We start from the raw sequence: 55,222 nt of genomic DNA, 5'->3' as shown, positions 1-55,222 counted from the left end.
ACCCGGTGCAGAGCCTGATGTCGGTGCTGGTGCCGCTGCTGGGCATCCTGCTGGTCCGGGACCTGCGTGGTGCGCCGGGCGAGGCACGGCTCGCGCCGACGCTTTCGGCAGCGGTACTGGTGGCCGCCGCCTTCGGCGCCTTCGGCGCTGCCGCCTGTGCCGTCGCGCTCGCGGTCGCCCCGGCGGACGCGGCGCAGGACCCGTGGGCGCACGCGGGCGTCGTCGCGGTGGGTGGCGTGCTGGTGCAGGTGGTCGCCCAGCTGATCGGCACCGGCCTGGGGCTGCTGCTGCGATCGGCGCCGGTGGCGTTCCTGGCCACCTTCCTGCCGTTGGCGCTGTGGCTCGGACTGGGCGCCGTCGACGCGCTGCGGCCCGCCCAGGACTGGCTGACCCCGTACGAGGCGGCCCGGCACCTGCTGTCGGGCGTGATGGGCACCGTGGCGTGGCTGCAGTGGCTCACCGTCGTGCTGATCTGGGTCGTGGGGCTCAACGCCGCCGGCGCCGCCCGCACGCGCCGGTGACGTGGTCGTCGGCGAGCCACCGCAGCAGCTCGACTTTTCCGCGCGGACCTGTCGATCGGGGTCGGCTCCGTTCGACCTGTGCATGAGACCGGCACCGCGCCGGTCACCTGCCGACCGGAGGTCACCATGTCCGCAACCGCCACCACCGCCGCCCCCAGCCGCACCGCCTCGCTCGTCGGCACCGGCCTGGTTGCCGCCGCACTGGCCAGCGGCGCCACGGCGGCCGTCGCCGCCGCCGGAAGCGCGGCAGGGATCAGCCTCGACGTCGACGGCGCGCCGATCCCGGTCCCCGGCTTCGCGATGCTGACCGCCGTCTTCTCCGTCATCGGTCTGGCGCTTGCGGTCGTCATGTCCTTCAAGGCCCGCCGCCCGCGCCGTACCTTCGTCCGCACCACCGTGGCGCTCACCGTGCTGTCCCTGGTGCCGGACCTCATCGCGGACGCGGCCTCCGCCACGAAGGCGCTGCTGATGCTGACGCACCTCGTCGCCGCCGCGATCGTGATCCCGGCGGTCGCCCGCCGCCTGGCCCGCTGACCGGACTCCTCGGGGCCTTCTCTGGCTCAGGCGGGCGGCTCCGGGTCGGCCGCCAGGCAGAACGGGTGACCGGCCGGGTCCAGCAGCACAACCCAGCGGCCCGCACCCGGCTGGTGCCGCGCGCGAGTGGCGCCCAGCTCGATCATGCGCGCCTCCGCGGCCGCCGGGTCGGCGGCGTAGAGGTCCAGGTGGAACTGCTGCGGCGCGGCCGGATCGGGCCAGCGCGGTGGCCGGTAGTCGGCGACGCGCTGGAAGCAGAGGTTGATGCCGCCGGCGTGCACCGGGGCCAGCGCGACGGCATCGTCGGAGGCGTACTCCAGGCCGGCGCCGGTCACTGCCTGGTAGAAGCTGGCCAAGGCGCGTGGGTCGGTGCAGTCGAGGGTGACCGAGCCGACGCGTGCGACAACCGTCATGGCGACGACCGTAGCCGCCGTTGCGCAGCGGGTCGGGATCAGCCCGGGGCGAGGAGACAGAACTCGTTGCCTTCCGGGTCGGCGAGGACCGTCCACGGGATGTCGCTGCGGCCCAGGTCGACGGCGGCGGCACCGAGCGCCCGCAGCCTGGCCGCCTCGGCCGCCGGGTCGTCACCCGGATACGGGCGGACGTCGAGATGGACGCGGTTCCACACCGTCTTCACGTCGGGGGTACGGCAGAACCGCAGATATGGGCCGATGCTCTTGGCGGAGCGCAGCACCGCGTCGTGGTCGGTCACGTCGTGCACGGTCCAGTCCATGGCCTCGCCCCAGAACCTGGCCATGGCCCGCGGATCCGCGCAGTCGACCACGACCGCGGCGATCGGTCCGGTGTCGCGGAGCAGCGGCCGGGGGTCCAGCACGCAGAACTCGTTGCCCTCCGGGTCGGCCAGGACCGTCCATGGGACGTCGCCCTGGCCGACGTCGGCGGGTGTTGCGCCGAGCTCCTTCAATCGCGCGACCACCTCCGCCTGATGGGCTGCGGAGGTGGTCGCGAGGTCGACGTGCACGCGGTTCTTCACCGTCTTGGGTTCCGGGGAGGCGACGAGGTCGATGCAGACGGCGACCGGGTCGGGGTAGACGAAGCCCTCGGGTTCGAGGTTGGTCACGCCTGGCCCCTCGCTGGAGATTCCCCAGCCGAGCACCGCCGCCCAGAAACCGCCCAGGGCGGCGTCGTCCCGAGCCTTCATGTTGATCTGCACCAGCCGCGTCGCCATGCCGCCGATGCTACGCAGCGCCTTCGCACCCTCCCTTGCCGCCGGGCCGGCGCAGGGTGAAGCTGAAGTCGCTGGACGACTTCCCGGTGAGCCGGTGCTTCGACGAGAGGCTGCCGTCGGCGATGAGCCGGTGCACGGCGGATCGCGACACGTCCAGCCCGACCGACAGCAGTCTCGTCAGCCTGATCGGGATGCGCTGGGCGAAGCGGACCGACGTGTCGATCACGTCGGCCTCCGGGAGGCCGGCCGGCGTCGTTTGGAGCGTCCACGCACCGTCCCAGTCGAGCGTGACACCGTTTCGCCGTAGCAGTCCCGGGTCCTGCAGCAGCGTCGCCGCGAGTGCGACGTCGTTGTCGTGGAACCGGGTCAGGGTCGGCGGGTCGATGGCGCGGACGTGGATTCGTTCCAGGACGGTCAGTTTGACGGTCTCCCCGCACCCGACGCACAGCGCCAGGAGCCAGACGTCGAGGAGCTTGTGGTTCGCGTTGACCCGGAACTTCCCGTGCGCGCGGTACCGCGCCGAGGTACAGCGCAGGCAGCGGCGACGGATCAGCGGCAGGCCCGTCGGGCGCACCAGCCACTGCGTCGCGAGTCGTCGTTCAGTTTCGTGAGAGGTCATCAAGGGGTGCCGATCTGCTGCGACATTTCCGTGCGGAGACGACGCTCCGCGGAGGGAGTCCGCGCATGACGGAGGGGCGAGTGGCGGGCCGTGTGTCACGACGGCACGCCGCACTCACCTGGTCGATGCGGGATGTCAGTGCTCGAACGAGCAGCGCCCTGCGCCGGCCGCACGCCTGCGGACATGCTCCGATGAGGCCACCGGCGGGAGTGGATTCAGCTCCCTGTGCTGGCCCCGGAACTCATGGCGTGACTGCTCGGCGCAGTGGATGTCTCAGCAGCTGTACAACGGCCTGTCCTTGTTCGGCGCCGGCGGCGCGTGCGTCCCGGCCGCGCCGCGCACGCAGCGGATGCGGCGCGGCGGCAGGCCACCCAGCTCCGGCAGATGCCGTCGGGAGCCGGGCAACGTCATCCGGCGACGCTAGCAGCGCGCCGCCGGGCAACTCCACCGGTTATCGACGCCCGGCCGGCGCCCGCACCCGCGTGCACCGGCGTGCTCCGGCACGCGGCTACGGGGTGGTGGCGCGCATCCAGGCGAGGACGGCCAGGACGCGCCGGTTGTCGTCGGCGGCCGGTTCGAGGTGCAGCTTGGCCAGCAGCGTGGCGATGTGGCTCTCGACGGTCTTCTCGGCGAGGTGCAACTGGCGGGCGATGCCGGCGTTGGAGCGACCCTCGGCCATCTGGGCGAGGACGGTGCGCTCGCGGTCGGTGAGCCGGTCGAGCCGGTCGGTGTGGCGGTGGCGGGTCAGCAGCCGGGTCACGATGTCGGGGTCGACCACGGTCTCGCCGCGCACGACGCGTTCCAGGGCGTCACGGACCGCGGCAGCGTCGTCGACACGGTCCTTGAGCAGGTAGCCGACGCCGGCGCCGATCTCCAGCAGGCGCAGCGCGTAGGCGGTCTCGGCGTAGGTCGACAGGACGAGCACGCCGAGATCCGGGTGGGAGCGGCGGAGCGTGGCCGCGGCGGTGAGGCCCTCGTCGGTGAACGTGGGCGGCATGCGGATGTCGACCACGACCGCGTCGGGGACCGCACCGGGCAGCAGCGCCTGCAGCTGCGCGACGTCGGCGGCCTCACCGGCGACGTCGACGCCGACGTCGGTGAGCAGCAGCGCCAGGCCGCGGCGGAACAGGGCGGAGTCGTCGCAGATCAGGACGCGCACGGCAGCTCCACGGTGAGGCGGGTGCCCGCACCGGCGGGACTGTCCACGTGCAGGGTGCCGCCGAGCGCGGCGACCCGGTCGGTGAGGCCGGCGAGCCCGCCGCCCGTGGCCGCGGACGCGCCGCCGGTGCCGTCGTCGGCGACGGTGAGCCGCACGGTGCCGTCGCGACGCTGGACGGTGACGTCGGCGCGGGTCGCGGCGGCGTGCTTGACGACGTTGGTGAGGGCTTCGCAGATGACGAAGTACGCGGTCGACTCCACCGCTGCGGGCAGCCGGCCGGTGTCGACCGTGACGTTGACGGGCAGCGGCATCGACTCCGCGACCGTCTCGACCGCGGCGCCGAGGCCGACCTGTTCCAGGACCGCGGGGTGGATGCCGCGGGCGAGGTCGCGCAGCTCCTTCAGCGCCTGCCGGAGCTCGCCGCGGGCCTGCTCCATGAGCGCCTGCACCGCCGGGTCCGCCGCCGCGGCGGTGCGGGCCCGGCCGATGGTGGCGGCGAGGGCGAGGAGGCGTTGCTGGGCGCCGTCGTGCAGGTCGCGTTCGACCTGCCGGCGCTGGGCGACGCCGGCCTCGACGATGCGGGTCCGGGACTGCGCGAGCTCCTGCAGCTGGGCGACGAGTTCGGCATGCAGGCGGGCGTTCTCGAGGTTGAGCGCGGCGGCGCGCACGGCGGCGTCGACGAGGTCGGCGCGCCGCTCCAGGGTCGGGTCGAGCAGCACGACGGCGAGCTGACCGCCCCGGGCGTCGGTGACGTCCCGGCGCAGCCGGCCCGCGCCGTCCAGCGTGTCCAGGACGTCGGTGCCGTCGGTGTACGTGGCACGTTCGGCCAGCCAGACGTACACCTCCAGCGACGGGTCGATGAGCACCCTGCGCAGCGCGTCGCGGACGGAGCCGACGGTGGCCGGTTGCGGGATGGCGAGGACCAGGTCGGCGACGGCGGAACGGTCCAGCCGGCGCCGCAGCGCGGTCGCGGCGAACGCGACCGGGATCATCAGCACGACCAGGTTGGAGGCCAGCTCCAGCGGCCAGCCGACGTCCTCGGTGCCGCGCATGAGCTGCAGGACGCCGCGGGCGACGTAGGCCAGGGCGACGGCGACCGCGGCGAGCAGGACCGGGAACAGCTCACGCCGGCCGAGGCCCCGGGTCAGCACGTACCGGCGGCCGACAAGGACCACGACGGCCGCGGCGGCCAGCAGCGCCGTCACGAAGTACGTCTCGATGAACCCGTGGACGACGTCGTTGGCGCTGTACACCGTCGGCCACCAGAACGTGCGGTCCCAGCCGTCCGTGTACGGGTCCCACACCAGCCCGGCGAGGTAGTACGGGGTCAGTACCGCGGCGACGGTGAGCACCACGATCCGCCGGGTGAGGCGGTCGGCGATCCGGTCCGCCGGGTATCGCATGAGGACCACGAGCAGCACCATCTCGTCCAGTGGCGTGACGGCCCAGCCGATCGCGGGCAGCGGACCGGTCACCCGCAAGTTGACCGTGTTGCCGAGCCACAGCAACCCCATCGCGATGAACAGCGTCCCGTTGCGGCGCTGCGCCGGTTCGGGTCGCATGACGAGGCCGGTGACGACGAACGCGACGGCGATGGCGATGTCGAACACGTCGACGAAACCGTCCCCGGGCAGCCACTGCCAGTGCGCCCACAGCCCGACCGCGACGGTGCCGGCGACCAGGCCGACCTGAGCGGTCGTCCTGGCCCAGCCGGGGGAGCGCGCTGCACGCATCCCGCCAGCGTGGGCGACGCGACGGCGATGCGGAAGAGGGTTACCCCCGAACGGGCCTCGGGGCGGACTCCGATGTGTCCGCACCGTCGAGCGCCCATCGTCGACAACGACACCGACGAACACCCGGAGGCCCCCATGTCCACGACTGCACCGGCGCCGACCGGCCGTTCCCTCGCCGCGCGCCGCTCCGGGCGGATCGCCGTCGCCACGCTGTTCGCCCTGATGGCGGTGCTGCTGCTGGCCGCCGCGCTGGTCCCGCTGCTGGCCGGTGCGGGCTCCGGCGGCACGCCACGGCCGGCGCCGGCGCCCGCGGTACACCCGTGACCAGCGACAACCCAGTCAGGAGCGACGCATGAACAGCACCTCGCAGGAACCGGTGAGCCCGTCCGCCCAGGCCGGCCGGCTCGCCCGCGGCATCCTGGCCGCCGCCATGATCGTCGGGCCGCTGGTGCAGGTGGCGTTCCCGCTGCTGCAACCGTGGCCGGCGGACACCGACGACTATGTCGCCGACGTCGGCGCGCACACCGCCGCCTACCGGGCGCTGGCCTGGCTGGGGCTGCTCGGCGCCGTCACCATGGCACCCGCCGTCGCGGGTCTCGCCGCGCTCGCGTGGCGCGGTGCCCCACGTCTCGCCCTCGCCGGCGCGGTCCTCGCCGTGCCGGGCATGCTCAACCCGGATGGCAACCCCGACGACCTCGTCTACGCTGCCGCGCGCGCCGGAGCCGCCGACGACGAGACGCGCGCGATGCTGGACCGGCTCGGCGAGCTGCCACCGTTCACGACCTTCGGCTTCTACGCGTTCGGCGTCGCATTCGCGGTCGGTGGCCTGCTGCTCGGCGCGGCCGTGCTGATCGGCCGGACGGCGCCGCGCTGGGCCGCGGTCGCGCTGCTTGCCGCGTCGTGCGTCGCGCTGCTGGGCTCGTACGTGCCGATCGGCGCCGCTGCCGCAACGGCCGGGTGGGCCGTGGCGAGCGCCGGTTTCATCGGCTGCGCCGTGGCCCTGCTCCGGCAGCGCGACACCCGCACGCCCGCCTCGTGACCGGTCACCTGCGCCGCGGCGGGCGGGGACCCTCAGTCTCGCGTGCCCACTGCCGGCGCGGGCGCGGGGTCGCCGTCCTGGGCGGCGTGGCCGTCGGGGTCATCGTCGCCGTCACCGTCGAGGAGGTCCATCGCGTGGACGCGCAGGCCGCGGGCGGCGACGCCGTCACCGGCCTGCTCCGCGTTCCTGGCCGCCTCGATCAGGTCCCGGGCGGTGGCGCGCCGGTCCGCCTGGGCCATGGCACCGCCGAGCAGCAGCCGCGTGTACAGCCAGCCGGTGACGAACCCGAAGCCGATGGAGAAGACGCCGAGCCCGCCGGTGAAGACGCTCGCGTCGGGGCCGTCGCCGAACGCGGGGGCGACGTTGCCGATGAGCCGGCCGGCACCCGACGCGATCGACCCGAACTGGGTGAGGCCGACCCCGACGAGGATCTTCGTGAGCCAGTCGGAGATCTGCTCGAGGTTGGTGTTGCCCGTGATGGTCGCCTGGCGGCGCGGGGTGCCGGCGCTGTCGGCGGCCAGGACCCGGGGCACCCCGAAGATGAACCCGACGACGCCGCCGGCCAGCATCGTCGCGGCGGTGACGATGAACCCGATCGCCACGGTGCTCCACCGGTCCGGTTGCGGCCCGACGTACAGCAGGACCGCCACGGCGGCGAGGACGATCCCGCCGATCAGCCAGGTGAGAAACGCCGCCCACGTCTTGCCACTCGACGGCATCGTGGCCATCAATCCTCTGGTTCGCACCCGGCCACCGTACGCATCGATCCGGCACCACACACCGGCGGACCCGCCACCGCTGTCAGGTCAGGCACGGCCAGGGTTTCCGCCAGGAACGGGCGGCGTACAGGGCGAGCGCGGCGGCGACGACGTAGCCGCCGAGCCAGCGCAGCGACGGGACGATGTCGTCGGTCCCGTCGTACAGGGCCGCGACGGCGGCACCGGCGAGCAGCGCACACGCCGGGACCACGGCGAGGACGACGCTGAGGCGGTCGAGGACGGACGGGCCGGGGCGGGCCAGGCGGTAGCCGCGCAGCGCGGCGGCGGCGAGCAGCAGGACCGCCGACAGCCGCGGCGCCGACTCCACGTAGGTGCTCGGCGGCCCGAGGACGGCGACGGCGGCGGCGACCAGGACCGTGCGGCGCAGGACCGGCTCGGCCGCGGTCTCGAACTGCCGGCGGGCGGCGGATCATGCGGGTCGCGGCCCGCTGTCGGCCGGGGGCACGATTGACGCGTGGTGAATGCTCCTGCGCCCGGCCAGGCCGAGGGCCGGCCGCGAGACGTCACCGCTGGAGCCTGGCGCGGACGTCGGCGGCGGACGGGTGGTCGAGCTCGCCGAAGATGTCCAGGGACTCCTGCCAGGCGGCCCGCGCGGCGGCGTGGTCGCCGGCCGCGGCGTGGGTGTCACCGATGTAGATGAGCGTGTCGGCCTCGTTGTAGCGGTCGCCGAGGTCGCGGCAGGCGTCCAGCGAGTGCTGGTAGCAGGTGAGGGCCTGCCGGTGGTCGCCGAGCTGGTGGTGGACGTATCCGATGCTGTGCCAGGTCGGGGCGACGCCGTGGAGGTTGCCCATCTTCTGCAGCTCGGTCAGGGCCTGGGAACAGTAGGCCAGGGCCTCGTCGTAGTTGCCGAGCATGGCGTGGCACCAGCCGACGGTGTTGAGGGCCACGGCCTGCCCGGACTCGTTGCCGGCCAGCCGGAACAGGTCCGCGGCGCGCAGCGCGAAGCTGAGCGCCTCCGCCGGTCGCTTGGCCTTCTCCGCCGTCCAGGCGAGGCCGTCGAGGATGCGGGCCTGGCTGGTGTAGTCGCCGAGGTCGCCGAACAGGTCCAGGGCGTGCAGGAAGTGCGGGCGGGCGTCGTCGAAGCGGCCGGCCCGCGCGTAGCCGAGCGCGAGGCCGAGCACGGCATTGGCATGCCCCACCGGGTCGTCGAGCCGGCGCGCGGCGGCCAGGCCGGCCTGCTGCGCCCAGGTGTGCTCGTCCCACAGCCCGCGGCGCAGCAGGTAGGTGGTCAGGGTCCAGGCCAGCTGCCAGCAGCAGGCGTCGAGGCCGGCGTCGGCGGCGAGCCGGACGGCGGCGAGGAGCGTGCCGTGTTCGGTGGTGAACCACGCCAGGGCTTCCTCGGCGGTCGCCGGCGCCGCGACGGTGACACCCGGCCGCGGCGCCGCATCGGTGATCGGCTCGAGTCGCGCGTCCAGCAGCGGCACCGCGGCCTGCCCGGAGTGCAGGTAGTGCTCGATCAGCCGGTGTACGGCGGCGTGCCGGGCGTCGGTGCCGTCGGCGTGGACGCGTTCGGCGGCGTCGGCGCGCAGCAGGTCGTGGAACGTGTACCGGCCGGGCAGGTGCTCGCTGAGCATGTGCGCCCTGGTCAGTTCGCTCAGCAGGCGGCGCGCCTGCGGCAGGGGGACGGCGGCCAGGCTGGCGGTGGCGGCCGGGTCGATGTCGTGCCCGGGGTGCAGGCCGAGCAGCCGGAACAGCCGCGCGGCGGCCGGGCTCAACGTCCGATAGGACCAGGAGAGCACCGCCCGCAGGTCGGTGGCCGAGTCGCCGCCCTGGAAGACGTCCAGGGTGCTGGTGCTGTGCCGCAGCTCGGCAGCGACCGCGGCCAACGGGAAGCCGGGTCTGGTGGCGGCGCGAGCCGCGGCGATCGCGAGGGCCAGCGGTAGCCGTACACAATGCGCGATGATCGCCTCGACGGCGTCGGGTTCGGCGGTGACCCGCTCCACGCCGAGCCGGCGGGCGAGCAACTCGTGGGCCTCCCCGGGGGACAGCCGGTCGAGCGCGACGACGTGCGCGCCCTCGGCGACGATGAGGGCGGTGAGCTGGTCGCGGCTCGTCACGACGGTCAGGCAGCCCGGTTCGCCGGGCAGCAACGGGCGCAGCTGCTCGACGTCGCGGGCGTTGTCGAGCAGCACCAGCATCCGCTTGCCGGCCAGCAGGCTGCGGTACAGGCCGGTGCGCGCCTCCAGGCCGGCCGGCATCCTGTCGGCCGGCACCCCGAGCGCGTCGAGGAACACGCGGATCGCCTCGGCCGGTTCCAGCGACTGGCCGGTGGGGTCGAAGCCGCGCAGGTTGACGTAGAGCTGCCCGTCCGGGAAGCGGTCGGCGACGCCGCGGGCCCAGTGCACCGCGAGGGTGGTCTTGCCGACGCCGCCGGAGCCGCAGATCGCGGAGATGACCGGGGCCCGGCCGCCGGCGCCGGTGCGCAGCCGGGCGTCGAGCTCGTCGAGCTCCCGGCGGCGGGCGGTGAACGCCGGGATGTCCGGCGGCAGCTGCCGGGGCAGCGGGCCCGTCACGTGACCGGCCCGTGGGCCCGGGGTCAGGTCGAGGGACGCGTCGTTGCGCAGGATGGCAAGCTCGAGCCGGACCAGCTCGGCGCCGGGGTCGAGCCCGACGTCCTCGGCGAGCCTGACCCGGGCCCGCTGATACACCGCCAGGGCCTGTTGGGCCTGGCCGCTGCGGTACAGCGCGAGCATCGACTGCCCGAGCAGCCGCTCGCGACCCGGGTGCGCGTGCGTGAGGTCGGCGAGTTCGGCGAGGACGGCGCGGTGCTGCCCGAGCCGCAGCCGCGCGTCGAACCGGTCCTCGATCGCGGTGAGCCGGGCCTCCTCCAGCCGGTAGCACAGCCGCTCACGGGTCGCCGTCAGCGCTGCGCCGGACAGCGCGGGCCCCGACCACAGCGCCAGCGCCTCGTCGAGCGCCACGATCCTGCGCTCGTCGTCGCCGATCGTGCCGGCCCGCTCCAGCAGGTCCAGGAACCGGCTCGCGTCGACCTGGTGCAGGTCGGCCCGCAGCGCGTAACCGTCGCCGCGGGTGTCGATCCCGATGTCGCCGGTGCCGTCGCGGGCGTCGGCCAGCACCGCGCGGAGGCGGGACACGCAGACCTGGACGGCGTGCTGCGCGGTCCGTGGTGCCCCGTCCGGCCAGGCCAGGTCGATCAGCCGGTCGACCGGCACGAGCCGGTTGGCCTCCAGCGCGAGCACCGCCAGGACGAACCGTTGCCGGCGCGGACCGAGGTCGACCCGGTGGCCGTGCGCCCACAACTCCACCGGGCCAAGCACCCGAACATCCAACGCCCGCCCCCGCAGCCACCGTTACCAACGTCGATCGCCCATCGTATGTCGGCAGGTGCGGCGGGTCGGTCGCAATGACGAAGGGGACGGCGATGAGCGGACTGTGACCGGACGGTGAGCGGCACCGAGCACGATCGTGGCCGGTCTGCAGAGAGGACGAGCGATGGGCGGCACCTTCGATCGGCGTGGGATGGTGGCGGTGCGGGCGAGGGCGGTGGGGACCGGCGGCGACCTGCGCATGACGGTCGCCGCCTTCGGGCGGGACGGGTCGTGGGTGCTGCTGGTGCAGGGTGATCACGTGGCGTGCGTCGCCAGGTCACCGGCGCCGACCGGCGGTCCGCCCCCGGTTTCCGAGCCGCTGATTCCCGAGCCGCCGGGGCTGGCCGCGACCTGCGTCCGCGACGGCCTGCAGTGGAGGATCGGGCTGGCCGGCCGCAGCGTGCTGGTCGGGCACTCGGTCGGCATGCTGCACCTGGCGGTGCTGCTGGCCAACCCGGGCACCGAGGTCCCCGCCGTCGACCTCGCCGCCGGGGTGGCCTCCCTCGGCGGCCGTAACGCCCGCGCCGGCGGATCCACCCAGCCCGTCCTGGACCGGGCGGCGGTGCAGGAGTACCGGCGGCGGCTGGATCACCTACGCACGCGGATCGAGGAGCTGGAGGACGTTGACCACGTCGAGCGGGCCGCCGAGCTGCGCTCGGAACGGGACTGGCTCGTGGCGGAACTCGCCGCCGCCGCGGGCCTGGGCGGGCGGACGCGCCAGTTCTCCGACGACAGGGAACGCGCCCGCCTCGCCGTCGGCAGGGCGATCCGGCGGGCCGTCGCCCGCGTCGCGCGCGCCGACCCCGTTGTCGGCGGGCACCTGCAGCGCCGCATCCACACCGGCAACCACTGCCTGTACCGGCCGGGCGGGGTCAGCGCCGTCGGTGTGCCGGTCGCGGCGCCCGGCTGATGTCCTGCGACGTGCGGTGCATGGCGCTTCCTTTCGCTCGAGCACGGCGTCACTGCCTGGGCGTTCCAGACCGTTCCAGGTCGCATCGGGCAGGGGCACGCCGCCCGCGCGGCTGTGCGACGATCGCGCGGTGACCACCGCATCGAGGTACGCCGACTTCGCCGGACGCGAGGCCCGAGGTGTGTCGCCGACCTACGAGCGGCTAGCGGCCGCGATCTCCGCCGACGAGGAGATCCTCGCCCTGCTGGAAACGGTGCCGGCGCCGAAACGGCAGCCCACCCTGCTGCTGGCCGTGGTGCGGCTGCTCGGCGGGCCGGTCGACGAGCCGGCCGCGTTCCACGACTTCACGGTGGCCAACTGGCCCGCCGTGGCGGCCGAACTGCGGACCCGGGCCACACAGACCAACGAGACCGGCCGCTGCGCGCTGCTGCTGCCGGTGCTCGCCACGCTGCCGCAGCCCCTGGCGTTGCTGGAAGTCGGCGCCGCGGCCGGCCTGGGGCTGTACCCCGACCGGTACTCGTATCGCTTCACCCATCGCGACGGCGACGTGGAGCTCGGATCGGGCGGACCCGTGCTCGACTGCGCGCTCACCGGAGCGGCGCCGCCGACCCGCGTGCCGGAGGTGACGTGGCGGGCCGGCCTGGACCTGCGTCCGCTCGACGTGACCGACCCGGCCGACCTGGCCTGGCTGGAGGCGCTGATCTGGCCCGAACACCACCACCGCCGCGACCGCCTGCGCGCCGCGGCCGCCATCGCCACCGCGGACCCGCCGGCGCTGCACCGCGGCGACCTCGTGGACGACCTGCCGAGGCTGGCGGCCCTCGCACCGGCCGGCGCGACGCTGGTCGTGTTCCACACCTCCGTGCTGTACCAGGTGCCGGCCGAGCGCCGGGCGCTGTTCGTCGACCTGGTCCGGCAGCTGCCTGGCCACTGGATCTCTGTCGAGGGGGCGGACGTCGTGCCGCATCAGGGCACGCCGCCGGCACCGGACGGGCCGCTGCACAACGTGCTGGCCCTCGACGGCACGCCGCTGGCCTGGACCCGCGGTCACGGCCAGGCCATGACATGGTTCGCCTGACGCCGCACCGCCGGCCGAGTTCGTCTTACGTCTTGGGTCTTCGTTAAGTGTGGCTTAGATCGAGGCTCGACGGTCTCCCCGGCCGTTACGTTTGGGCTGGCCTGCCGGACGTCGTCACCCCGCCGGGGTGGCCGGGCAGCCACCGCCGAGTCGTCGGTCGCGCGTCCGTGCTGCGGGCGTCGGCAGATGAGCCGGGGAACCACAGGGTTTCCATGGGGTGAATCCGCGCCGCGGCGCGGTAGGGCGCGCCTTCTTCTCGCCCGAATCCGTCAGCTAACCCGGTAGGCGGTCCGGGAAGAAGGACTGTGCCGTGTTCAACGGACGCACGACGTTACGCACCGCGATCGTCGCGCTGGCTGTGGCGGCGATCATCGCCCCGGCCTGCGCCGCGAACGCGGACCCGACGCCGGAAGAGATCCAGGCCCAGATCGACAAGGGCAACAACCAGCTCGAGCTCGTCGTCGAGCAGTACAACAAGGTCAACGGCGATCTGGAGGCCACCCAGGCGGCGATCACCAAGCTGCAGGCCGACCTGGCGCCGCTGCAGGCCACGATGGAGGCCGCCCAGGACACCGCCAGCACGCTCGCGGTCAACGCGTACAAGACCGGCGGCAACCTCGGCACCTGGTCGCTCATGCTCGGTGCGAGCTCGTCCGGCGCCTTCACCGACCGCGTCGGCACCCTCAACCAGATCTCCCACAGCCAGCAGCGCGACCTGGCCGCGTACGGCGCGGCGAAGAACGCCTTCGACACCGAACGGCGGCGGCTGGCCGACACGCAGGCGGCGCAGAGCCAGCAGAAGATCGACCTGGAGACCCGCCGCAAGAAGATCGAGGGCGACATCACCCGCCTCGACGCCCTGCAGGCCAAGGCCGAGGCGGCCGCCGCGGCCGCTGCCGCCGCGGCGAAGGTCAAGCCCAAGACGACCACCACCGCGGCGCCCCCCGGCCCACCGCCGGCGGTCTCCGGCTCGGCCGGCAAGGCGGTCAACTACGCGTGGGCCCAGCTCGGGAAGCGCTACGTCTGGGGCGCCGCCGGGCCGAACACGTTCGACTGCTCCGGGCTGACCATGATGGCGTGGAAGGCGGCCGGGGTGTCCTTGCCCCACAACGCCGCCCAGCAGTGGCAGAAGGTCCGCCACATCTCCCGCAGCCAGCTCGCCCCCGGCGACCTGGTGTTCTACAACGGCCTCGGGCACGTGGGCATCTACATCGGCAACAACCAGATCATCCACGCCCCCAACAGCCGCACCGTCGTGAAGATCGCTCCGATCGACATCGACTCGCTGTACGGCTACGGCCGCCCGGCGTAGGAACCGCCTCATCCCAGGGCCTTCGTGTCGTTCGCGCACGAAGGCCCTGAGCGCGTCAAGGCGGCCCGGCGGCGGACGCGGGACTGTCGACGTGCCGGTATGCCACGAAGGCCGGCAGCTTGGCCGCGATGAGGCCGGCCCCAACCACGGCGGCCATCCCTCCTGCCACCGCACTGATCTGGGGTGTCGACACCGTCGCCAGTACCCCGGCGCGGAAGTTGCCCACCTGCGGAAACGCCGCCCCGACGACGTATTCGGCGGAACTCGTCCGGCCGCGCATCGTGTCCGGGGTGGCAAGCTGGACGATCGTGGATCGGAAGACCACGGAGAGCATGTCGGCGGCGCCGGCCACGGCGAGCAGCGCAAGCGATGCGGCCAGCCCGTGCACGGCACCGAATCCCGCGACGGCTGCGCCCCAGATCGCGCCGGTGATCAGCATGGCCCGGCCGGGGCGGGTGACGCCCTTGACGGGGCCGGACAGTGCCGAGCCGAGCAGCCCGCCGACCGCGATCGCGGTGCTGAGCAGCCCCAGCGTGCGGGGCGAACCGCCGAACCGGTCGGCGTTGATGGCAGGGAACAAGGCAATCGGCATGGCCAGCACGGTCGCGCTCAGGTCGGCGAGCATGGCGCCGCGCAGCGCCCTGTTGCGCACGACGAACGTCAGCCCCTCGATCGCCGCCGCGAGGCTGCGCCGCGATGCCGTTCCGTCAGGCCGCATCGGTGGTAACCGGAACACGCCGTAGAGGGCGGCGCCGTAACTGATCGCGTCGATGAGATAGCAGACCTTGAGCCCTGCCGCCGCGGCGACGACACCCGCGAGCGCCGGCCCGACGATCATGGCGGAGTAGCCGGAGATCATCGTGAGGGCCGCGCCGGCGGGCACCAGCTCGCGCCGCAGCAGCCGGGGCATGAACGTGCGCCGGGCCGGCGTGTTGACCGCACTGACCGCGCCGCTCGCCGCGGCCAGCACGTAGAGCAGCCACAACGCGCTGCTGCCGGCGAACGCCTGCGCGGCGTACCCGGCGGACACCAGGGCCAGCACCGTGCTGGTGACGAGCACGAGCCGGCGACGGTCCATCGAGTCGATCAGCACACCACCGGCGAGTCCGACGACGATCGCGGGGACGGCCGAGGCCAGGCCGACCGCACCCACCGCGGCGGACGACCGGGAGATGTGGAACACCTGCAACGCCACCGCGAAGGTGGTCATCTGCCCACCGACCGAGGAGAGCGTCGAGCTCAACCACAGCCGGCGGAACTCCGGCGACTCCCGCAGCGGTCGAACGTCTGCCAGCAGGCCGTGTCCCCTCACGACCGGCCCTGGCCGCGTCGTGGCCGTCCGGCACGGATGCGGCGAGGCGCGAACGGGCCCACGGCACGATTCCTCTGCTCGCCCCGGCCGTCTACCGGCGCTGGAGCAGCCGCCGCGCGAGGGTCTCGCGCAGAGCGTCGGGCAGCCCGTCGGTGTCGACCAGCCCGGGGAGCAGTTCCGGCTCGGTCATGTACGCGCGGAACGCCTGCGCGATCGTCACCCCGTGCGCCGGGCGGTCCTCGACGGTCACCGGGTCGCCGGCCCACACCTCGCCCGGCTCCAGCACGCGCAGGTATGCGCCCGGACGGTTGGCCCGGGCGAAGGTCTTCATCCAGCGCGGCTCGCCCATCTTGTGCTGGAACGTGACGCACGGGATGCGGCCGAAGGTCGGCTGGAGGACCAGCCGTGGACCGATGCGCCACCGCTCGCCGATGACCGCGCCGTTGACGTTGAGCTCCTCGGTCGTCAGGTTCTCGCCGAAGAGCCCGTTGGCCAGCCGGCGGCTCAGCCTTGCCTGCCACCAGTCGTAGTCCTCCCGCGCGTACGCGTAGACGGCCTGGTCGTCGCCGCCGTGGTGCTTGGTGTCGAAGATCTGGTCGCCGACCAGGCCGCTGTGCGACCCGGTCGACTTCGGTCCCGGCGCGCGCACTTCGACCAGATGATCGACCGGCCGCTTGTTGATGCCCGTGACACCGACGTCCTTGACCGGGTTGGGCTCCGGCACCGCCAGGTTGACCGAGACGATCCTGCTCACGCCCGTCAATCTAACCGCGCCGGCCACTGCACGCCGCGCAATTTCCCGTCGCCTGCCGAGCTCACGCGCCGCCGGCGGGCTCGGCGGTCTCGTCGGTCGGCTCGGCGGTCTCGTCGGTCGGCTCGGCGGCCTTGTCGGTCGGCTCGGCGCGTTCGTCGGTCGGCTCGGCGCGCCAGCGGGCGATGGTCGCCCGGGTGCCGGCCGTGTCCGGATGGTCGGGGCCGGACAGCCGCACGTGGTCGGCGAGCAGTTCCTCGGCCGCGGCCAGCGCGCCGGCGCGGTGTCCCGACTCCCACCGCCACAGGGCGAGAGCGGCCCGCGTGGCGCGGATGTCGGGGTGGTCCGGGCCGAGGATCCGCAGGCGGTCGGACAGCAGCAGTTCGCAGGCAACTGCTGCGTGGGCCTTGTCGCCGGACCTCGCCGACCATTCCGTCAGCTTGGCCTGTGCGTCCAGGGTCAGTGGGTGGTCGAGCCCGAGGATCCGTGCACAATCGGCGCGGAGCTGCTCGTACGCGCCGACGGCCTTGAGCGGGTCGCCGGCCTCGCCCAACCAGTGCGCCAGGACCGACCGCGTCGTCAGGGTGACCGGGTCGTCGGGTCCGGAGATTCGCAGCAGGTCGGCGACGAGCTGTTCGCTGACTGCGGCCGCACCGGCCGCGTCGCCCGACTGCCCCCGCCAGCGCACGAGGTGCTGCCGGGTGCGCAGCGTCGCCGGGTGGTCGGGTCCGGCGATCCGCAGGCAGTCGGCGAGCAGCGCCTCGTACGTGGCGGCGGCGCCGGCGGCGTCGCCCGCTTCGCCCTGCCAGCGGGCGAGGCTGTCGCGGGCGTCCAGCGTCTCCTCATGGTCGGGGCCGAGGACCCGGAGGCGGTCGGCGAGCAGTTGCGCATACCCGGCGGCGGCGCCGGCCGCGTCGCCCGCCTCGCCGCGCCATCGGGCGAGGTTGTTGCGGCTCGCCAGCGTGAAGAGGTGATCCGGGCCGTAGACCCGCAGACAGTCGGCGAGCAGCTGTTCGCAGGTGGCGGCGGCGCCGGTCGCGTCGCCCGCGTCAGCCATTGACTGGGCCAGGTTGCCGCGGGTGCTGAGCGTCGTGAGCTGGTCGGGTCCGAGCACCCTCAGGCGGTCGGCCAGGAGCTGGGTGTACGTCGCGGCGGCGCCGGCATGGTCACCCGAGAGGCTCTGCCAGCGGCCGACGTTGTCCCGGGCGGCGTGGGTGGCGAGGTGGTCGGGTCCGAAGATCCGCAGGCAGTCGGCGAGGAGCCGCTCATGGGCGGCGACGGCGCCGCCGGCGTCTCCGGACCGGCCGTGCAGCTCGGCGATGGTGCGGCGGGCGTCCAGGCTGCGGTGGTTGTCGGGTCCGAAGATCCGCACGCAGTCCGCAAGGAGCCGCGCGTATGCGGCGGTGGCGCCGGCCAGGTCGCCCGCCTCCGCCTGCCACTGGGCGAGACGCCTGCGGGTGTCGAGCGTTTCGGGATGGTCGGGTCCGAGCACTCGCCGCGTGTCGCCGACGAGCTGTTCGTAGTCGACCACCGCGGCGCCCGGGTCGCCGGCCTCGCCCCGCCATCGGGCCAGACCGCCGCGGGCGGCCAGGGTCTGGGGGTGATCGGGGCCAAGGACCCGCAGGCGGTCGACCACGAGGTGTTCGTACGCCACGGCCGCGCCGGCCCGGTCGCCCGCCTCGCCGCGCCACCGGGCGAGGCCGGCCCGGGCGTCGAGGGTCTCGAGGTGATCAGGTCCGAGGACCCGCAGGCAGTCGGCGTAGTACTGCTCGTAGGCGATGGCCGCCCCGCTCGGGTCGCCGGCCTCGCCCCGCCATCGGGCCTGACCGCCACGGGCGGCCAGGGTCTGGGGGTGATCGGGTCCGAGCGTGCGCTGCTTGTCGGCAACCAGGTCGTCGTACGCACCGGCCGCCCCGATCAGGTCGCCCGCCTCGCCGCGCCACCGGGCCAGGCCGGACCGGACGCCGAGCGTGTCGGGGTGGTCGGGGCCGAAGGCCCGGAGGTAGTCGGCGAGCAACTGCTCGTACCCGGCCGCGGCTCCTGCCGGATCGCCCGACCGTCCCCGCCACTCGGCAAGGCTGCCGCGCGTGCGGAGCGTTTCGGGGTGATGAGGTCCGAGGATCCGCACCCTGTCGACGAGGAGCTCCTCGTAGGCGGTCACGGCGCCGGTGTCGTCTCCGGCCGCCCCGCGCACATCGGCGAGGCTGTGGCGGGTGGACAGCGTGTCCGGGTGTTCGGGACCGAGGACCCGCAGGTAGTCGGTGAGCAGCTGCTCGTACGCGGTGACGGCGGCCGTCAGCTCGCCCGCCCGCATCCGCCACGCCGCGAGGTTGTGCCGGGTGCCCAGGGTGTCCGGGTGTTCGGGTCCGAGGATCCGGAGCTCGTCGGTGAGCAGCTCGTCGTACGCGGCCGCGGCACCGGCCGGGTCGCCGGCCTCGCCCCGGATGGCCGCCAGGTTGCCACGAGCGCCCAAGGTCTCCGGATGCCGTGGCCCGTAAACCCGTAGGTATTCACCGATGAGCTCCTCGTACGTGGCCACCGCACCGGCCAGGTCGCCCATCCGCCCTTGCCAGAAGGCCAGGTTGAGGCGGGCCGCGAGCGTCCGGCGATGGTCGGCGCCGAACACCCGCAGGCAGTCGCGCAGCAGATCGGCACTGGCCGCGACGGTCCCGGCCAGGTCGCCCACCCGTCCCCGGAACGACGCGAGGTTGGCCCGGATGGTCAGGGTGTCGGGGTGGTCGGGTCCGAGGACCCGCAGGTGATCGGTGAGGAGCTGCTCGTACGCGCGGACCGCACCGGTCGGGTCGCCGGCCAGGCCCCGCCAGCCGGCGAGGTCGCCGCGGGTGTCCAGCGTGTCGGGGTGGTCGGGTCCGAGGACCCGGAGGCGGTCGGTGAGCAGCGCGGCCAGGTCCTCGGCGGCGCCGGCCGGATCACCGGCCTGCCCTCGCCACCGGGCAACGTGATGCCGGGCGGTCAAGGCGTCGCGGGCGTCCGGTCCGAGCCGCCGGGCGGCCTCGTCCCGCAGGCCGGAGAAGTACCCGGCGGCGGACCGGACCAGGCCCGCCTCGCCCAGGCTCTGCCCGTGCCGGAACAGCAGCGGGTGCGCGGCGGCGCTCCAGAGGCCGTCACCGGCGCGGGCCTCGAGCGCGGCGGCGTTGGCCCGCAGCGCCTGGCCCAGGTCGGCGTCGCGTTCGACCTCCGGCCACGCGTGCACCAGCGCGTCGGCCGCGGCCGTCACGGCGGCGGCCCGGGTCTCGGCCTGGGTCTGGTCCCGGGCGACCCGTTGGACGAGGCCGTGGACCCGGATCCGTCCGGCGGCGCCGCCGGCGGCGGGCGGGTCCTGGTCGGCGAGGTTGAGCCGGGTCAGGCAGGCCACCGCGGCCCGGGCCTGGGCCGCGGTGACCGCGGGCGCGGTGTCGTCGGGTCGCCGGGCGGACAGGAACGACGTCACGGCGGGGGAGTCGACCGCCTCGGCCGGGATGCCGTTCGCGTCCAGCAGGGCCAGCAGCGCCAGCATCGGGCGGGCCAGGCCCGCCGGGCGCAGGCCGTCGGCCGCCTCGATCGACAGGCGCAGCGTGGCGGCGACGGTGCGCGGGTAGTCGTCGGGAAGCTCCCCCTCCACCGGTACGACGTCGACCAGGTCGGCCGCCTCGGCGAGCAGCGTCCGGTACCAGGCGCAGGTCAGGTTCTGCTCCTCGATGAACGCCGCGGCCTGACCCAGCGCCAGTGGCAGCAGCTCCAGGTCCGCCGCGAGCTCGGCCGCCCCGACCAGCCGGGTCGGCGTGTCCCGGAACTTCTCGGCGAGGTACGCGGCCGCCTCCGCCGGGGTGAACAGCCCGACCGACGTCACGTGACCGTGGCTGGCGAGCGCCGGGTCGCGCCGCCGGGTCGTCACCGCCACCCGACCCGTCGACGTCCGCGGTGGCCACAACCCGGCCAGCGCCCCCGGATCGGCCACGTCGTCCAGGACGATCAGCCAGCGGGCGGTGGTGACGGCGAGGTGCGCCAGCAGCCCGGCGGCGGCGTTCGCCACGTCGAGCGGGTCGGCGCCCACCAGCGCGGCGGCGGCGCTCGCGTACACCTGCAGCACGGCGTCGCGGTCTCGCGCGGTGACCCACACCAGGACGTCGAGCTCGCCGTTGTCCCGCAGCCGGCGGGCGGCGGCCGCGGCGATCTGGGTCTTGCCCACGCCGCCCAGGCCGGACACGATCTGCGCCGGCGCGCCCGCGGCGATCGCCGGACCCACCAAGTCCAGCGCCCGGTCCAACGCGGCGGAGACCTCGCGGACCTGGAAGCAGTCCGCGGCCTCCGGCACCACCCCGACCACCGTGCGGACCAGGCGCCGCAGCGGCGCCCGGCCGCGCAGCCGCTCCACGAACGCCGGGCGGGGCATCGTCCGGTCCCGCACGTCCTCGGCCTGAACGTCGTCGAGACCGAGGATGATGGGGCCGTCCAGGTGCAGCGGGAGGACGGGCTTGCCCAGCTCCTGCGCCAGCCGCACCTCGCGCGAGACCCACGACGACGCGGCCGCGGCGGGCGACATCACCAGCAGCAGGGCCGAGCACGACGCGATCCGCGCGGACAGCACGTGCTCCCAGCGCTCGCCGGTGGGGATCTCGTCGTCGACCCAGACCAGCACACCTGAACGGGCCAGGTATCCGGCCAGCCGCTGGACGTAGTCGCGGTCGAGCCTCGCGTAGCTGATGAACAGGTGCCCGCCGCCCACTGGCATGCTGACCATCGTGGCGGACGGCCACCCCCGACCGCCATCGACGAACAGTTGTCAATGCCGGTCCTGCGGGCGGCCGCTTGACTCCCGCCGGTGGTCAGTCGAGGCCGGTGCGGCCCTCGGCCCAGTACGCCTTGCCCTTGACCTGCCGGGGTTTGCGCTCCCACCCGCGGGTGTCTCGCCGCACGGCGTGCACCGTCGCCGCGTCGCCGGTGACGACGAGGGTGTACGGCGCCTGCATGGCGTCGTCGCGTGCCTGGCGGAGCAGCTCGGCACGGTCGGCGGCCGTCGCGACCACCGCCACCCGTTCGGCGATCCCCAGCTGCGCCAGCACGTCGACGAGCCCGGCCGGATCGCGTGCCTCGAACACGTGCGAGACGTCGCGGTTCACGGTACGCAACGCGCAGGCGAGCGCCACGCTGGACTCGTCGCCGACGAAGAGCACCGGACCGGTGGCGTCGCGCAGGTCGATCGAGCGGCGCGGGCCGAAGACCTCACACGTCTGGCCCTCCGCCGCCTGCCCGAGCCACTGCGCCGCGGGACCGTCGCCGTGCGTGTACGCGATCAGCTCCGTCACGCCCCGGGCGGCGTCCCAGCTGACGGGGGTGTAGGTGCGCAGGTTCATCGAGCCGCGCCGCGGCCGGAACTGCAATTTTGCTCCGGGCACCCACGTAGCCTTCCGGAACGCCTCCGCCGACAGCTCCACCCGAATGAACTCCGGCGAGTGCCGACTGAGCCCGGTGACGCGGGCGTTGTGCAGCATTGCGCCGCTGGCAAGGTCAGCCAGGCGTTCGGCGAGTCCGGTCATCGTTCCTCACTCCATGCATGTTCTTGAACGGCCACGGGTGCGAACTGGCAGCATATGGTGATCGCATGGGCCTTTCGCATTCCGGGAGCATGGGTGCGGCGACGCCACGTCGCGCCGTCATCGAGGACGCCGGGGCGGTCGCCGACGTGCTCATCCTGTCCCGCCGAGCCGCGGGCGACGCCATCCCCGCCGGGGTCCACTCGGATGCCGAGGTACGGGAATGGATCCGCACCGTCGTCATTCCCCAGCGGGAGGTGTGGCTGATGGAGGACGCCGACAGCCGGCCGCTGGGGGTGCTGGTGCTGGACGAGGACTGGGTGGACCAGCTCTACGTCGCGCCGGCCTGCACCGGCATGGGACTGGGCTCCCGCCTCATCGAGCTCGCGAAGTCCCGCCGGCCGGCGGGACTGCAGCTGTGGACGTTCGTGACCAACACCGCGGCGCAGCGGTTCTACCTCCGCCACGGTTTCACTGTGGCCGAGACGACCGACGGGTCGGGCAACGAGGAGAAAGCACCTGACATCCGCTTCGTCTGGACGGCGCCGTAGCCGCCCTGGCACGCACGCCGCGTCGCTGCGACACCGGCGCTCATCGGGGGTACCTCGCGGTCCCGATGAGCGCCGGTGTTGCTCGGCGGTGGCGTTCGAACCGTCAGAGCAGGTCGAAGGACTCCCATCCGCCGATCGCCGTCCGGTTGGCGATCAGCGACGCCGCGCCGGCGTTCTCGGCGCACACGTAGCGGCCGTTGACGACCGCCCGCAGGGCAACGCTGCCGTCTGCGTTGCGGATCAGGTCGAACGTCTCGGCGGTGCCGATGGTGGTGCTGCTGGCGATGAGCGGCGAGGCTCCGCCGGCGGGCGCGGTGACGTAGCGGCCGTTCGCGTGGGCCTTCAGCGCGACGCGCCCGCCGCCGAGGTCGATGCGGTCGAACTGCTCCCACGGCCCGACCGCGGTGCGGTTGGCGATCAGCGCGGCGTTGCCGCCGTTCTCGGCCGTCACCAGCTTGCCGTTGGCGCGCGCCCGGAACGAGACCACCGTGGCGGGCGGCGGCGTTGTCGTCGAGCCGAACAGCGACAGGTTGACGGCGTTGGCGATCGCCTGCAGACCCGCTTCGTTCGGGTGCAAATGATCGCCGGTCTCCAGATTGGGCAGGAACCACGTCGGGCGGGCCGGGTCGTGGGTCGCGTTGTCCTGGTCGATCACGCCGTCGCAGCCCGACGCCGCGTCGCGCACGAAGGCGTTGTACGCGCCCCGCGACGTCTCCGCGGCGGCCGACCAGCCGCCCGAGCCCTGGAACGGGGTGAGCGTCGAGCACAGGAACTTGACGCCCGCCTGGTGCGCCCTGGTGATGAGCGGCTTGACCGCGTCGATCAGCTGCTGCCCGGTCGGCGGGTTCGTGCGGCTGCTGCCCAGGTCGTTGATCGGGTCGTCGGAGAAGATGACCCACTTCACGTTGGGCTGTGACAACACGTCACGCTCGAACCGGTTGGCGGCGGACTGGCCGGCGCCGTCGGCGAGCAGGCGGTTGCCGCTGATGCCCTGGTTGAGCACGCCGACGGTCCGGCCGGACTGGGCCAGGCGGACGGCGAGGTGGTTCGGCCAGCGGCGGTTGGCGTCCGTGCCGGAGCCGATGCCGTCGGTGATCGACGCACCGAGCGTGGCGACGGCACCCTGGGCCGCGGCGTTCTGCACGTCGAGGTTGGTGAGGAAGAAGTAGTTGGTGCGGGTCTGCGGGTTGCTCAGCGTCGCGTTGCCGGCCGCGTTGCCGGAGACCACGTAGTTGGTCTGGTCGCCGAAGTCGTGCACGGTGGCGTTGCCGGTCGCCTGCGGAAGGTAGAAGCTGACGGCGACGTCGGCGAGCGCGTCGACGGTGAACGCCGCGGAGTCGCTGCTGACGCTGCCGCCCACCGGGATCGTCACCGACGTCGAGCCGCCGAATGTGACGGCGCGGTCGCTGGCCGCGTCGACCGAGGGGCCGGACGTGCGTTTCGCGATGTGCACGTTGGTGATCGTGACCGGCTGGCTGCCGAACACGTTCGACAGGCGCACCCGGGCGCTGGTGCCGCCGATGCTGGTGTGCACGATCTGGCGGAGCGTCTGGTTGTTGAAGGTGGTGCCGCTGCCCTGCGGCGACGCCGCCCAGGTGCCGGTCCAGGGCACGTCGGCGGTGGCGGTGGAGTGCCCGATGATCGGGACAAGGATGGATGCGCCGGCGATCGCCAATACGGCGATGAGCTTCCTCGTGTTCATGACTCCGTGTTTCTCTGCGTCGATACCGTCAGGAAGCGCGACCCGCCGTGATCGCACCATCAGACCGTAACGCAGACTGCCTGACAGTTCGCTCGATACATAGAGGAACCTCAGCGTGACTTAAGGAATGGCACAGGTTCATCCGGGGTTGGCTGCCAGGCCCCGACCCGTCGCCGGCCGGGCCCGCTCAGCTTCCGGATCCGATACGGCGGGCTGCTTGGCGGCGCCGAGACCGATCACGACGGGCAGGCCGGCGAGCGCGATCAACCAGCAGGACAGCAGCCGGTACGTCAGGACGGCGGCCGTGGCGGCCGCGGGGTCGGCGCCGGAGGCAATCAGCGAGGCCAGGAGGCTTGCCTCGACGAGCCCGGCACCGCCGGCGACGAGCGGGATCTGCCGCACGAGCTGGCCGGTGAGGTACGCGCCGACGAGCGCCGTCGTGGCGGTGTCGAGCCGGTACGCGTTGGCGGCCGCGACGAAGCACGCAAGGTCGAACAGCCGCCGCGCGACGGCCGCGCCGCCGGCGGTGAGCCAGTATCTGGCCGGCAGCGACCAGCAGGCGCGGGACGTGTCGGCGCCGAGGCGGAGCAGGGCCCGGGCGCCGCGGTGCAGCGGCCCGGCGGGCGGCGCCGCATCGCGCGGCGGGCTGTCCGGTGGGCGCTGCTCGGTGCGCCGCCGCGCCAGGCGGTGCGTGAGGCGGTGCGTCAGGCGCCGGGCGAGGACGGCGGCCGGGCACAGCAGGGCCCCGACGGCGGCGGTGGTCAGCAGCCCGAAGCTGCTCAGGCCGGTGAGGGTGGCCGTGAGGTACCAGGCGAGGTACACCAGCACGATCGCCGCGCTCGCCTGCACGCTGGCCAGGGCCGTGGTGGCCAGGGCGTGCGCGCTGGTGAGGCCGTGCGCGCGGAACTGCCGGACGGCGAACGCGGTCGACACCGGGCCACCGGCCGGCATCGCGGTGGACAGCGCCGTGCGGGCCAGGGACACGCCGACGGCCCTGGCGTTGGACATCGTGCCGCCGTAGGCGGCCAGGAGGCGGCGCTGCTGCACGGCGTACATGAGGACCGACCCGACCTGGACGAGCAGTGCCGCGGCAAGCCACCACCACTGCGCATCGACCAGCGACCGCAGGATGGTGGATGCGTCGGGCAGCGACCGGCGCAGCAGGACGAACGCCACCGTCACCGCGGCCAGGGTGATGGCGAAACCCACCCACCGCGGCCACGCCCGCGGCCGCGTCGTGGCGGTCACCCGGATCAGGGCAATGCTCATGCGCGTACAGTGCGCCAACGAGATGATGACCGCCTGAACGCGACGAGTCGCGTCGATATCAGGGCCGCTGCCGCGATGTTGCTGGAGTGCGGGCGGATAGTGGGAACCTGGACGCCTCGCGCGGTATCGACATTTCCAAGACCTCGATCCGTCGTCTGGGGTGGGCGTTGCGCGGTCCACGTGCGGTGTGCCTGATCCTGGCGACCGGCGCACTCACCGCCGGCTGCACCATCGACAGGCTCCAGCCACCTTGGCTCCCGCCGTCACGGGTCACCACACCTGCACAGGGTGGGCCGGCGCCGGCGACCCCGTCGTCCTCCGGCCGTAGCCGACCCTCAGGTTCCCGGCGGGAAGTCGGCGGCGCGGGAGGCAGCCTCGAACCGGGCGATGTCGGCCATGGCCTCGCGGAGCGTCGACGTCACCACGTCGTAGGCGGCGCTGCCGAGTACCAGCCGATGTGGCGGTGCATCCTCGGCCATCGCGGCGATGACGGCGCGAGCACCGCGCAGCGGGTCGCCGGGCTGCTTGCCGTCCTGGTCGATCATCGCGGACCGCACGTCGTCAAGCATCCGGCGGTAGGCCGGAACGGTCTCGGTGAGCGGCTCGTCGGCGAACCCGGCGTAAGCGTGGGTGCGGAACGCCCCAGGCTCGATCGCCAGGACGCGGATGCCCAGCGGGGCGACCTCCTCGCGCAGTGCCGCCGTCACCGCCTCGACCGCGTGCTTCGCGGCGCTGTAGTAGCCGAACCCGGTCGCGTTGCGCAGGCCGGCGACCGAGGACATGTTGAGCACCCAGCCGCTGCGCCGCTCGCGCATGCCGGGCAGCACCGCACGGGTCACCGACAGCAGCGCGAAGAAGTTCAGCTCGAACGTACGGCGTACCGCATCCTCTGCCATGCCTTCGATCGAGCCGTACCATCCGCGCCCGGCGTTGTTGAGCAGCACGTCGATCCCGCCGAAGCGCTGCTCGGCCGCGGCCACCGCGTGGCGGACCTGCACCGCGTCGGTGACGTCCAGCGGCAGGAGCAGCACGCGGTCGCCGTGCGGCCGGGCCCATTCCCGCAGCTGATCGGGCCGCCGCGCGGTCAGCACCACCCGGTCACCCGTTTCGAGTGCGGCGTCGGCGTACGCCTGACCGAAGCCGCCCGGCGTCCCGCCGGTGATGAACCACGTCCTCATGGCTCGATCACCAGCCGGACAATGGCGGAGCCGCGCAGGGTGAACCGGTAGTGCAGGTCGACCACGCCGCCCGGAAAGTCGCCCTCCAGGTGCTGCACCACGTCGTAACGCTCCTGGTCCAGCTGCGTGGCGGAGATGAGTTCGGTGGTGTACGTGTACTCGGACGCCGCACCGGCCAGCCACGCGCGGATCTCATCCGGGCCGTGATAGCTGCGGCCGTCGTCGGTCACGACGGCGTCGGGCGCGTACGACGTGATCGCGCCGTCGACGTCCCGAGCGTTGTGGGCGGTCAGATATGTCGTGATTGCGGGAGGAAGGTGCATAAGTCAACGATGGAGTCTCCCGCAGGGAGAGGGTCAAGACTGGAGGCATGCGCCAAGGACTGACCATCGGGGAGTTCGCCACGCTGACCCACCTGAGCGTGCGGACGCTGCGCCGGTATCACGAGGCCGGCCTGCTCGAGCCCGCCACCGTCGACCCGTTCACCGGTTACCGCTACTACGCCGCCGAACAGATCCCGTCCGCGCAGGTCATCCACCGGTTGCGCGAGCTCGACGTGCCGCTCGCCGACGTGCGGTCCATCCTCGCCGCCGAGGACCCGCAACGGCGCGCGGACCTCATCGGCGAGCACCTGCGCCGGCTGGAGGACGAGCTCGACCGGACCCGGGCCGCGGTCGCCTCGCTGCGCCGGCTGCTGCGCCCGGACCGGCAGGACCTCCAGGTCGAGCTGCGCTCGCTGCCCGCCCGGACCGTCGCCGCCGTCCGCGGCCACGTCACGCTGGAGGACTCAACCACCTGGTACGACGCCGCGATGGCCGAGCTGGACGCGGCGTTCGGCCCGGCCGAGCGCACCGGCCCACCCGGCGGCCGCTACGACAACAAGCTGTTCACCGCCGGCGCCGGGACGATGACGGTGTACCGCCCGGTCCGCGAACCCCGCGCACGGGGGCGCGTCGAGATCGTCGAGCTGCCACCGGTCGACGTCGCCATCGCGGTGCACCCCGGCCGGCACGACGACATCGACGTGACGTACGGCCGATTGGGATCGTGGGTGGTGGAACACGCCCTGGCGGTCGACGGCCCGGTCGACGAGACCTACGTCGTCGGCCCCCGCGACACCCCGGCGCCCGCCGACTGGCGCACCGAAATCGGCTGGCCGGTGTTCCGCCTCACCCCGCAGCGCTGAGACCGTTTCATCCCGTCGGGTGAGCGTCGGTGCGACGCCGGCGGGGAACGCTGCAAGGTGGACGTGCTTCCATCCCACGCTCCGAGTCGGAACCGGAGGAGCGATGAAGTCCCTGGGCAGCAGCGAGCCGACGACGTTGCATGAGCTCAAGCTTGTCGTTCTGGCCGAGCTGGTGATTGCCGGCCAGCCGGCGCGGACCGTCGGCGTGCCGCTCCAGGAGATCCTGTTCGACGGGGTGGACGCCGACCGCTACGAACTTGGCCTGCACAGTCTCCTTGATGCGGTCGTCGCGCTCGAGCGAAGGTAGACGCTCGCAGGATGTTCGGCCCATAGCAGGACCGGCACCCCGACCCTAAGATCCATGCGGCGCACGCCGCGCCCAGGGGAGGGGCACCAGTGCCGTCGTTCGGATTCAGCCGCCGTGCCGCACTGCGCGGCGCCGTCGCCGCGGGTGTCGCCACCGCCGCCGTCACCACGGCCGCCCAGCGGGCCCACGCCACGCTGCCGGGGTCCAAGGGGAGGATCACGTACCGGATCGGCACCGACATCTGGATCGCCGAGGCCGACGGTTCCTCGCCCAGGGTGCTGGTCGCGAACTCGCCCGCCGACACCGGGGCGGGCGCCTGGGCGCCGGACGGATCCCGGTTCTTCTACGGCAACAGCCGGCGCCGCCCGGAGTCGATCCGGGCCGACGGCACCGGTCGGTACGAGTTCCCGTGGACCCGCGGCGGGGAGATCTTCGATCTCGCGGTCTCGCCCGACGGCCGGTACCTGTACCACATCGCCGGGCGGCGGCTCAGCTACGCCGGCACCGACGGCACCTGGGCGGAGGGTGCACTGGCGTACGACCGGCCGATGGACGGCCCGATCGACCGGACCCCGGCGGTGTCGGTGGACGGCGTGGTCGTGTTCGCCAGCGGCGTCTACACGCACCTGTCCGACATCTACCGCGTCGACGGCCAGAGTACCGTTACGAAGATCATCACCAGTGGGTACGCGCCGGATTTCTCGCCGGACGCGACGAAGCTCGTCTTCACCCGGTACGACGCCGACCGAGGCTCCTGGCAGATCTGGCTGGCCTCCGCCGACGGCACGAACCAGCGGCAGCTCACCACCGCCGATGTCGGTAACGTGGCACCGGTGTTCTCGCCCCATGGGGACGTCGTGCTGTTCGGCTCGACGACCGGGATCAAGCGCATCGACATCGCCACCGGGGAGGTCACGGACGTCCCCGGCACGCAGCGCGCGAGCATGCCCACGTGGCAGCCGGTCCTCACCAACTACGTGACCCGGGTCTGGGGCGCGACCGCGCTCGGCACCGCCGTGGCGACGTCGAGGTACACCTACGCGACCCACGGGGCCGGGCCGATCGACCCTCGCTGGACCGCGAAGGCCGTCGTCCTGTCCCGCGACGACACCTACCTCGACGCGCTGGGCGGGTCGGCCCTCGCCGTGCAGAAGGAAGGGCCGCTGCTCATCACGCCGACGAAGTCGCTCGACCCGCAGACGAAGGCGGAGATCGACCGCGTCCTCGGCGGATCGGGCACCGTCTACCTGCTCGGCGGCACGGTCGCGCTGTCGGCGAAGGTCGAGCAGCAGCTGACGTCGGCCGGTTATGCGACGGTACGGCTGGCGGGGCGTGACGAATACGAGACGGCCATCGCGATCGCCCGTGAGATGACCCCGAGCCCGGACACCGTCATCGTCACCACCGCCCTGAAGTACTACGACGCGCTCGCCGCCGGTGCCGCCGCCGGGGCGAGCCGGGACACCGTCATCGTGCTGAGCGCCGGCGACATCATGCCCGCCTCGACCGCCGCGTACCTCAACGGGATCGACCCGACGGAGCAGGCGGTCGTCGGCGTGGGCGGCCCCGGCTGCCGTGCCATCGAGAACGCCTACGCCCGCAAGCAGCTGCCGTCGTGGCGGTCCCGGCCCTACTGGGCGGTCTCGGGCGCGACCGAGTTCGAGACCGCGGTCGCGGTCGCCGAGTTCTTCTTCACCAGCCCGCACGTCGCGGCCGTCGCCACCGCCACCACCTGGTTCGACGCGCTGACCGGCGGCGCGATGGCGGGCTCCTTCGGCGGGCCGCTGCTGCTGAGCACCCCCGGCAGCCTCAGCCCGCAGACCGAGGCGTACCTGAACCGCTGCGCCGCGTCGATGCGCTGGCCGACGCTGCTCGGCGGCCCCCTGGCACTGAAGCAGACCCTGGCCGAGCCGCTCGGCGACGCGGTCTCGGTGCCGGGGCAGTCGGTCTACCTCGAGTCGACGGAGACCTGGGAGCCGTTCCAGGCCGCCAGGTCGTCACTGCGCCACGCGGACCTGCCGCCACGACTCCAGCACCACCCGCCCCGTCCCGCGGTCGCCGGAAGGTGCTGCGTAGGCCGGGCGTCGCGGGGTACGCCGGTGTCGACGCGCCGGAACTACTGCAGGCGTTCAAAAAGTCCGTCCGAGCGGGCAGCCGGACCGGGCCGGTCAGTGTAGGCCAGGACCCGCATAGATGATCCGCACCCGTCCTGGCGAGCCTGATGATCTTATGCCTCTCGGTGTTAGCGTCGTGGGCCGAGACATCTCCGGCCGGGAGCCTCCATGGATTTTCCTCAGCGCTGGCTTCGTCGCGATCGCCCCGACCGCCCCAACCGCCGACGCTACGCGGCATTCATCTCCTATAGCCGCGACGCGGACGGCACGCTTGCCATCGCGCTGCGCGATGAGCTGACCCGGATGGGAAGGTCATGGTGGCAACCCCGAGCCTTGCGCGTCTTCCGCGACGATTCGAGCCTCGCCGCCAACGACGGTCTGTGGCGTTCCATCACGAAGGCACTCGATGACAGCGAACGCCTGATCCTCCTGGCGTCTCCGGGGGCGGCGCAGTCGACCTGGGTTGGCCGGGAGCTGGAGTATTGGCTCGCCACCCGCGATGCCGCCTCGATCCTCATCGCCGCGACGGAGGGCGACATCGTATGGAGCGAAGAGAGCCGCGACTTCGACCCGACGGTGGTTTCCAGCGTTCCCGTCGCCCTCCACGGCTGCTTCCAGCACGAGCCCCGGTGGGTGGACCTGCGTGGCGTACGTGACGACGCCCCGGACAGCGCCACCTTCCGCGACAAGGTGGCCGAGCTTGCGGCACCGATGCACAACCTGTCCAAGGACGATCTCGTCGGTCTGGACATCAAGCAGCGGCGGAGCACGCGGCGTATCGTCCGAGCCACGATCGCCGTGCTGACCCTGCTCACGCTGATCGCGAGCGCCGCATCGGTCGCCGCTGTTGCGAACGCCCATGCGGCCGACGAACGGCGTCGGGAAGCAGAACTCCAGCGGGACAGCGCCGTCGCCGGCGAACTCGCCGCGCGGAGCCCGTCCTTCGGGGACTCCGATCCACGGCTGTCACGCGCGCTCGCCGCGATGGCCTGGGCGATCAAGCCCGGCCAGCGCTCCAGGGAGACCCTTGCGTCCGCGCTGACCAACCGGGCACGCGCCGTCCTGCTCGACGCCCAGCCCGACCCGGGGCTCACCTTTATCGCAGGCGGACAGCAGGTCATCGGCGCTACCGAGACGGCGGTTCAGGTCTGGGATGCCAGCACCGGTCTCGTGCTGAAGACGTTCCCGGTCGACGGCGGCGCCGTGTCCGCCGTCACCGTGAGCAATCACGGTGACCTGGTTGCCGCTGTGACCGACGATCATGAAGCGTACCTGTGGAGCAGCGTGACCGGCGAGCGCCTCTTGTACACGGAGTGCGCCACGGACGATCAGGACGTGTCCGAGCCGGGCGGTCCCACCGTCACCCTCTCAAGCGACGGGACGTTCGCCGCCTTCTTCGATCAGACCGGCGAACGGCTCTTCACCACCTGTGCGGCCGAGGTGATCGAGGTCTGGGACACCGCCAGCGGCGAACGGCTGACGGTTCTCGACAACCAGGCGTCGGTGAAGGCGGTCACCGTGAGCCCGGAAGGCCACGTCTTTGCGACCTCCGGTCCGCACGCCACCGTCACTTTCTGGGACACCACCACTCTGACGAAGACCTCCACCATCGGCGGCGAACCGGGCACGGCCGACGCTGCCATCACCTCGATCGCGTTCAGCCCGGACGGGCGCCGGCTGGCGGCCACACTTGACGACAAAACCGGGCGCCTGTGGGACACCCGGACCGGCGGGCAGGTCGCCCGGCTCACCAGCACATCGAGCAGACTCGATCGGATTACCTTCGACTCGTCCGGCGACTGGGTCCTCGCGGCGACCGGGACATCGGCCACCATGTGGGCCTCCGACACGGGCAAGCAGCTGCATGTCTTCACCGGCCGCGGCACACTGCTCAACGGCGACCCGGTGGAGACACAGCCGGGGCACACCTCCCTCGTTACCCAGGCGGCCTTCAGCCCCGACGGATCATTTGTCGCGACGGCGAGCCTGGACGGCACCGCCATCCTGTGGGATGCAGGGTCCGGCGCGGCCCTGCAAGTGCTCTCCGGCCACACCGGGGAGGTCTACTCCGCCACGTTCTCACCAGCTGGAACGCTGCTCGCGACCATCGCTGGAGACGGCACGGCCCGGGTCTGGAATCTCGCCGACGGGCAGATCCGCCAGCACCTCGTTCACTCGTCCGGAAGCGTTCGCAGCATTGCGGTCAGCCGCGACGGTCGCATGATCGCCTCCTTCAGCGGGCACGAGGTGCGGGTCCGTGACCTGCAGTCAGGTCGCCAGATCTCCGAACTCCCGGACCTGCCAAACTCGGTCGACTCCGGGTTCTTCAGCCCGGACGGCTCGATGCTGGCCGTTGTCGGCGAGGACAACGATGGCGGCCCTCTCGTCCGTCTGTGGGACGTAGGGCGCAAGAAGTGGAAGTGGCGCGGCGGAGTGCATGGCACGGCTCTGATAGCGACCGCGATGACCTTCAGCCCGGACAGCGCGATCCTGGCGACCGGAGACACGACCGGGAAGGTCCTTCTTTGGAACACCGAGAACGGCACGGATGTCGATATCATCGCCGCGCACCGCGAGCGCGTCGAAAGGGTCGCCTTCAGTCCGGACGGCGCCACCTTCGCTACGTCGGATACGGGTTCCTCGATCAAGGTCTGGGAGACCGGGAGCCACGCGAAGCTCGCGTCCTTCACCGGAAACCACAAGCCCCTGACCACACTGCTGTTCAGCCCGGACGGCGACCACCTGGCCGGGGGGAACAAGGAGCTTCGCGTCTGGAGCGTGAGCGCGGCGCGCGAGGTCTCCCACAATCGGACGCCGATCGGCGCCATCGACGATCTGGCGTTCAGCCCGGATGGGCGACTGCTGGCGTCGGGGGGCGACGACGGGACGGTCCGCGTCTGGGATCCGGCGACAGGAGAGCAGACGCGCCTGCTTCTGCCCGCCTCCCGCCACCACGTCGGGAGCATCGTGTTCAGCCCGGACGGCCAGCACGTTGCCGCGAGCAGGACACCGAAGTCCAACAAGCTGACGCTGACCGACTATGACGGCGTCGGGCTGCGCGCACCCGGTTCGACGTACATCTGGAGCACGAACGACGGAGCCGAGGAGGCCGAGCTGACCACGGCCGTCGGGGATGTCAAGGATGTTCAGTTCACGGCGGATGGACGGCAGGTCCTCACGGTGGGCGCCGGTTCGGTGGGGCTGATATGGGACGTCAGCTACATCTACGACCCTTACGCTGCCGTGTGCGCGAGCCTGGCCGGACCGGTCGACCGAGCGGCTTGGGAGGCTGCCGCGCCCACGGTCCCCTACCGGCCGGTGTGCCCGAGGAACAACTGATGGCTCGGTCGACCGCGCAGCGGGGAACGCCCGCGGTGCCGGCCCTGCCGGCCAAAAGATCGCCGGGAACCGGTTCGGCCGCGGCCGCGTCGGATGGGTATGACACGGTTCGGTTCCGTCCTGACGTTGATGCTGCTGGTGGTGCTGGCCGGCTGTGCGCGTGGCGGCGCGGCCGCCCCCGCGGAGGGCCTGCCCTGGGGGCACACGTACCTGTCGACGGCGGTGACCGAGCAGGGCAAGCCGCGGCAGTTGGCCGCCGGCACCAGGATCGAGCTGCGGTTCGGCGACGGCGGCAGGCTCCTCGTCCTGGCGGGGTGCAACACCATGCAAGCCAAGGCGCGGCTGGACGGCGACCGGCTGGTGCTCGGGGAGATGGCGATGACCGCCATGGGCTGCGCCGCACCATTGGGGGCGCAGGACACCTGGGTCGCGACGTTCCTGGGCGGCAAACCGGCGTGGCGCGTGACCGGCGACGAGCTGGTGCTGGACGGCGCCGGCATCAGCATGACGTTGCTGGACCGTGAGGTCGCCGACCCGGACCGGCCCCTTGCCGGCGCCGAGTGGACCGTCGACACGCTGATCTCGCCCGCGCCGCACGCCTCCGTGTCGGCCGGGGCCTCCGATGCCGGTGTTGCCGCTTCGGTGCCGGCCGGGGTCCGCGCCCACCTCACCTTCACCGCGGACGGCAAGGTCACCGGGTCCGGCGGTTGCAACGCCCTCAGCGGGGGGTACACCATGGACGGCGCGACACTCACGTTCACCGATGTGGGCAGCACCCGGATGGCTTGCCCGGACGAGCGGGCCACCGTGGAGGCCGCCGTGCTCGGCGTGCTGCGCGGCACGGCCACGTACGCCATCGACGCGAACCACCTGACCCTCACCGCCGCCGACGGCACCGGGCTGCGCCTGACCACCCCGTGACCCGCCCCGGACGCCGACGCCCTGTTGCGGTCATCGAGGCATGCCGAAGTCACGGGCCAGCGGCGCGGGGGTGTCGCACAGTACGATCTGCCGTCACTACCCCCTTTCCGGGAATGAGCCCAATGAAGCTTGCACGGGGACGGACCGCGGCGCTGCTCGTCGCGGCGTGTGTCATGTTCGGCGTGGGCGCCTGCGGCAGCGGCGGCACCGGCACCGGCAGTGCCGGCGCCAGCGGTACACCCGGCGTCGTGGCGACCAGCCCCAAACCGCCGGAGCCGAAGGAGCTGCTGCTGAGCTCGCTGGCGGTGTACGACAAGGGCGTGTACGCGGTCGACTACGCCGGGCGCGACAGCTCAGGGTCAGCCGTCGTCGACGCGGCCAGGAAACAGGCGTACATGAAGCTGGTCTCCACCGTCCAGGACTCGAAGCTCACGATGGAGGCGCTGGCGATCGAGCCGGACACCTACTTGAAGCTGAACGTGGGCGAGCTGGCCAAGCTGCCGGGGATGCAGCAGCTGAACGGCAAGTCGTGGATGCACATCGATCGTTCCAAGGTCAACGATCCCTCGACCCTGGGCGTCGCGTTCGACGACCCCGACACGCTCGGTCTCACGGCGCTGCTGAAGAGCGCGCAGTCGGTGCAGCAGGCCGGCGACCACAAGTTCAGCGGCACCCTCGACCTCGCCGAGGGCGAGGGCACGCCGGTGACCGACGAGGCTGTCGTCAAAGCGCTGGGGGCCAAGGCGGCCACCGTGCCGTTCACCGCGACCCTCGACGCCGAGGGGCGGCTCACCGAGCTGCTCATCGACGTTCCGGCCGCGGGTGCCACGAAGCCGCACCAGCTCAAGATGACCGTGACCCAGTACGGCACCGTCACGATACCGGCCAAGCCCACCGGCAAAGCGGTGATCGAGGCGCCGGCGAAGGTGTACGAATTCCTCAACGGCTGAGCCGCCCACCCGGCGGCGCCCGCGGTGTGCTCAGTGTGTCCGGGTCTCCCAGACCGGCCGCTGGGGCTCGTCGTTGTGCACGATGATGTCGGCGTGATCGGTCGGGCGGACCATGGCGAAGTAGAGCTGCTGGGAGGGGATGTAGCGCTCGCGCCAGCGCCGCTCGACCTCGGCCCGGGATGACACCTGGCGCTCCCGGATCACGGCACGATCCACGGTCTTCTCGAGCTCGGTCGACACGAAGACGCGCAGGTCCCACCGGTCAATCAGCTCCGGACGCATGAGGAAGACGCCGTCGAAGACCAGCACGGCGTCGGCCGAGGCGGTCGTGACCGGCGGGGACAGCGCAGCATCCGCGGCGCGGTCGTAGACCGCGTGTTGGAAGCGCCGATCTCCGTCGGGGCCGAGCGGATCGAGCAGCACCCGGTTCAGCGCCTCGTAGTCATGGGTGTCGAAGTAGCAGCCTTCGGCCGAGAACTCGCCGCGCGGATAGCGCTGTGCCCGGGGGAAGAGGAAGTCGTCGATCGTCGCGCGGATGACGTCGCGGCCCTGTCCGCGCAGGACGACGGCCAGCTCGTCGGCGAGGGTGGTCTTGCCGGCGGCGGGCGCTCCGTCGACAGCAACCCGCGTCGGGTGTGCGGCCGTGACGGACCCAACCGCCTCGGCCAGGCGGCCGAGCACGTCGTCGCGGGTGCCTTGGTTCATGTCCTGCCCCGTCCTGGTCTCGCAAAGGTCGCCGTGTCGAGCTGACCTTATGCGATCCTCGACGACCACACTGGAACACACCAAGCCATTCGCAGGGGCGCCACCGGAAACCCGGGCCGGCGCCGCGGCCGCCGCGACCGCCGCGATCGCGGTCGTCGCGGGGACCACGTTGCTGCCGGCACCGGCTGCCCACCGACCGATGCCGCCGGCCGACATCAAGATGACGCCCGTCGTGACAGCGACTCCGCCGGCGAGCGCCTCCGGCCCGGCCGGGTCACCAGCGCCGGTCTCCGCGGCGCGGTCACGTTGCCGCCGGCGACCGCTGGGCCGGGCCGGAGCGGGCGGCCCGGTCAGATCCGCCAGAGCGACTGGCGCAACGCTTCCATCCGGGGCCGTCGCCCTGGGCGCCGACGGCCGGAGCCTGATCGCATGGCCGGCGATCGAGGGCGACCGACCCAGCCCGGCGGGGGACAAGGCCATGACGTTCACGGCGTACCACCTCGAGCAGAACGTCGTCGTGGCCACGGTCAAGCGGTTGGACGGGACCGTGGAGACCCGGCGCTACCGCCAGAGCGGCATGTACGGTCCGTGGGAACGGTTCTGACTGCGTCGCCGGGGGTGTGCGACGGCGTCGATGTCAGCCGCAGATCTCCTTCGTCTCGCGCCCGGCGACCTGCATCTGCGGCGCGGCGAGGGCGGATTTGACCTGCTCGAAGGTCTGCAGGGTCGCGGCGGTGTCGTCCAGCGCCGCGACCTGATCGTCGATCGCTTTGCGCAGGGCGGGATTCGAGGCCTTCGGGCTCAGCGGGCGGACCGCTTTTGCCCAGGCCGTGAGGCCCTTCTTGGCGACGTTCAGGACGGTCTGCTGCTTCGCCGGGTCGGTGATGGAGTTCGCGTCGCCGTACGCCGACAGCGCGCTGAGGTAGGTGACGGTCTCGTCGAACATCACCTTCTTGAGCTCGTCGCAGACCTGCCGGGTGTTGGCCGCGACCGCCGGGTCGAGAGGTGAGGGCGACGGTGACGGTGTCGGCGACGCGGACGGGGTGGCGGAGACGGATGCCGACGCCGCGGCCAGCCCGGAGGACGAGGGGGCGGCCTGGCCGGTGGGCGTGCCGTCGTCGCTGCAGCCGGCGACGAGCAGTGTGACACCGCACAGCATGCCGAGAAGTTTTCGCACCCGATCATCCTATGGACCCGTGCGGATGCGGTGGGTCCCGCAAACCTCCCCGGGCGGTGTTTCCAGGGCTCGTTACTCGGGAGCCAGTTGCTGCGTGAGCCGCTCCAGACCGCTCCTGATCAGCTGCCCGTACTCGTCATCGCCGAGTGCGCCGATCCCGGCCCGCGCCTGTTGGAGGTGCTCCAAGGCGCGGCCGACATCACCGAGCTTCCGGTAACAGTCCGCCAGATTGAGGTGCAGCGACGGATACAGGCCGGCCACGGACAACGGCACCCCCGCCTGCGCCACCCGGTCGTCGGTGAGCAGGCCGGCCGCTGCCAAGGCCCGCTGATCCCAGATGAGCTCCTCATGGACGTCGTCCTGCACGTCGGCCATCGAATGCGCGAGCACGCAGACGTGCAGCGGATCCCCTTGCTCCCCGCCGATGTCGTCCCAGATCTCCGCGAACAGGCGCCGCGCGGCTTCGCGCTGCCCTTGACCATGGTGCAGTTGCACGGCCTCGGCGATGCGTACCATCGTCGAATCGGTGGCCATCAACAACTCCCTCGCTGCGCAACCCGTCGAGGCGACGACCTCACTCGCAAGGAAACTGGCGCACTTGGCGGTCGCCGCTGAACATGAGGACCATGATCGAACATAACCACAGACCGGGGTGACGTGAAAAGAGGCCCGGCGCCGGGCCTCTTTTCACGAACGGCGGTCAGGCGCCGGAGCGCTTCGGCTTGCGGGTCTTCGCGCCGGGGATCTGGGCCTTGGTCTGCTTGCCTCCGGCGAGCCCGCGCTGCTGGGCGTCACCGCCGGCGAGGGCCTTGGCCTTCAGGTTCGGCACCGTGAAGTTCTCGGTGTACTGCACGTACTTGAACGCGCCGGGCACCGAGATGGCGTTGCCGAGCGGGTCGATGAGGGCATCCTTGAGGGCGAGGACACCGCCGAGCAGCGTCGCGTATTTCACGGTGCCGGAGTTGCGGGAGAGGTAGGCGCGGGTCTGCGGGCTGAGGCTGCCCGGGGCGGACAGCAGCAGCGGGCCGGAGTTCGAGCCGACCATCGAGCCGCCGGTCAGGGCGTCGAACCAGGTGGTGGCGGTGGCGACGGCGGCGGTCCGGGGGCCGTTGAAGAAGAACTCGGCGACCTCGATCGCGGTCTCGTACTCCGTCGCTCCGTAGACCGGCCAGTAGTCAATGACGTCGGGCCAGTTCGGCATCTGGTTGCCGTTGTGGGCGTTGAGCAGCGCCCGGACACCGGGGCCGCCGACACCGATCATCATGGCGCCGTTGTCCGGGTCGGGGTTGAGCGTGTTGAGGTACGCGGCGGTCGCGGCGGGCATGCTGTCGCCGTTGGTGAGCACGATGACGGTGCCCGGGTTCGCACCGGCGGCCGCGCCCGCGGCGAGGGCGTCGTAGTACTTCAGCGACGTGGCGAGGATGACGGCCGACGGGTTCGGGTCGATCGCTTTCGCCACGGCGATCGCGGTGTCGTACTCGGTCGCGCCGGCCAGCCGGACCGTGGTGTAGCCGAGCGCCTTGACCTGGTTCTCGACCGCCGCTGACAGCGCGACGGTGCCGCCGAGCAGGTACACGGTGCCGCTGTCGCCGAGGATCCGCTGCATCTCGGCCTTCGTCGAGGCGTGCAGGCCGGTGCGGGGCGTGATGAGCAGCGGGCCCTGCTTGACCACGGCGAGGGCGGAGCCGCCGAGGGCATCGAGGTACATGTCGTCGCGGGACAGGACAACGGCCTGGGCCTGCGCACGGATGCCGTCCTCGACGTTGCGGTCGGCCCAGTTGTACCGGGAGGTCGCGACTGCGGTGTCCAGTGCTGTCTGCCCCCAGACCCGCTCGACGTAGTTGGGGTTGACCGGCTGCCACGCCGCTCTACGGCCGCTCTGGATGATCGTGACGACGTCTTTGGTCTCGACATGGATCCGCTTGATCTTCACGAGGTACGTGCCCGCGTCGCTGGAGAACAGGATGAACTCCCCGTCCGGTGACCACTTCGGCTCGCAGTTGTTCCTGCTGCCGGAGTTCTCCGGGGTGGTCAGCTGCACCTGGTTGCTGCCGTCCGCGTTGGCGGTCCAGATCTGGGTGCCGCTGGCGTCGCTGCGCACGAACGCGAGCTTCGTGCTGTCCGGCGAGAAGTCCGGCGCCGAACCATCGTCGATGATCTTTGTGACGCTGGTGAAACTGTCGACGCGGTAGATGTCGGAACCGAGGTCGTTCTCAATCGAGGGGTGGTGCTGGTAGACGATGGTGTTGTCGCTCGCGACCGCGGGGCTGCTGTCGAGCTTGCCGTCGTCGGGGACGCTGAACAGCTGCTCACCGTACTGCCAGTTGCCGGTGGCGCTGACGATCGACAGCTTGCCGTGGCTGCCGTAGATGACGTACCGGCCGCCGTAGGCGTACACCGGGTTGATCGCGGCGCCGGCCTGGCTGAACGGCAGGAGCTGGTAGTTGTCGGTGCCGTCCGAGCGGACGGACCAGGGCCCCTCAGCGCCGCTGTAGACGAACCGGCTGCCGTCGGGAGTCCAGTTGCCCGAGCTGTTGTGCATCGTGCCCACGCCCAGCTGGCGCTGATCAGATCCGTCGGCGTTGGCAGTCCAAACCACCCCGGCGACGAAGTACGAGATCCTGCCGACCTGACCGGCCACGGTCGCCCGGGCGGCCTTCTGCTGCCCGATTACGGCCGTGGGCACCGCCACGGCCGTCGTGGCGGCAACGGCGCCGAGCATTGCGGACCGCCGCGTAAGCGCGAACGACACGGTTCTTCCTCCCCGTAGTGGCCGGAGACGCTGCGTCCGGCCGATGATCAACGGGCAGTGTATGGGTGGCGGTCGTTCCGCGGCAGGCCCGAACAGGCCACTATGACCAGCGGATCCGATGGATTCTCACATCGACCGTCAGGTGTACAGCACCGCGAAGTAGCCCCAGGCAGCCGCGATGATCTGGCCGAGGACGGCGAGGATCCCCCATCGACGCCTGGGCACCTTCGCCGCGACAAGCAGCACGACACCGTAGAGCCCCAGCGTGATGGCGGACCAGAGCACGGCGACAGGCACCCGGCCGGAGCCGCAACCGGCGGGCGCTGGGAGCGTCATCGCGCAGATCTCGTGGCGTGGCACCGCCAACCACCAGAACCCGAGCCAGGCCCCTACCGTCACCACCGCGCCGCAGGTCACCAGAGTCCAGAAGCTCGCCCTGCCGCCCACCCCAAGCACAGACAGAACGATAGACGAGTCACGGTGTTCCGGCGGACCTGGCGTGTCACCGGCGAGGGCCGGGATACAGTGCCTGCGGTACCTCGAAGCGCGCTACCGGAGGAGTCGATGCTGCGATGACGGCAGGGCGGCCGATACCCACGCAGGATGAGGTGCTCGGATACTTCAGCACGTTGTCGAACTGGGGACGGTGGGGCGACGACGACGAACGCGGCACGCTGAACCACATCACCGACGACGTCCGGGTGGCGGCGGCGCGGGCGGTGCGCCACGGCAGGAGCGTGTCGTGCGCGTGGGAGGTTGCCGTTCCGGAGGACATGGAGCGGTCGACGACGACGTGCCCGTGCGCCGCCGACATGCCGGGTGCCGAGAACATGCCGGCACCCACGTTCCGCAACGACCGGCGCTGGGGCTATTCGTCCGAGCGGCTCGGCATCACGTTCCACGGCAACACCATCACCCACGTCGACTCGCCGTGCCACATCTTCTGGGACGGCACGATGTACAACGGGCGGTCGCATTCGTTGGTGGACGCCGCGACGGGATCGGCGTGGGGTGCGGTCACGGCGGCGGCGAACGGGATCGTCACGCGTGGCGTCCTGCTGGACATCGCGGCGGTCCGCGACGTGCCGTGGTTGGAGCCGGGGCAGGGCGTGTTCCCCGAGGATCTCGAGGAGGCCGAGCGTCGCCAGGGTGTACAGGTGCGATCCGGCGATGCGGTGCTCCTGCGGACCGGCTACGGCCGCTTCCGGCACGAGGCCGGTGCGGTCGGCGGTTTCACCCAGGCCGGCTGGCACGCGTCCTGCCTGCCGTGGCTGCAGGAACGGCAGGTCGCGCTGATCGGCGCCGACACCCCGCAGGACGTTCAGCCGTCGGGGTACGACGACATGTTGATGCCGGTGCACGCCGTGGGCCTCGTCGCGATGGGTCTGTGGCTGCTCGACAACTGCGACCTGGAGGCGTGCGTGACGACGGCCGCCGAGCTCGGCCAGTGGGACTTCCAGCTCGCCGTCGCGCCGGTCCGTTTCGCCGGTACGTCCGGCAGCCCGGTCAACCCGATCGCCACCTTCTGACCCTCGGGGTGGCGGCGGGTAGCTCACCTGCACATCACCTGGCACTGCGCCCGACCGGTGTTCATCGGCGCGGAAAGTGGGCACCTGCGGGCCTATGAAGACTGCGCTGCGCAACGTCCGCGTGTTCGACGGCAGGCAACTTCTCCCGCCCGGCACGGTGCTGCTCGACGGCGACCACATCGGGTCCGACGCCTCGGACATCAAGGCGGTCGTCGACGGCGCGGGGGCGGTGCTCCTGCCCGGGCTGATCGACGCCCACCTGCACCTCGACGGGCGGTCCGCGTTGGAACGGCTGGTGCGCTTCGGGGTGACCACCGCCCTGGACATGGCCAACGCCCCGCCGGGGTTCATCGACTCGATGCGCGGGATCCGGGGGCTCACCGACATTCGCAGCGCCGGCACGGCCGCGCTCGCCCCGGACAGCGTCCACTCGCACATCCCGGAGATCGGCGAGCGTGGCCTCATCCGTACCGCCGCCGAAGCGGAGCGGTTCGTGACCGAACGGTTCGCCGAGGGCTCCAACTTCCTGAAGATTCTCATCGACCTGCCCGGGCCCAGCCCCGACCGGGCCACCGTCGACGCGCTCGTCGCCACCGCGCACAGGCTCGGGCGGCTCGTCGTGGCGCACGCCCTGTCGTACGAGGCCGTGGAGATGGCGCAGGCGGCCGGGGTCGACGCGCTCACCCACACGCCGCTGGACCGGCCACTGGACCGCGCCGCGACGGACCGGATGGCGGCCGCGGACCGGATGCTGATCCCGACGCTGACCATGATGGAGGCGTTGACGGCGCCGTCGACGCCCCCGCAGATGGTGGCGCAGTGGGCGATGCCCGGCGCGAGCTACGACAACGCGCGGGCGAGCGTCGCCGCCGCGTACCGCGCCGGCGTACCGGTCCTGGCCGGCACCGACGCCAACACCGACACCGAGTCCGCGGGGAACTTCAGCTTCGGCGACAGCCTGCACCACGAGCTGGAACTGCTCGTCGACGCCGGCCTCAGCACCGTCGACGCGCTGCGCGCCGCGACCGTGCTGCCCGCCGCACGCTTCGGCCTCACCGACCGTGGCGTCGTCGCGCCGCACCACCGGGCGGACCTGGTGCTCGTCGACGGCGACCCGCTGCAGGACATCCGCGCCCTGCGGTCGATCAGCCGCGTCTGGTGCGGTGGCATCGAGCACACCCCGGCCCGCCTGGCCAAGCAGTCGTAGCGCGCGGCGCTCGCGCCCAAACGTTGAGGATGTACTCAGTCCTGGTGCCCGCTCAGTGGGTCGATGGTCATCGTCTTGCGCTGAGGATCCGGCGACAGCCAACCGGTCAACCGGTCGCCAGGCAACAATGCCGACCAGTCGATGTCCGTACGCGAGCGGGTGTCCAGAGCGACCAGCAGCCTGAACTCCCAGGGTTCCTGGCCGTCGGCCCCACACCAGGCGCGGCCGCGGATACACGGCTGCGGGGACAGCAGTTCATACTGCTCGGCAACGAGCCCGTCGCACCAGTTCCGGCGGAGCTGCTGGTCATCGAAGCCCTGAAACTCTGCACAGATGCGGCGTTCCAGCCGTAACCAGAAGTCGTCTTCCTCCATGTACGAGCCCTTCTGCTGGCGGCACACCACACAGGTCACCACGCACGCTTCCGAGAGGCGATGGCGGCTCCTGCCGGCGCGCGCTCATCGGCAGCACGCGCTACCAGATATCCGGCCGTGTGGTCGGCCCGACGGGATGCTGTGGCGGTTGCAGTGTGCACCGGTCGTTGGTGTGTTCGCGCAGGCGTCGGTCGAATGCGGTGAACGGATCGCCCGTCACCAGGTATGGGTTGATGGCGATGGGCGTGCCGTACATGACCAGGTGGGTCACTGCGGCGGCCTGTACGGGTGACCGCTCGTCCACGCCGTAGGCGCGAACGAGTTCGCGCCACTCGCTGCGGAGTGCGCGCTCGGCAAGGGGCCACGTCCTGGGTATGGACGTCGGCAGTGCGCCGGGACCGTCGATCACCGACGGGTACAGGCACCAGAAGAAGCCGCGGTTGTCGGGACCCCGCCGGTACGCGCACCGCATCGGCGGTCCCCATGGAACGTGGAACTCGAACTCGCCGGTGTATGCGGGGCTGTAGTCGAGACCGGAGGCGGTCAACCGCATGGCCGGCAGTGGCCGGTTGCGCCACCGCAGCCATGTCGCGACCTGCTCGAGGTGCCTGTTCAGTGCCCGAAGCAGTACGAGACCGAGCAGGCCGAGCACGAGCCAACCGACCCATCTGGCCGGTCCGGACACGTCCACGAGGCGTAACATGCCCCACCCGACCCCACCGAGGATGACGAGCAGCACTCCCGCGCTGGCAGCGTTGCCGGCCCCACGCGGCTGAGCAGTGAACAGCACAAGGTCAGCTTCGTCGGCCGAAGATCCCTGACCCGCCTCCACATCGCTATTATGCGACGAGCCCTTGAGCGTCAGGCGCGCGAGGACGTACGTGCGCGAACTGGCCAAGCGCATCGCCGCCCGGTACGGCGAGATCCACGTGCTGGTCAACAATATGGGCGTCACCCGGGCCGGCCGCGTGTTGACACCCGAGGGCATCGAGACGACCTTCGCCGCCAACGTTCTGGCGCCTCACCTGCTCGTGAACGGCTTGCTCCCGGCGCTGATCCGGGCCGCGCCGGCTCGGATCGTCAACATCACCGGCGGAGTGCCCCGCGGCCCGATCGACCTGGACAACCTGCAAGGCGAGCGGTCATACGTCGCCCTGTCCCACTACAACCAGACCAAGCTGGCACTCATGGCGATGAGCTACGCGACCGCCGAACGCCTCCGAGGTAGCGGGGTGACCCTCAACGTGGCGTATCCCGGACATGCGTACACACCGGGCCGCAGTCCGTGCCTCCCGATCCAGCGTCTACCTGGCGTCCGACCCGGACGCGGCCGAACTGCACGGCACCTACATCAACAGCGCGTGCCGAGCCGTACCCTGGCCCACCGCCGTCCTCGACCAACGCACCCGCGACGCCGTTGGCGCGATCTGCGAGAAGCTGGCCACAGGGGATGCGTCAGCGCTTCCAGGGTAGGAGGCCGCGTTTGCGCTGAGGCGGGAGCTGTGGCAGCGACGCGACTGGCGGTGGCCGGACGTGTGGTGGCAGTCGGCAGCAGGCGGAAGATGTATCGGATGAGTCGTCTCGTGCTCGCAGAACAGCTGTCGGTCGGCGACGTGGTGCTGCTGCAGATCAACACCGGCAATCGGCGTGCGCGGCTTGAGGTGGCTCAGCAGCGAGCCAGCAGCGTCAAGCTGATCGGGCGCAATCTCGACGGCGGGTATGTCGTCAGGTGTGAGTTCGGGATGAAACACGGCGAGCTGGCGACCGTCCTCGAGGATGATGAGCAGCCGCCCCACTTCACGGCGTAAGCCTGACTCCGGCCGTTCAGGACCGACGTCATCGTGGCGCTGGCTCAGGCGGTATCAGATGGTTGCGCGCGGTCAGGCTTGTCGGTAGCCGTATCCGGCCGGATTGCGAAGGTCTTCTCGCGCGCGGCAAGCCGATCGCCCGTCATCCACACCACGACCGCGGCGACAAGAAAGAACCCCATGGCGAACGATGCGAACAGCGTCTGCCCCTCCTCGACGGCCCGAAGGTACACGTCCCGCGGGACCGCCGTCAGGGAGCCGTGGTTGTTCAACACGTACTGCCCTTGCGCGATCTCCGGAGCGCCGGGCGGCAGGGCAGGAGCGCTTGGCATTCGTGCGATCAGCACCAGGACCACAACTATGCAGGCCACCGCCCCGGCGAACATGACCCGTGTCACGAAGGATTGGCGCCGCATCGAGCCATCGCCGGCTCCCATCGGCCGGCGTCTCCAGTAGTTTCGGCCGAAGGTCATTGCTGCTGCCTGGAGCAGGAAGCACCCGAGAAAGGCGCTGAGCCACACCGGCGTCGGCACCGGATGGAAGCCAGGGCGCAGGAGCCAGACCGCAACGCCGGCCGAATACATCGAACCGGCGAGCGCGACCCGCAGCAGCACGGTGTACGCGCGCCACGGCAGGAAGCTCTCGCTCATCCGACCATCATGACGATCTTCGTGTGCCCAGGGCTAGGTAGCTGTCGCTTGCGCCACAACTGGGTGCCCGGTGCCGACGCGATCCGGCAGTGCCAGCGTGCGCACCGTTTGGCACGATGACCCTGTGGGCCGGCGACCGATCAGGACACGGGCCGAACGGATGCTCGGATATCAACGGGTGCTTGAGGCCCGCGACGCTGCGACACCTGCTGATCGCCTCCGCGCCCTCGCGGACGATGACTACCGTCCGGTTCGGGTGTGGATCGCACGCAATTTCCACACGCCTGCCGATGCAACAGGCAGGCATCTGGGGTTCGGCGGGCGAGCATCGCAGATGCGGCCCACCTCGGTCCGCGACCTGCCCGCTCCGGCTTCGCCTGCGTTGCAGGCAAGCACCGCACCGGTGTCCGCGGCGCAAGATCAACCAGTCGACATCGTGGAGGTACTCTTGCTGAGGAGACCACGACATGACAGCATCGAACATCGCCAGCGGCGCGACCACGAGCGCCTCCGTGGCGCCGAGCCTGGCAGCTGCGCTGCGTGACCTGCGAGAAGCGGCCCTGCAGTACGCCACCGCGAAGGCGTCGCGGAAGGTGGAGGACTGGGCCGGCGATCTGAACGATTTTGTGGCAAGCCGAGGGCCCGCCACGCAGGCGGCCTTCGAGGGGCTGAAAGCCAAGCTCCAGGGAAAGAACCCTGTCTGGCCTGCGATCAAGGGTGCTTGGTCGGGGGCAAGCCCCAAGTTGAAAATTGCTGTGGTGTTGATCTTGATACTGGCGCTATTGCTGGCTCCTGTTGTGCTGCTCGTGCTCGTGCTCGGGCTACTGGTTGCCGCGATCGTCGCAGGCATTCGAGCCGCCACGCGGTGATCAGGTTCCGGACGCCCGTGGACGCGCTTTCCTTATGTGCAAGGTTTCCTCACCCAGACCGTTGAGCGGTTTGGGGATGGTGTTCACGCATCGGCAGCTGGCCGGCTGGCCGACGGTGGTTGCGGGGGTGTGGCCAGTGTTTGGAAGCACGGGCGAAGCAGGTCGATGATCTGCTCCGGTGCGGCATTGGCGAGTCCGCCGAGCCGAAGCAGGTAGCGCTCGATGATCACGCCATGGACGATTGCGCTGAGCAGGCTGGCGCGTATTTCGGCGTCGGCGGTGGGGATCGCGGCGGTGATCTGGCTCAGCTGAGGCTCTGCTGCCGCTCGGTACCGCTCGGCGGCGTCGGTGTTGGTGAGCATGGAGCGCAGGACGGCCAGCGACGCCACCGGTTCGCTGTCGAGGCGGTTGGCCAGCGAGGTGAGCAACGCTTCGGCCACCTGTTCGGGCGTACCCATGTGCAGTTGGTCGGCGGGCAGCTCCGCGGCGCGTGAGAAGAGCTGGTCCTTGCTGCCGAAGTAGTGCATGACCAGGCCGGCGTCGACGCCGGCGGCTGAGGCCACGGCACGGATCGTGGTGCGGTCGTAGCCGAGTTCGGCGAACATCTGGCGGGCCGCGGTGAGGATACGGGCCTCGGTCTGGTGGCGTTGCTGGGCCCGGGTCGGCCGAGGGCTCGGGTTGGTCACCTGGTCATTCTACGGTTGTTGACCGAGCGGCAAATTTCGTTCTACGCTCGTTCAATCAACCGGCGTTCAATGAAGGCGGGTGGGCGATGACCGGCACGTCACGCGAGATCGTCGAGCGGATGCTGCGGGCGGGCCGCGAGCAGGACACCGAGACGTTTGTGGGGTTGATGGCTCCCGAGGGGTACCTCGAGTGGCCGTATCGGCCGGCGGGCGTACCCGCGCGGTTGCAGGGTCACGCGGAGATCCGAAGGTTCCTGACCGAGGCGGCCAAAGGATTCATCAGGTTCGACGAGTACCGCAACGTGGTGCTGCACGAAACGACCGATCCCGAGGTGATCATCGTGGAATACGAAGCTCACGGGACCGTCATCGCGACCGGCGCGCCGTTCGAGCAGACGGTCATCGCGGTGTTCCGCGTCCGCAATGGCCAGGTCCTGTCGTACCGCGACTACATCAATCCGCTCCCCTTGGCCGAGGCGCTCGCCAGCGTCAGTGACGCCACCCACGGGAGCCGTGGCATGGCTCAGTTGGATTGATGTCGACCGGAGGTGTCGTATCCGGGCCGTGTCGTTCGTAGCTGAGGTGAGAGGGTGCCCACCAGGGCGCCGTCACGACCACAGGAGATGCCGACCGATGCCGCACCCACAGGCCAAGATCCACCGCATGTTCGAGCTCGTCGAGCCGATCGCCGCGATCACCTTCTCCGAGGTGCCCAACGAGGCGTTCCTGGCCCTCGGCATGCGCAACTATTGGGACGGGTACTTCGCGGGCCGGGCGGCGCCGCTGGGACTGGCGCCGGCCGGGGTGGTGCACGCGGTCTTCTACAACTTCGCCGACGGCGAGGTGGCGCGCCACATCCCGTGGGTCTGGGGGAAGATCACCCCGCAGGAGGCGATTGCCGTACGCGAGCGGGGCAGCGCCGCCGCGCTCCGACAGGTGATCGGGGGACTCGCCGATGCTCCCGGTCTGGTGCGGGTCGCCGACCTCGCCACCCGGGCAGCGCTCAGCGCGCCGACCGAGGGCCGGGCGCTGTACGCCGGGCTCCGGGCGATCGAGGTGCCCGAGGAACCGGTGGCCAGGCTTTGGCACGCTGCGACGCTGCTACGGGAGCATCGCGGGGACGGTCACAACGCCGCCCTGCTCGCCCACGGCATCGGCGGCACCGAGGCCCACGTCCTCCTCGCGCTCTCCCTCGGGATGAGGGCGGAGGAGTTCGGCCGGATCCACCACCTGCCCAAGGCCCGGCTGGCCGCTGTCATCGACGGGCTGCGCGGCCGCGGCCTCGTGGACGCCGACGGCGGGTTCACCGTCGCCGGCCGGGAGCTCAGGGAGCAGATCGAGGCCCTCACCGACGAGCTCGCGGCGCCGGCGTACGAGGTGCTCAGCACGGACGAACTCGCCGAACTGATCGCGGAGCTCGAGCCGATCGCCGCCGCGGCACAGGCCGTCGACGACTGAGCGGGCGCGGTGCCGGGTGACGATCACCAAGGCGCGGTGGAAGGCGCGGCTGCTCACGATCGAGGCGACAAGCACCAACCCGAACGCGATCCTGTCCGTCTACTCGCAGTCGGGCTCCTTCATGTTCAACTTGACCAACAAGGGCGGCGGAAAGTACAGCGACCAGCGCGGCTGGCTCGACAACCCGCAGGTCACCACCGTGCGCAGCAACCTCGGCGGCTCCGCGACCGCGACGCTGACCGGCTAACTGAGCGTGGCCTGCAAGGGTGTCGCCCGGGTGAGCCGGCGGGTGCCGGGGATGAACAGCTGGGACAGGGCGGCTGTGAAGAGGACCGCCGCGCTCACCGTGAGGACCCGGTCGGTGCCATATGCGTGTGCGAGCGGCCCCGCCAGCACGTTGCCGACCGGCATGGCGATGAATGAGGTCAAGAAGTCCCACGAGCCGACGCGTCCGAGGGCGCGGTGCGGCACGTTGTCCTGGATGGCGGTCTCCCAGGCGACATCGAAGTAGATCAGGCCGGCGTAGCCGATGACCGCGCCGGCCAGCACAGCGGTGAGCTGGGCGGGCCAGACATACGCCAGCGCCCACAGCGGCATCAGCATCAGGGTGAGCCAGCCGGCCCGCAGCAGGCGTTTGGGTCTGAGGCGCATCGCGACGGCCGCGCCGATCACCCCGCCGAGGCCTTCGGCGGAGGCGATGAAGCCGGCAGCCGCGGCGCCGCCGAGGCGCTCGATGGCGACCACCTGGACCAGGACGAGGATGACGCCGTTGGCGATGTGGTAGACCGTGGCGCCGAACAGGCCGCCGACCAGCCAGTCGCGGCGGCTCACCTCGCGCCATCCGTCGGCGAGCTCGCGGAGCATCGACGCGTGTGGGCCGCGCTCGGCGCGCACGCGGAGCAGCAGCGCCGCGGCCATCGAGGCGAGGAAGCTGGCCGCGTTGATGGCGAAGCCGGCCGGTGCGCCGAGGGCGGCGACAGTAAGACCGCCGAGCGCGGGGCCTGCCACCGAACTGCCGGTCTGGAGCATGCTGAGCGTCGCGTTCGCCGCTTGCCGCTTGTCGACCGGGACGAGGAGCGGCTTGAGTGCGATCATCGCCGGGCTGAAGAAGCTGCCGGCGCCCGCCGAGATCGTGGCGAGCGCGCAGAGCAGGAGCAGGTGGTAGTCACCGACGGCGAACATGACCGCCATCGCCGCCGCGCCGAGCAGGCGGACCAGGTCGGACACGACCATGACGCGCTGGGGTTGCAGCCGGTCGGCCCAGACGCCGCCGAACAGCGTGCAAGCCAGCATGGCCGCGACCGAGCAGGCCATGACCAGGCCGAGATCGCGGGCGCCGCCTCCCGCCCGGATCACGGCGACAGCGAGCGCCACGGTCTGGAAGCCGTTGCCGATCCAGGAGAGGGTTTGGCCGGTGGCGAGCAGGCGGAAGTCGGAGATCCGGGTCATGGATCGAGACGGTAGTTCACTGGTGAACTATTCACAATTTAATAATCAGCCGGTGGCAGAATGGCGGTATGGCGCAGGTAAGGGACGACGTCGACCACCACGTGACCCGCTGGGCGGCGTTCTGGAAGGACGACCCCGCGTTCGTGCCGGAGGTCGAGGGCGCGTTGGTCCGGATGGGCCAGATCCTGCGGCATGTGCGGCGGGCGGACGCCACGGCGTTCGCGGATGCCGAAGACTTCACGATGGAGGACTACCGGACGCTGCACGCGCTGATGGTCCAGCCGTACCCGACCGAGGCGAGCCCGGCGCAGCTGGCCGAGGCGACCCACGTGACCCGGGCGGCAATGACCAAACGACTCGACCGGCTGGTGGCCGCTGGGCTCGTGCATCGCGAGGTGGACGGGACCGACCGGCGGCGAGTGATCATCCGGCCGACGGCGGATGGCCGCGCGGCCTGGAACAAGTACATCTTCGAGGCCATGGCACGCGACCAGCACGTGCTCGGTGCGCTCTCGCACGACGACCTGGTGCAGCTCAACGGACTGCTACGCAAGGTGATGCTGTCACTGGACTGACGCGCGCCGCGGCGGCGCCGACCACGCCGGTGCGGCAGGGGTTCCGTGCCGGTGACGACGCTCGGCAGGCGCCGTCACCGGCGGCGGTCAGCTTGGCAGCAAGCGAACGCCGTGGACCCTCGTCACTGCGGGAAGTCGCCGGGGTTGACCGAGTCGGTGTCGGCGTTGCCGCCGATGCCGGCCTTGAGGGTGATCTCCCAGGTGGTGTACTGCCTGCTCGTGGTCTTGAATTCGAAGACGTCGGCAAATTTCTCGAACTCGCAGGAGCGGGTGAACCCGACGACGCCCGCGTCCCAGTCGACGCCGGTGGCCATGTACACCTGGTAGCTGCCGTCCTTGACCTTCTTGACCTTGAACGTCTTGCCGGCCGAGACGTAGACCGTGAAGGTCGCGACCTTGGCGCCGTTCGGGACCAGGCTCACGACGACGTCGGTCTCGCTGCCGCTGTTGTTGATCGTGAATTCGCCTGAGCCGTTGAGGGTCCCCTTCTTCACCATGGTGCCGTTCGCCAGCGTGCGGGTCTGCTGGGCGACCGGTGCCGGCAGCCACGCGCCGAACGTGAAGGTGGACCCGAAGGCCTTGACCGCCTCCCGAAGGTAGGTCGCCGACTGCGAGCCGGTCACCTGGGCGACCGCCGAGGAACCGGCGCAGATCTCGCCCGACTTCGTGGACCCGGCCAGCGTGCTGAAGTCGCTGCTCAACGAGTCGAACGCCCGCTTGATCTGCTCGTGGCCGGCGGCCGCCTCCTTCGGCGGGGTGAGGTACGCGAACCTCGGCCCGCTCGCCTTGGCCGCCTCGGCCAGCGCCTGCGCGGCCTCGGCCGTCGCCGTCTGGTTCTTCGCCGCGACGACCTTCTGCCACGCCGGCCCCATCAGCGCGTCGACCTCGGTCAGCAGCGTCTGGTACGCGGCGACGGTCAGCGGCTCCGGTGCCTTGCTCGGCGTCGGGCTCGCCGATGAGCCGCCGGCCGCACCCGCGGCGGTCGGTTTCTGCTCGGGGCCACCGCTGACGACGGCTGCGACCCCGGCGACGCCACACACCAGCACGAGCACGACGGCGACGACGCCGACGACCAGCTTGTTGCTCGACCGCGTGGGCGTGACCCGATCACCGCTCGGCCACCCTGTGCCAGGGCCGCCGATGACGGGACCGGTGGGCGGCGCCATCCAATTGGGAGCACCGGCAGGCGGCATCCCGGACGCGTCCGGCATTCCGTACGCGGGCATCCCGGAGGCGGGTAGCCCGGACGTCGGCATCCCGTACGCGGGCATCCCGGAGGCGGGTGTCGCGGAGGTAGGCATGCCGGACGTAGGCATGCCGGACGTAGGCATGCCGGACACTGGTATGCCGGAGGTCGGCATGCCCGGTGCGGGAGCGTCAGGTGCGCCCCACGCAGGGAAGTCCGGGTTCGGGCCGGGGGGAGAGGGCGGCGTCGTCACGCGAGCACCGTACAGGTTCAGATGCATGTGCATGTGCCCCTCGACCGGCATCTGGTCAGCGCCGGCGCGCGCCCACAAGCCGACCGTCCGGGTTCACCAGCCAGCCTTCGCCAGCGCCGCGATGAGCAGCGGGGCAACCACGTCCGTGGCCGCGAGCGCGCCGATGTGGTCCTGACCGTCGATCTCGATCAGCTCGAAGCCAACCTCGCTCAGTTGAGCGGCGCGCGAGCGGATATTGCGGGCAATGGCCGCGCCTCCGACAAAGTCGTACATGCGGCAGTCGGGCTCGCAGTCCCGGCTGCCGAACCAAAGGACTTTCGGCCCGCGCAGGGCGGCCAACGGTGCCGAGTCGTCCTGGATCCCAAGGTCCGCCCGCCTCCTCATCGGCCTCCATCACACCGACGACTTGGCGTGGCTTGTAACGAACGACCCGGTAGCGGCCGGCCAACGCGGCTGCCAACGCGGCGAACTCAGTCCGGAGCCGCGCCGGGAACACCAGCGCTGGGCCGTCGCCGACGACGTCGTACCACAACCTGTAACCATCAACAGTGCTGGTGATCGACACTGCGGCCCTCCGGGGTCGGCATTGACAGGGCAGCAGAATAACCAGACACCAAATCAGCACAGCCGGGAGGAAGTCGGAGGGAGGTGGCTCCCTTGACACTTTCCCGCGCGGGACATAGCGTGCCGTCAAACTAGCAGGAAACTTAACAGTTTCGCTGGAGGATGCCGTGCACCGTTCCCCGCGCAATTTGCTGCTCGCCTCCGCCGTGGCCGTCGCGACCGCCGCCGCCGGCGCCGTGTGGCTGCTGGCGGCCTCCCCGGCAAATGCCGCGGTGAGCCTCTCCGACGTCGTACCCGCGCCGGTGTCGGCGCAGCCCGCGGCCGGCGTGACCTACACGCTGCCGTCGAACGCCGCGATCCAGACCGCGGCCGGCGCCACCGACGTCGGCAACTATCTCGCCGGCATCCTCCGCCCGTCGACCGGCTACGCGCTGCCGGTCTCCACCACGACCGGCACGCCGACGAGCGGCATCGCGCTGCTGCTGTCCGGCGCCGACCCGAGCGTGGGCGCCGAGGGCTACCAGCTCGACGTGACCGCCGCCGTCGTCACGCTCCGCGCGCAGACCGCGGCCGGGCTGTTCCACGGCGTGCAGACGCTGCGGCAGCTGCTGCCGGTGACGATCGAGGCGCGGACCGTCCAGAGTGGACCGTGGACGGTCACCGGCGGCCGGATCATCGACTACCCGCGGTACGGGTACCGCGGCGCGATGCTCGACGTGTCGCGGCACTTCTTCGCCCCTGACGTGGTGAAGCGGTACATCGACGAGATCGCGCAGTACAAGATCAATACCTTGCACCTGCACCTGTCCGACGACCAGGGCTGGCGCATCGTGATCGACGCCTGGCCGCAGCTGACGACCATTGGCGGCAGCACCCAGGTGGGCGGCGGCGCGGGCGGCTACTACACCAAGGCGCAGTACTCCGACCTGGTCTCCTACGCGGCGTCGCGGCAGATCACCATTGTGCCCGAGATCGACATGCCCGGGCACACCAACGCCGCGCTCGCCTCCTACGCCCAGCTCAACTGCAACAACACGGCCCCGCCGCTCTACACCGGCACGGCCGTCGGCTTCAGCTCGCTGTGCGTGAGCAAGGAGGTCACGTACACCTTCGTGCAGCAGGTGCTCAACGAGCTCGCCGCCATCACCCCTGGCCCGTATCTGCACGTCGGCGGCGACGAGGCGTCGAGCACGCCGGCGGCGGACTACACCACGTTCATGAACCGCGTGCAGCCCTTCGTCGGCGCGGCCGGCAAGACCGTCATGGGCTGGCACCAGATCGGGCAGGCCGCCCACACGGCGAACCGGGTCGCGCAGTACTGGGGAACGTCCACATCGGACGCGGACCTGAGCGCAGCGGTGAGCAAGGGTGACAAGATCCTGCTGTCGCCGGCGAACAAGGCGTACCTCGACATGAAGTACACCAACTCGACCCCGATCGGCCAGTCATGGGCCGGCCTGATCGAGGTGCAGACCGCGTACAACTGGGACCCGGGCGCCTACCTGTCCGGCGTGCCGGCCAGCGCAATTCTCGGCGTTGAGGCTCCACTGTGGACCGAGACGATCACCAAGCTGGCCGACATCGAGTTCATGGCGTTCCCACGGCTGCCGGCGCTGGCCGAGCTGGCGTGGTCGCCGCAGTCGGCACGCAACTGGGACACGTTCAAGGTGCGGCTCGGCGCGCAGGGTCCACGGTGGACGGTGCAGGGGATCAACTTCTACAGCTCGCCGCAGGTCCCGTGGGGCACCCAGCAGACGACGCGCAGCGCGTACACCCAGATCCAGGCCGAGAGCTTCAACGCCCAGACCGGGACGCAGACCGAGGCCACCACCGACACCGGTGGCGGGCAGAGCGTCGGCTACATCACGCCCGGCGACACGCTCGCCTATGACCTCGACTTCGGCGCGGCGTCGCCGGCCTCGGTCACGACCCGGGTGGCCTCCGGCGCGTCCAGCGGCACCATCCAGTACCGGCTGGACTCCGCCACCGGCCCGGTCATCGCCAGCGTCCCGGTCACCTCCACCGGCGGCTGGCAGGTCTGGACCAGCAAAACCACCAACCTGACCGGCGCGGCGACCGGCGTGCACCGGGTGTACCTCACCTTCACCGGCACCGCGGGCACCGACTTCGTCAACCTCAACTGGCTGCAGTTCAACGCCGGCGGCGGACTGCCCAACGCTTACAGCGTGCGGCAGGCGGAGAGCTTCGGCAGCCAGTCCGGCACCCAGACCGAGACCACCACCGACACCGGCGGCGGCCAGAACGTCGGCTTCATCACGCCCGGCGACTGGCTCGGCTACGCAGGCGTGGACTTCGGCACCCCGACCGCGGTGTCGGTGACCACGCGGGTGGCCTCCGGCGCGTCCAGCGGCACCATCCAGTATCGCCTGGACTCCACCACCGGCCCGATCATCGCCAGCGTCCCGGTCACCTCGACCGGCGGCTGGCAGGTCTGGACCAGCACCACCACCAACCTGTCCGGCTCGGCCACCGGCGTCCACACGGTGTTCCTCACCTTCACCGGCACGGCGGGCGCCGACTTCGCCAACCTCAACTGGTTCCAGTTCAACCGGTAGCGCCCGCACCTCGAGGCCGGGGGGGGCGGCCCCCCCCCCCCGCCCCCCCCCCACAGTTGGGGGTGCTGTTTGCGGACCCCGCCGCAGG

General features: G+C 71.6%; 53 protein-coding genes, 2 pseudogenes and 1 riboswitch (1 of these 56 cut by a window edge). Of the genes and pseudogenes, 25 read left to right on the top strand and 30 right to left on the bottom strand.

Going from position 1 to position 55,222, the window contains the following annotated elements; genetic code table 11:
* Positions 1–521, top strand: partial view of a hypothetical protein gene (locus tag AB0K00_RS25320; RefSeq protein WP_363524204.1) — the 3' portion only. It extends 169 nt beyond the left edge of the window; the window shows 521 of its 690 coding nt (coding positions 170–690); its start codon lies beyond the left edge, outside the window; the stop codon is at positions 519–521.
* 126 nt (positions 522–647) lie between these two features.
* The gene (locus tag AB0K00_RS25315; RefSeq protein WP_363524201.1) at positions 648–1,055 is read left to right on the top strand and encodes a DUF6069 family protein; all 408 of its coding nucleotides are present in this window, start codon (positions 648–650) and stop codon (positions 1,053–1,055) included.
* Between the two features lie 26 nt (positions 1,056–1,081).
* Here the strand turns inward: AB0K00_RS25315 and AB0K00_RS25310 are convergent, their stop codons facing one another.
* The 6 genes from AB0K00_RS25310 to AB0K00_RS25285 form a co-directional block, all read right to left on the bottom strand.
* The gene (locus AB0K00_RS25310; protein ID WP_363524198.1) at positions 1,082–1,468 is read right to left on the bottom strand and encodes a VOC family protein; all 387 of its coding nucleotides are present in this window, start codon (positions 1,466–1,468) and stop codon (positions 1,082–1,084) included.
* 38 nt (positions 1,469–1,506) lie between these two features.
* Complete coding sequence (locus AB0K00_RS25305; protein WP_363524195.1) at positions 1,507–2,244, bottom strand: VOC family protein; 738 nt, start codon at positions 2,242–2,244, stop codon at positions 1,507–1,509.
* A 10-nt stretch (positions 2,245–2,254) separates the two neighbouring features.
* Positions 2,255–2,818 carry a DUF1062 domain-containing protein gene (locus tag AB0K00_RS25300; protein ID WP_363524192.1) on the bottom strand — a complete coding sequence of 188 codons (564 nt, stop codon included), beginning with the start codon at positions 2,816–2,818 and terminating at the stop codon, positions 2,255–2,257.
* Positions 2,819–3,136: 318 nt separating this feature from the next.
* Positions 3,137–3,274: a hypothetical protein gene (locus AB0K00_RS25295; RefSeq protein WP_363524189.1), complete on the bottom strand. Its 138-nt coding sequence runs from the start codon at positions 3,272–3,274 to the stop codon at positions 3,137–3,139.
* Between the two features lie 97 nt (positions 3,275–3,371).
* A complete protein-coding gene (locus AB0K00_RS25290; RefSeq protein ID WP_363524186.1) occupies positions 3,372–4,022 on the bottom strand; it encodes a response regulator transcription factor in 651 nt (216 codons plus the stop codon).
* On the bottom strand, positions 4,010–5,755 hold the full coding sequence (locus AB0K00_RS25285) for an ATP-binding protein (protein ID WP_363524182.1): 1,746 nt from the start codon (positions 5,753–5,755) through the stop codon (positions 4,010–4,012). The genes AB0K00_RS25290 and AB0K00_RS25285 overlap by 13 nt, the downstream gene beginning before the upstream one ends.
* 135 nt (positions 5,756–5,890) lie before the next feature.
* On the opposite strand from AB0K00_RS25285, the gene AB0K00_RS25280 reads away from it, so the two are divergent.
* Together AB0K00_RS25280 and AB0K00_RS25275 are read left to right on the top strand one after the other, a co-directional pair.
* Positions 5,891–6,079 (top strand): hypothetical protein, encoded by a 189-nt coding sequence (locus AB0K00_RS25280; RefSeq protein WP_363524179.1) that lies wholly within the window; start codon positions 5,891–5,893, stop codon positions 6,077–6,079.
* Between the two features lie 28 nt (positions 6,080–6,107).
* On the top strand, positions 6,108–6,794 hold the full coding sequence (locus AB0K00_RS25275; protein ID WP_363524176.1) for a hypothetical protein: 687 nt from the start codon (positions 6,108–6,110) through the stop codon (positions 6,792–6,794).
* A 32-nt stretch (positions 6,795–6,826) separates the two neighbouring features.
* On the opposite strand, the gene AB0K00_RS25270 is transcribed toward AB0K00_RS25275, so the two are convergent.
* From AB0K00_RS25270 to AB0K00_RS25260, 3 genes are all read right to left on the bottom strand, one after another.
* Entirely contained in the window at positions 6,827–7,540 is a 714-nt protein-coding gene (locus AB0K00_RS25270) for a hypothetical protein (protein WP_363524173.1), read from the bottom strand.
* 55 nt (positions 7,541–7,595) lie between these two features.
* Complete coding sequence (locus tag AB0K00_RS25265) at positions 7,596–7,880, bottom strand: hypothetical protein (protein WP_363524170.1); 285 nt, start codon at positions 7,878–7,880, stop codon at positions 7,596–7,598.
* Positions 7,881–8,076: 196 nt separating this feature from the next.
* Positions 8,077–10,851 (bottom strand): BTAD domain-containing putative transcriptional regulator, encoded by a 2,775-nt coding sequence (locus AB0K00_RS25260; protein ID WP_363524167.1) that lies wholly within the window; start codon positions 10,849–10,851, stop codon positions 8,077–8,079.
* 175 nt (positions 10,852–11,026) lie between these two features.
* Here AB0K00_RS25260 and AB0K00_RS25255 point away from each other — a divergent pair, with 175 nt between their 5' ends.
* The 3 genes from AB0K00_RS25255 (at position 11,027) to AB0K00_RS25245 (ending at position 14,202) form a co-directional block, all read left to right on the top strand.
* On the top strand, positions 11,027–11,812 hold the full coding sequence (locus AB0K00_RS25255) for a hypothetical protein (RefSeq protein WP_363524164.1): 786 nt from the start codon (positions 11,027–11,029) through the stop codon (positions 11,810–11,812).
* Between the two features lie 130 nt (positions 11,813–11,942).
* A complete protein-coding gene (locus AB0K00_RS25250) occupies positions 11,943–12,890 on the top strand; it encodes a DUF2332 domain-containing protein (RefSeq protein ID WP_363524161.1) in 948 nt (315 codons plus the stop codon).
* A gap of 133 nt (positions 12,891–13,023) precedes the next feature.
* Positions 13,024–13,193: riboswitch (cyclic di-AMP (ydaO/yuaA leader) on the top strand.
* Positions 13,194–13,200: 7 nt separating this feature from the next.
* Positions 13,201–14,202: an NlpC/P60 family protein gene (locus AB0K00_RS25245; RefSeq protein ID WP_363524158.1), complete on the top strand. Its 1,002-nt coding sequence runs from the start codon at positions 13,201–13,203 to the stop codon at positions 14,200–14,202.
* Positions 14,203–14,257: 55 nt separating this feature from the next.
* Here the strand turns inward: AB0K00_RS25245 and AB0K00_RS25240 are convergent, their stop codons facing one another.
* The 4 genes from AB0K00_RS25240 to AB0K00_RS25225 form a co-directional block, all read right to left on the bottom strand.
* Positions 14,258–15,514, bottom strand: coding sequence for an MFS transporter (locus tag AB0K00_RS25240; protein ID WP_363524155.1), 1,257 nt, complete (start codon positions 15,512–15,514; stop codon positions 14,258–14,260).
* Positions 15,515–15,605: 91 nt separating this feature from the next.
* On the bottom strand, positions 15,606–16,268 hold the full coding sequence (locus tag AB0K00_RS25235; protein ID WP_363524152.1) for an MOSC domain-containing protein: 663 nt from the start codon (positions 16,266–16,268) through the stop codon (positions 15,606–15,608).
* A 61-nt stretch (positions 16,269–16,329) separates the two neighbouring features.
* Positions 16,330–20,997, bottom strand: a complete 4,668-nt coding sequence (locus tag AB0K00_RS25230; RefSeq protein WP_363524149.1) for a tetratricopeptide repeat protein — start codon at positions 20,995–20,997, stop codon at positions 16,330–16,332.
* Positions 20,998–21,091: 94 nt separating this feature from the next.
* On the bottom strand, positions 21,092–21,802 hold the full coding sequence (locus AB0K00_RS25225) for a siderophore-interacting protein (protein WP_363524146.1): 711 nt from the start codon (positions 21,800–21,802) through the stop codon (positions 21,092–21,094).
* Between the two features lie 65 nt (positions 21,803–21,867).
* Here AB0K00_RS25225 and AB0K00_RS25220 point away from each other — a divergent pair, with 65 nt between their 5' ends.
* Entirely contained in the window at positions 21,868–22,350 is a 483-nt protein-coding gene (locus AB0K00_RS25220; protein WP_363524144.1) for a GNAT family N-acetyltransferase, read from the top strand.
* A 103-nt stretch (positions 22,351–22,453) separates the two neighbouring features.
* On the opposite strand, the gene AB0K00_RS25215 is transcribed toward AB0K00_RS25220, so the two are convergent.
* The 4 genes from AB0K00_RS25215 to AB0K00_RS25200 form a co-directional block, all read right to left on the bottom strand.
* Positions 22,454–24,052 carry a GDSL-type esterase/lipase family protein gene (locus AB0K00_RS25215; RefSeq protein WP_363524141.1) on the bottom strand — a complete coding sequence of 533 codons (1,599 nt, stop codon included), beginning with the start codon at positions 24,050–24,052 and terminating at the stop codon, positions 22,454–22,456.
* A gap of 138 nt (positions 24,053–24,190) precedes the next feature.
* Positions 24,191–25,321, bottom strand: a complete 1,131-nt coding sequence (locus AB0K00_RS25210; RefSeq protein WP_363524138.1) for a lysylphosphatidylglycerol synthase transmembrane domain-containing protein — start codon at positions 25,319–25,321, stop codon at positions 24,191–24,193.
* A 335-nt stretch (positions 25,322–25,656) separates the two neighbouring features.
* Positions 25,657–26,499: an SDR family NAD(P)-dependent oxidoreductase gene (locus AB0K00_RS25205; protein WP_363524135.1), complete on the bottom strand. Its 843-nt coding sequence runs from the start codon at positions 26,497–26,499 to the stop codon at positions 25,657–25,659.
* Entirely contained in the window at positions 26,496–26,822 is a 327-nt protein-coding gene (locus AB0K00_RS25200) for a nuclear transport factor 2 family protein (protein WP_363524132.1), read from the bottom strand. Before AB0K00_RS25200 ends, AB0K00_RS25205 begins: the two co-directional genes overlap by 4 nt.
* 47 nt (positions 26,823–26,869) lie before the next feature.
* Here AB0K00_RS25200 and AB0K00_RS25195 point away from each other — a divergent pair, with 47 nt between their 5' ends.
* The 6 genes from AB0K00_RS25195 to AB0K00_RS25170 all read left to right on the top strand — a co-directional run bounded on the left by AB0K00_RS25195 (position 26,870) and on the right by AB0K00_RS25170 (position 35,316).
* The gene (locus AB0K00_RS25195; RefSeq protein WP_363524129.1) at positions 26,870–27,685 is read left to right on the top strand and encodes a MerR family transcriptional regulator; all 816 of its coding nucleotides are present in this window, start codon (positions 26,870–26,872) and stop codon (positions 27,683–27,685) included.
* A gap of 103 nt (positions 27,686–27,788) precedes the next feature.
* Positions 27,789–27,992: a hypothetical protein gene (locus tag AB0K00_RS25190; RefSeq protein ID WP_363524127.1), complete on the top strand. Its 204-nt coding sequence runs from the start codon at positions 27,789–27,791 to the stop codon at positions 27,990–27,992.
* A gap of 89 nt (positions 27,993–28,081) precedes the next feature.
* Complete coding sequence (locus AB0K00_RS25185) at positions 28,082–30,169, top strand: cell wall-binding repeat-containing protein (RefSeq protein WP_363524124.1); 2,088 nt, start codon at positions 28,082–28,084, stop codon at positions 30,167–30,169.
* 105 nt (positions 30,170–30,274) lie between these two features.
* A complete protein-coding gene (locus AB0K00_RS25180; RefSeq protein ID WP_363524121.1) occupies positions 30,275–33,445 on the top strand; it encodes a TIR domain-containing protein in 3,171 nt (1,056 codons plus the stop codon).
* Between the two features lie 99 nt (positions 33,446–33,544).
* Positions 33,545–34,366, top strand: a complete 822-nt coding sequence (locus AB0K00_RS25175) for an META domain-containing protein (RefSeq protein ID WP_363524119.1) — start codon at positions 33,545–33,547, stop codon at positions 34,364–34,366.
* Between the two features lie 122 nt (positions 34,367–34,488).
* Positions 34,489–35,316, top strand: a complete 828-nt coding sequence (locus AB0K00_RS25170; protein WP_363524116.1) for a hypothetical protein — start codon at positions 34,489–34,491, stop codon at positions 35,314–35,316.
* A gap of 30 nt (positions 35,317–35,346) precedes the next feature.
* On the opposite strand, the gene AB0K00_RS25165 is transcribed toward AB0K00_RS25170, so the two are convergent.
* Positions 35,347–36,021: a uridylate kinase gene (locus tag AB0K00_RS25165; RefSeq protein ID WP_363524613.1), complete on the bottom strand. Its 675-nt coding sequence runs from the start codon at positions 36,019–36,021 to the stop codon at positions 35,347–35,349.
* Positions 36,022–36,499: 478 nt separating this feature from the next.
* Here AB0K00_RS25165 and AB0K00_RS25160 point away from each other — a divergent pair, with 478 nt between their 5' ends.
* Positions 36,500–36,625 (top strand): hypothetical protein, encoded by a 126-nt coding sequence (locus AB0K00_RS25160; protein WP_363524113.1) that lies wholly within the window; start codon positions 36,500–36,502, stop codon positions 36,623–36,625.
* Between the two features lie 33 nt (positions 36,626–36,658).
* On the opposite strand, the gene AB0K00_RS25155 is transcribed toward AB0K00_RS25160, so the two are convergent.
* The 4 genes from AB0K00_RS25155 to AB0K00_RS25140 all read right to left on the bottom strand — a co-directional run bounded on the left by AB0K00_RS25155 (position 36,659) and on the right by AB0K00_RS25140 (position 40,406).
* The gene (locus AB0K00_RS25155) at positions 36,659–37,198 is read right to left on the bottom strand and encodes a hypothetical protein (protein ID WP_363524111.1); all 540 of its coding nucleotides are present in this window, start codon (positions 37,196–37,198) and stop codon (positions 36,659–36,661) included.
* A gap of 72 nt (positions 37,199–37,270) precedes the next feature.
* Positions 37,271–37,732 carry a tetratricopeptide repeat protein gene (locus tag AB0K00_RS25150; RefSeq protein WP_363524108.1) on the bottom strand — a complete coding sequence of 154 codons (462 nt, stop codon included), beginning with the start codon at positions 37,730–37,732 and terminating at the stop codon, positions 37,271–37,273.
* 166 nt (positions 37,733–37,898) lie between these two features.
* A complete protein-coding gene (locus tag AB0K00_RS25145; RefSeq protein ID WP_363524105.1) occupies positions 37,899–39,950 on the bottom strand; it encodes a cell wall-binding repeat-containing protein in 2,052 nt (683 codons plus the stop codon).
* A 138-nt stretch (positions 39,951–40,088) separates the two neighbouring features.
* Entirely contained in the window at positions 40,089–40,406 is a 318-nt protein-coding gene (locus tag AB0K00_RS25140; protein WP_363524103.1) for a hypothetical protein, read from the bottom strand.
* A 116-nt stretch (positions 40,407–40,522) separates the two neighbouring features.
* On the opposite strand from AB0K00_RS25140, the gene AB0K00_RS25135 reads away from it, so the two are divergent.
* Positions 40,523–41,479, top strand: a complete 957-nt coding sequence (locus AB0K00_RS25135; RefSeq protein ID WP_363524100.1) for a cyclase family protein — start codon at positions 40,523–40,525, stop codon at positions 41,477–41,479.
* Between the two features lie 94 nt (positions 41,480–41,573).
* Positions 41,574–42,686, top strand: a complete 1,113-nt coding sequence (locus AB0K00_RS25130) for an amidohydrolase family protein (protein WP_363524097.1) — start codon at positions 41,574–41,576, stop codon at positions 42,684–42,686.
* 35 nt (positions 42,687–42,721) lie between these two features.
* Here AB0K00_RS25130 and AB0K00_RS25125 read toward each other — a convergent pair whose 3' ends face one another.
* Together AB0K00_RS25125 and AB0K00_RS25120 are read right to left on the bottom strand one after the other, a co-directional pair.
* Positions 42,722–43,060, bottom strand: a complete 339-nt coding sequence (locus tag AB0K00_RS25125; protein WP_363524094.1) for a hypothetical protein — start codon at positions 43,058–43,060, stop codon at positions 42,722–42,724.
* Between the two features lie 100 nt (positions 43,061–43,160).
* Positions 43,161–44,069: a hypothetical protein gene (locus AB0K00_RS25120; RefSeq protein ID WP_363524622.1), complete on the bottom strand. Its 909-nt coding sequence runs from the start codon at positions 44,067–44,069 to the stop codon at positions 43,161–43,163.
* On the opposite strand from AB0K00_RS25120, the pseudogene AB0K00_RS25115 reads away from it, so the two are divergent.
* Positions 43,990–44,277, top strand: a pseudogene (locus AB0K00_RS25115) (3-oxoacyl-ACP reductase); the annotation flags it as partial. The gene AB0K00_RS25120 and the pseudogene AB0K00_RS25115 overlap by 80 nt on opposite strands.
* A gap of 354 nt (positions 44,278–44,631) precedes the next feature.
* The gene (locus tag AB0K00_RS25110; RefSeq protein ID WP_363524619.1) at positions 44,632–44,868 is read left to right on the top strand and encodes a hypothetical protein; all 237 of its coding nucleotides are present in this window, start codon (positions 44,632–44,634) and stop codon (positions 44,866–44,868) included.
* Positions 44,869–44,912: 44 nt separating this feature from the next.
* Here the strand turns inward: AB0K00_RS25110 and AB0K00_RS25105 are convergent, their stop codons facing one another.
* The gene (locus AB0K00_RS25105; protein ID WP_363524092.1) at positions 44,913–45,518 is read right to left on the bottom strand and encodes a hypothetical protein; all 606 of its coding nucleotides are present in this window, start codon (positions 45,516–45,518) and stop codon (positions 44,913–44,915) included.
* A 467-nt stretch (positions 45,519–45,985) separates the two neighbouring features.
* On the opposite strand from AB0K00_RS25105, the gene AB0K00_RS25100 reads away from it, so the two are divergent.
* Entirely contained in the window at positions 45,986–46,387 is a 402-nt protein-coding gene (locus AB0K00_RS25100) for a hypothetical protein (protein ID WP_363524089.1), read from the top strand.
* 83 nt (positions 46,388–46,470) lie between these two features.
* Here the strand turns inward: AB0K00_RS25100 and AB0K00_RS25095 are convergent, their stop codons facing one another.
* Positions 46,471–47,073 (bottom strand): TetR family transcriptional regulator, encoded by a 603-nt coding sequence (locus AB0K00_RS25095; protein WP_363524087.1) that lies wholly within the window; start codon positions 47,071–47,073, stop codon positions 46,471–46,473.
* Between the two features lie 86 nt (positions 47,074–47,159).
* On the opposite strand from AB0K00_RS25095, the gene AB0K00_RS25090 reads away from it, so the two are divergent.
* The 3 genes from AB0K00_RS25090 (at position 47,160) to AB0K00_RS25080 (ending at position 48,778) form a co-directional block, all read left to right on the top strand.
* Positions 47,160–47,609 (top strand): nuclear transport factor 2 family protein, encoded by a 450-nt coding sequence (locus AB0K00_RS25090; RefSeq protein ID WP_363524084.1) that lies wholly within the window; start codon positions 47,160–47,162, stop codon positions 47,607–47,609.
* A 97-nt stretch (positions 47,610–47,706) separates the two neighbouring features.
* Positions 47,707–48,531: a MarR family winged helix-turn-helix transcriptional regulator gene (locus AB0K00_RS25085; RefSeq protein ID WP_363524081.1), complete on the top strand. Its 825-nt coding sequence runs from the start codon at positions 47,707–47,709 to the stop codon at positions 48,529–48,531.
* 16 nt (positions 48,532–48,547) lie between these two features.
* Positions 48,548–48,778, top strand: a complete 231-nt coding sequence (locus AB0K00_RS25080) for a hypothetical protein (protein ID WP_363524078.1) — start codon at positions 48,548–48,550, stop codon at positions 48,776–48,778.
* On the opposite strand, the gene AB0K00_RS25075 is transcribed toward AB0K00_RS25080, so the two are convergent.
* Positions 48,775–49,980, bottom strand: coding sequence for an MFS transporter (locus AB0K00_RS25075; RefSeq protein WP_363524075.1), 1,206 nt, complete (start codon positions 49,978–49,980; stop codon positions 48,775–48,777). The two genes, AB0K00_RS25080 and AB0K00_RS25075, sit on opposite strands and share 4 nt — an antisense overlap.
* A 68-nt stretch (positions 49,981–50,048) precedes the next feature.
* Between AB0K00_RS25075 and AB0K00_RS25070 the strand changes: the two genes are divergently transcribed.
* Positions 50,049–50,555 carry a MarR family transcriptional regulator gene (locus AB0K00_RS25070; protein ID WP_363524072.1) on the top strand — a complete coding sequence of 169 codons (507 nt, stop codon included), beginning with the start codon at positions 50,049–50,051 and terminating at the stop codon, positions 50,553–50,555.
* A gap of 122 nt (positions 50,556–50,677) precedes the next feature.
* Here AB0K00_RS25070 and AB0K00_RS25065 read toward each other — a convergent pair whose 3' ends face one another.
* The 3 genes and pseudogenes from AB0K00_RS25065 to AB0K00_RS25055 form a co-directional block, all read right to left on the bottom strand.
* Complete coding sequence (locus AB0K00_RS25065) at positions 50,678–51,721, bottom strand: hypothetical protein (RefSeq protein WP_363524069.1); 1,044 nt, start codon at positions 51,719–51,721, stop codon at positions 50,678–50,680.
* Positions 51,663–51,827: pseudogene (locus AB0K00_RS25060) on the bottom strand (hypothetical protein); the annotation flags it as partial. The gene AB0K00_RS25065 and the pseudogene AB0K00_RS25060, both read right to left, overlap by 59 nt.
* A gap of 260 nt (positions 51,828–52,087) precedes the next feature.
* On the bottom strand, positions 52,088–52,267 hold the full coding sequence (locus tag AB0K00_RS25055; RefSeq protein ID WP_363524066.1) for a hypothetical protein: 180 nt from the start codon (positions 52,265–52,267) through the stop codon (positions 52,088–52,090).
* Positions 52,268–52,725: 458 nt separating this feature from the next.
* On the opposite strand from AB0K00_RS25055, the gene AB0K00_RS25050 reads away from it, so the two are divergent.
* On the top strand, positions 52,726–55,134 hold the full coding sequence (locus AB0K00_RS25050; protein WP_363524064.1) for a family 20 glycosylhydrolase: 2,409 nt from the start codon (positions 52,726–52,728) through the stop codon (positions 55,132–55,134).
* Positions 55,135–55,222: the final 88 nt, after the last annotated feature.

The sequence above is a fragment of the Dactylosporangium sp. NPDC049525 genome, from assembly GCF_040676755.1.
Classification (GTDB): domain Bacteria; phylum Actinomycetota; class Actinomycetes; order Mycobacteriales; family Micromonosporaceae; genus Dactylosporangium.
This window is presented reverse-complemented; position numbering and strand designations above follow the sequence as displayed.

Bases quoted from the DNA above. Each gene is read 5' to 3' on its own strand.
- AB0K00_RS25315 (WP_363524201.1), top strand. From the start codon at position 648: ATGTCCGCAACCGCCACCACCGCCGCCCCCAGCCGCACCGCCTCGCTC.
- AB0K00_RS25310 (WP_363524198.1), bottom strand. From the start codon at position 1,468: ATGACGGTTGTCGCACGCGTCGGCTCGGTCACCCTCGACTGCACCGAC.
- AB0K00_RS25305 (WP_363524195.1), bottom strand. From the start codon at position 2,244: ATGGCGACGCGGCTGGTGCAGATCAACATGAAGGCTCGGGACGACGCC.
- AB0K00_RS25295 (WP_363524189.1), bottom strand. From the start codon at position 3,274: ATGACGTTGCCCGGCTCCCGACGGCATCTGCCGGAGCTGGGTGGCCTG.
- AB0K00_RS25285 (WP_363524182.1), bottom strand. From the start codon at position 5,755: ATGCGTGCAGCGCGCTCCCCCGGCTGGGCCAGGACGACCGCTCAGGTC.
- AB0K00_RS25280 (WP_363524179.1), top strand. From the start codon at position 5,891: ATGTCCACGACTGCACCGGCGCCGACCGGCCGTTCCCTCGCCGCGCGC.
- AB0K00_RS25275 (WP_363524176.1), top strand. From the start codon at position 6,108: ATGAACAGCACCTCGCAGGAACCGGTGAGCCCGTCCGCCCAGGCCGGC.
- AB0K00_RS25255 (WP_363524164.1), top strand. From the start codon at position 11,027: ATGGGCGGCACCTTCGATCGGCGTGGGATGGTGGCGGTGCGGGCGAGG.
- AB0K00_RS25230 (WP_363524149.1), bottom strand. From the start codon at position 20,997: ATGCCAGTGGGCGGCGGGCACCTGTTCATCAGCTACGCGAGGCTCGAC.
- AB0K00_RS25225 (WP_363524146.1), bottom strand. From the start codon at position 21,802: ATGACCGGACTCGCCGAACGCCTGGCTGACCTTGCCAGCGGCGCAATG.
- AB0K00_RS25220 (WP_363524144.1), top strand. From the start codon at position 21,868: ATGGGCCTTTCGCATTCCGGGAGCATGGGTGCGGCGACGCCACGTCGC.
- AB0K00_RS25215 (WP_363524141.1), bottom strand. From the start codon at position 24,052: ATGAACACGAGGAAGCTCATCGCCGTATTGGCGATCGCCGGCGCATCC.
- AB0K00_RS25210 (WP_363524138.1), bottom strand. From the start codon at position 25,321: ATGAGCATTGCCCTGATCCGGGTGACCGCCACGACGCGGCCGCGGGCG.
- AB0K00_RS25205 (WP_363524135.1), bottom strand. From the start codon at position 26,499: ATGAGGACGTGGTTCATCACCGGCGGGACGCCGGGCGGCTTCGGTCAG.
- AB0K00_RS25200 (WP_363524132.1), bottom strand. From the start codon at position 26,822: ATGCACCTTCCTCCCGCAATCACGACATATCTGACCGCCCACAACGCT.
- AB0K00_RS25195 (WP_363524129.1), top strand. From the start codon at position 26,870: ATGCGCCAAGGACTGACCATCGGGGAGTTCGCCACGCTGACCCACCTG.
- AB0K00_RS25190 (WP_363524127.1), top strand. From the start codon at position 27,789: ATGAAGTCCCTGGGCAGCAGCGAGCCGACGACGTTGCATGAGCTCAAG.
- AB0K00_RS25180 (WP_363524121.1), top strand. From the start codon at position 30,275: ATGGATTTTCCTCAGCGCTGGCTTCGTCGCGATCGCCCCGACCGCCCC.
- AB0K00_RS25175 (WP_363524119.1), top strand. From the start codon at position 33,545: ATGACACGGTTCGGTTCCGTCCTGACGTTGATGCTGCTGGTGGTGCTG.
- AB0K00_RS25170 (WP_363524116.1), top strand. From the start codon at position 34,489: ATGAAGCTTGCACGGGGACGGACCGCGGCGCTGCTCGTCGCGGCGTGT.
- AB0K00_RS25165 (WP_363524613.1), bottom strand. From the start codon at position 36,021: ATGAACCAAGGCACCCGCGACGACGTGCTCGGCCGCCTGGCCGAGGCG.
- AB0K00_RS25160 (WP_363524113.1), top strand. From the start codon at position 36,500: ATGACGTTCACGGCGTACCACCTCGAGCAGAACGTCGTCGTGGCCACG.
- AB0K00_RS25150 (WP_363524108.1), bottom strand. From the start codon at position 37,732: ATGGCCACCGATTCGACGATGGTACGCATCGCCGAGGCCGTGCAACTG.
- AB0K00_RS25135 (WP_363524100.1), top strand. From the start codon at position 40,523: ATGACGGCAGGGCGGCCGATACCCACGCAGGATGAGGTGCTCGGATAC.
- AB0K00_RS25130 (WP_363524097.1), top strand. From the start codon at position 41,574: ATGAAGACTGCGCTGCGCAACGTCCGCGTGTTCGACGGCAGGCAACTT.
- AB0K00_RS25125 (WP_363524094.1), bottom strand. From the start codon at position 43,060: ATGGAGGAAGACGACTTCTGGTTACGGCTGGAACGCCGCATCTGTGCA.
- AB0K00_RS25110 (WP_363524619.1), top strand. From the start codon at position 44,632: ATGAGTCGTCTCGTGCTCGCAGAACAGCTGTCGGTCGGCGACGTGGTG.
- AB0K00_RS25105 (WP_363524092.1), bottom strand. From the start codon at position 45,518: ATGAGCGAGAGCTTCCTGCCGTGGCGCGCGTACACCGTGCTGCTGCGG.
- AB0K00_RS25100 (WP_363524089.1), top strand. From the start codon at position 45,986: ATGACAGCATCGAACATCGCCAGCGGCGCGACCACGAGCGCCTCCGTG.
- AB0K00_RS25090 (WP_363524084.1), top strand. From the start codon at position 47,160: ATGACCGGCACGTCACGCGAGATCGTCGAGCGGATGCTGCGGGCGGGC.
- AB0K00_RS25085 (WP_363524081.1), top strand. From the start codon at position 47,707: ATGCCGCACCCACAGGCCAAGATCCACCGCATGTTCGAGCTCGTCGAG.
- AB0K00_RS25075 (WP_363524075.1), bottom strand. From the start codon at position 49,980: ATGACCCGGATCTCCGACTTCCGCCTGCTCGCCACCGGCCAAACCCTC.
- AB0K00_RS25070 (WP_363524072.1), top strand. From the start codon at position 50,049: ATGGCGCAGGTAAGGGACGACGTCGACCACCACGTGACCCGCTGGGCG.
- AB0K00_RS25065 (WP_363524069.1), bottom strand. From the start codon at position 51,721: ATGGCGCCGCCCACCGGTCCCGTCATCGGCGGCCCTGGCACAGGGTGG.
- AB0K00_RS25055 (WP_363524066.1), bottom strand. From the start codon at position 52,267: ATGTACGACTTTGTCGGAGGCGCGGCCATTGCCCGCAATATCCGCTCG.